Genomic DNA, 57,102 nt, shown 5'->3' with positions numbered 1-57,102 from the left:
CGGCGAGCGTTGCCGGTTCCGTACATGTTACGCCACCGATGTCATGCCCCTGCAACTCAGTGGCCTGGAATACCGGAGCCAGGGCGAAGGGGCCCGTCTGGATTTGCACCTGAGCATGAGTGTCGCAGGTAACTTCAGCGAGTTGGCATTTGATTCACTGCGCTTGCACCTGGCCGGAGATCCTTATGTCAGTCAGGGCCTGTATCTGAACCTGTTGCGTCATCTCGATGGGATCTGCCTGCTGTTACTGGATCACGACGGTATGCCGATCATCGCCAGCGATGGCATGCCCGTGATGCTACGGCTTGCTGCTGACCAGGTTCGGCCGGTGGGATTCTCCAAGGAGCAGGCGTTGATTCCTTATCCGCAGAATGCCCTGGGGGGTTATCGACACCTGCAGGAGTACTTTGCTTTTCCCGAGAAGTACCTGTTTGTCGACGTTGAAGGTCTGAGTGTGCTGCACACGCTGTCTCACGAGCTGCTCCGGCAGGCGCATGGCATGGTAATGCGCTTTGAACATCGCACTTACGGCCGTGAACCTCAGCGTCCCACCCTGGACAACATAAAGTTGTATTGCACGCCCATCGTCAACCTGTTCAAGCAGGATGCGATTCCTATTCGCCTGGATGGAAAGCAGGATGAGTACCTCTTGGTGCCCGGGGAATATACGCCGGGTAATGCCAGCGTCTTTTCCGTGGATCAGGTCACTGGGTGGCGCCCCGGTGGCTTGGGCTATCAAACCTACGTGCCGTTCGAGTCGTTTGAGCATGACTGCGACACTGAGCCCCTGGCGGCACCGCCCAGCTACAGCATTCGCCAACGCTCGTCGGTTCAACATGCCGGGCTCGATACCTGGATGGGGTTTGGCAACCGCCGCGAACGGGGCCATGAAACCTTGTCGGTCGAACTGACCTGTACTAATTGCAACCTGCCGCGCCAACTGCGTGCGGGTGATATCAATCTGCCCGGTGAGCAGACGCCGGAGTCGTTGACGTTCCGCAACATCACCGCGCCAACGGCGAGCTTCGCACCACCACTGGACCAAGACTATCTGTGGAAGCTCATCAGCAACATGTCGCTCAACTATTTGTCGTTGACCGATATCAATGCCTTGAAAGTGATTCTGGAGTCCTACGATTTGTCGCGTTATTACGATCGCCAGGCCCTGAAGGTCAGCCAGAAAAGACTGGGCGCCTTGCTCTCCATCCGCCAAGAGCCAGTGGATCGCCTGCACCGCGGGCTGCCCATCCGAGGCGTGCGGATCGATCTGACGGTCGATTCCCAGGGCTTTGTTGGCCAGGGCGACCTGTTTGTATTCGCTTGCGTTCTAAATGAGTTTTTTGCGCTTTATGCCAGCCTCAATTCGTATCACGAGTTGCGGGTCATCAGCACACAAGGAGACGTGTATCTATGGCCATCCCAGATGGGACAGCAACCCCAGCTCTGACTCAACTTTGTCGCGTTATCCGTGAGTTCACGTTGTTTCAGGCGGTTCTGCAGGTTATCGAGCATTTGCGCGAGGCCCATCCGCTTTTAGATGACGACGCGCTGTACGACCAGTTGGAGTTCCAGGCCAACCCTGGTCTCGGGTTTGCCGCGCACGATATTGACCGGGTGGAGTTCTTTATGGAACAGGGCCAATTGCGCGCACGCCTGCGTCTGAATGTGTTGGGGTTATTCGGTGCGGGGTCACCACTGCCCGCGTTTTATGGTGAGCAGGCATTCGCCGAGCGCTCGGGTGGCAACCCGACTCGGGATTTCCTCGACCTGTTCCACCATCGGCTGCACCGGCTGATGCTGCCGATCTGGCGCAAGTACCGCTATCGGGCGTGTTTCCGGGCAGGTGCCAACGATAGGTTTTCCGAGCAGATGTTTGCCTTGATAGGGCTGGGCGCAGCTGCGATACGGGGCGTTTGCCAAGTCGATTGCAAGCGCTTGCTGCCTTACCTTGGCTTGCTGAGTTTACGGGTGCATTCGGCGGCGTTGATCGAGTCGGTCCTGCGTTACTACTTCATGCACGAGGCGTTGTTTCTAGAGCAATGGGTTGCACGTACGGTCGAGGTCTGCCAGACGCAGCGCAATCATCTGGGGCGGGCCAATAGTGCTCTTGGCGATGACCTGGTTCTGGGGCACCGCATCGCTGACCGCAGTGGCAAGTTCAGGGTGCATGTCCGGGCGCTGTGCTGGGAGCGTTTCCACGATTTTCTGCCCACCGGAAGTGCCTACCAACCACTGCGTTCGCTGGTGCGCCTGACCCTGCGGGACCCCTTGGACTACGACCTGAGCCTGATGTTGGCGCAGGGCCAGATCAAGGCCTTGCATATTGGTGAGAACTCAGTTTGCCGCCTGGGCTGGACCACTTGGCTGGCGCATGAACAGGCCGATGGCGTGGTCACGCTGACCCACAATTCATCAGGGATTAATGACCATGACTAATGCGGACCTGCAACAACTGATCGGCGCGCTGTCGGCAAGACCGACACAGTGCTGGCCCTGGCGTGTTTCGACGAGTGCAGCCCATGACCGATAACCTGCTTGGTAAAGAGGCCGACCCGCTGGTTTATGTCGACGCGCTGTCTGCCTGTTTCACACGCTTGGGGTTCGAGCGCGATGAACATTCGTTACTTGAAGGATGCGTTACCGGGGCGGCACGGCTGAGCCAGTGTGAGCTCAGCCAATTGTATCTGCTGGACGAAGTGACCGGCCGGCTTGAACTGACCGCTCAACATATGGCCCAGATACCATCGCTCTCCGTTGCGCCTGCGTGTCCCGATCAGTCCCACCAAGGGCTGCTGCACGCAACCTTGAACCAGGGCTCCGTCCTGAGTCTGGAGGATGTGCAAGACAGTGGGTATGACACCCGCTTCCTCCCGGCAATGGCGATACCCTGGCGTGCGCTATTGATCGTGCCGCTGCTCAGCCGATGCAAACGTATGACCGGTGTGCTGGTCTTCGCCCGCCAGCAGTCGGTCCAGTTGCGAGGCTACGCCTCATCCTTGGGGCATTTGGGCAGCTTCGCCTTGAATCAGTTACTCGCACTGCGCGATATCCAGCCCATCGTTGGCACAAAGCGCAGATGCGACAAACCGTTGGCTGGAACATATGGCTTGATTGGCACCAGTGCGGCAATGGAGCAGGCGTGCCGGCTGATCAGTAAAGTGCTGCACACGTCTTATACCGTGCTGCTGCACGGTGAGACCGGCACTGGCAAGGAAGTGGTGGCCCGTGCCATCCATGCCGCCGGGCCGCGCAAGGCCAAGGCCTTTGTCGTGCAGAACTGCGCAGCGTTCCCGGAAGGGTTGCTTGAAAGCGAACTGTTCGGCTACCGAAAAGGCGCGTTCACTGGCGCCGAGCGCAATCACGCGGGGCTGTTCGACGCTGCGCATGGCGGTACGTTGCTGCTGGATGAGATCGGCGATATGCCGCTGTCACTGCAAGCCAAGTTGCTGCGGGTATTGCAGGAGGGCGAGGTTCGCCCACTGGGCGCCAGTGCAGCCCATAAGGTTGATGTCCGCATCATTGCTGCCACCCATCGCGACCTCGCGGCGATGGTTGCCGAGGGGCGCTTTCGCGAGGATCTCTATTATCGGCTTGCTCAGTTCCCCATCACTCTACCGGCCCTGCGCGAGCGAGACGGCGATGTACAGCAACTGGCGCGCTATTTCACGGACAAGGTTTGCGAAGCGCTGAAAAAGTCACCTGTCGATTGGTCGAATACCGCCCTTGATCAACTTTCCAGCCACAGCTTCCCCGGCAACATACGCGAGCTCAAATGCCTGGTGGAGCGCGCCGTGCTGTTGTGTGACGACAGCGTGATCCGACCGGAGCATCTGGCGCTGCCAATGACACTGACGCCAGCCGCTACCGATGAAGCGACCCTGCGCCAGCGCATGGAACGAGTGGAGCGCACGTTTTTGCTCGATTGCCTGCACAAGAATCGCGGTAATCGCACCCGTACGGCACGGGAGCTAGGGGTTGCCCGGCGTACGCTGCTCTACCGTCTTGCCCGCTTGAACATTCCCTTTGGCGATGCCAGGGAAGAACGCTGAATGACGCACCTTATTTTCACTATGGGAGAAAGCCGATGCCTGATCGTCCATGGCACATCGTCGTGCTTGTACTGTTTTTGCTGGGTGGCTGTAACGCCAACTATGTATTCGATGACGCTGAGTACCATCCTGTGGGTGACCCACAGGCGATCACTCGTGGCCGCTGAATGGAGGGTCATGAAGATGCAGCTTGTGTTTGAGATCTGCGCGCCCGAGAGCGAAAAGAACGTGCCCCTGGTCCGCAAAGTGTTTGACGTGAGTGGTGGCGTGATCGGCCGCGGCTCGGAATGTGATTGGGTAATACCTGACGCCAGCCGCGTGCTCTCCAGCCACCATGGACTGGTCGCCTACCGCGAGGGCCGCTATTTCCTCACGGATATCAGCCGCAACGGAATCAGGGTGGCAGGGAGTCATGAGCGCCTGCGCAAGGGGCACGCGCGATTGATCAGTGATGGCGAAGTGTTCGAGCTGGGAGCGTTGGCGATACGTGCGCGCTTGCTGGAGCCACCGCAACCTGCTGGCGGCCTGCTGGCCGCCTCGGCAGTAATGATCCCTGAAGACGCCTTCCTTTCGCTGGGCCCTTCGCATCAGTTGGACCTTGATTGCCGTATGCATGCCTTTTCGCAGGATCTGGAGGCATTGAACGAGTCCGCCGATGAGCAGCAAGTGTGGACGGATCGCTACGGGGCTGACCGGGAGCACGTGGTCTTCCCACGTCGGGAAGAACCCGCGGTAGAGGTTGCTACGGTACAGGCAGCGATGACTGTGCCGACTGATGACGAGTTCTGGCCACAATTTGCAGCAGCCTTGGGCCTGGACCTGAATACGCTCGATCAACCGGGTCGGCAAGCACTGGCGATCAAGGTGGCGCGCTTATTTCGCCTGACGATCGAAGGGTTGCAACAAAGTTTGCGCACCCGTGACGAATTGAATAACGAGTTGGATACAGCGCCGTTCGGCAGCCATGGTGTGGGCCTTAATCCCTTGAAAGCGTGTAGCGACATCGATGCTGCGGTAGCTGCGATGTTGGATATAAGTGCGTTAGGCCAGATGCCCGCTGTACGGGCTATCACCCAGGCTCACCGGGAACTGCAAGCGCATCAGGTCGCACTGTTGGCCGCCTGTCGAAGCACCTTGCGCAACGCCCGTGCGGCCTTTGAGCCCAGCTATCTGTTGGGATGCTTCGAGTCCTCGGGCAAGTCGGTCGGGTTTTTCTCGGATGGTGGGCATTGGCGTGCGTACCAGCGTCATTACCAGCGTCTGGTGGCGCAAGAGCGATTGAGTGATCGTCCTTTGGGGGGCGACTTCGCCAAGGCCTATGAGGAGCAGGTGCGCCTGATCTCCAGCCTGCATATTGATTTTCCAGGATAATGCTCATGTACCGAGTCACCCTTGCTTTGCTGTTGCTCATGTTCGGGCTATTGACAGGTTGCAGCGCCGCCTCGCCTTTTTCTAAGCTGACCAAGCTAGACATGGCGCTGACCGCCAGTGAACTCGTCAACCCGGATCTGCATGGCCGCCCCTCGCCAGTTGTGGTGCAGTTGATTGAACTGCGCCAGGGCGTCGCTTTTGAACATGCCGACTTCTTCGGTCTGTATGGCAATGCGCAGCAGACGCTGTCCAAGGACTGGGTAAACAGCGACGAACTTGAATTGCGCCCTGGGGACCGCCTGGGGCTCAAGCTTCGTATCGGACCTGACAGTCGTTTCGTGGGGGTGCTGGCGGCTTATCGAGACCTGCCCAATGTCCAGTGGCGGCTACTGATCCCGCTGACCGTGCAACAACGTAACCGTGCTGATCTGGTATTGGATCAGACCGGTATACGCGTTGCTGGCTCACTCGCCGGCCTGGAGGCGCAGTGACATGCAGGCTCAGAAAGTTATCTGGCAAGAAGGCATGCTGTTGCGGCCACAGCACTTGCAGCACAACGACCGTTATTATCATCAACAACTCACCCAGACGCGCTTGTTGGGCAGTGATACCTGGGGCTTGCTCACGCTGGAACTCAATTTGCAGTACCTCAAGCTGGGCAAGCTGGTGGTCAACCAGGCCAGCGGCGTTTTGCCGGACGGTAGCCTGTTTGAGTTGAGCCCCGGCATGGAACCTCTGGTGTTGCAGGTACCCACCGACACGGGCAGACAAGGCGTTTTCCTGGCGCTCCCGTTGGCCAGTGGCAGTCACCTTGAAGTTCGCCAGCCAGGACAGAGTGATGTGCTGGCACGCTACGTCAGCTGCGAAGTGGAAGTGGGAGATGCCAATGCGGGTGTGGATACGCGTTGCCGGATCAACTGCGCACGTCCCGACTTACGTCTTCTGTTGGGCGAACACCCGCATGACGAGCACTTCGTCAAACTCAAGATCGCCCAGGTACTGGACGCCACCGACGAGGGGGGAGTGAACCTGGATACAACGTTCATCCCTACGTTCATTTTCGTGCAGGAGCATGGGTACGTGGCGTCGTGTCTCAAGGAGGTGATCGGCCTGCTTGTCAGCAGGGGCGATGCCATCGCTGCACGTATTCGTGGCGAGAGCACGACCGCAGGCACACAAATCGCTGACTTCCTGATGCTGCAAGTAATCAATCGTACCGAGCTGGAGCTGCGCCACTGCCTGAGCCAGGCTCGGGTGCGGCCCGAAGCAGTGTTCCGTGCGCTGGTGTCCCTGCTCGGTGAGTTATCAACGTTCGCCAGTGACAGTAAGCGTGCGCAGTTGAACGTTCATTACCAACACGGTGATCAGGGCGCCAGTTTTCATGGGCTGATGGAGCAGGTGCGCTTGGTGCTGTCTGTGGTGTTGGAGCAACAGGCGATCAAGTTGGCTTTGCAGCCGCGCCAATATGGCGTCCTGGTATGCCCAGTCAGCGAGTTGAAATTGCTTGGTACGGCCACCTTCATTTTGGCGGCCACTGCGCAGTGTGAGGCGCAGGAACTGCGCCAGCGTCTGCCGGCACACCTGAAAGTCGCGCCGGTTGAGCGCATACGTGAATTGGTCAACCTGCACTTGGCCGGTATCAAGGTCACGTCGTTGCCAGTGGCGCCGCGACAGATTCCATTTCACGCCGGCAAGACCTACTTCATGCTCGATATGAGCGCTCGTGATATCGCACAACTGGAGCAGTCAGGTGGTTTCGCTTTCCACGTAGGAGGTGAGTTCACCGGGCTTGAACTTGACTTCTGGGCCATCAGGAATTGAACGCCATGGAAAGTGAATGCACTCAAGATGAAAAAACCGTCTTGCTTGACCGGGAAAGTCATGGGCCTGCCCAAGGACCATTAACGGACTTCCCGTCGCCGCCGCGTTATGAGCAGTTGGAAGATCGGATGATCTACGCCGGCCTCAGGCTCGATACGCAAAGCTTCCAGGTTGGGCTCAACCCTATAGTCGACGCAGCCTGGGCGGTATTGTCCGAGGTTGTAGGGCTCAGGCGCTGCTCTGGCCGTGAAAGTTGGGACACGCTCAACGAGCGGTTGTCGTTGGCTGTCAATCAATTTGAAACCCACGCTTTGCAGGGCGGCGTGGAAAGCAGCCAGATAATATCGGCGCGTTATGTGTTGTGCAGTGTGATTGACGAGGCGGTCTTGATAACTCCGTGGGGGGCGCAGAGCGAGTGGTCGAAAAAGAGCCTGTTGAGCCGCTTTCATAACGAAACCTTCGGGGGCGAAAAAGTTTTCCAACTGCTGGAGCGGCTGTCGCGCGACCCCCTCAAACACCTGGCGATGCTGGAGCTTTTGTACCTGTGTCTATCTTTGGGGTTCGAGGGCAAATACCGGGTCATGGAGCGGGGCGCGTCACAACTTGAGGCTGTTCGTGATGCCTTGTATCGCCAGATCAGGCATGTACGTGGGGAACCGCTGAAGGCGCCGCTACTGCCTGCCATACAGGGGAAGGACCCGCACAAGCGGATCCGTGTCATTCCCGTCACCTGGTGTGTGGCATTCACCCTGAGCTGTTTGTTGGCTCTGTATACAGGATTTGCCTGGGTACTGAGCAAGGAACGATCGAATGCACTGCAACCCCTTCAATTCTCGGCGTCGGACCTGATTCGTACGCCCTTGTAAACGCTGGAGCAATGAATGAGCGCATTCTTCAAGAGGATGGGCGCCGTGCTGGGCAGGGTTTGGGTTTGGAGCCTTCTGCTGGCGCTTTCCTGTGCGGCACTCGTGTGGTTTTTAGGGCCGCTGTTGGCAGTGGATGACTATCGTATCTGGCAGGGGACGACTGCTCGCCTGCTTACCATCAGCATCGTGTTTTTACTGTGGGGGCTGGTGATAGCGCTTACGGATACTGGTAGTGCTACCAGGCGCCAAAGGCCCCCGCGTGAGCAGCCGTTGAAGTGGGTCGAGGATGAGCGCCGTCAGGTAAGCGTTCGATTCAAAAACGCTGTGCATCTGCTGAAAACATCCAGCCATTATGGCGTGCATAACGCACGGTGGCGCCATGATCTGCCGTGGTACCTGTTGATCGGCGAGCCGGGCAGTGGCAAAACGCAGTTACTGGCTGCCGCCGGCTTGCCGTTGGCGCTCGACCCTGCCCAAGGGCGACCAATGGGCAGTAGCACTCATTGTGAATGGTACTTTGCCGCCGCAGGCATACTCGTCGACACGCCGGGGCGCTACCTTACCCAGCCTGACAGCTCAGTGGATGCCGCAGGTTGGGCAACCCTGCTCAATCTGCTCAGATGGCGGCGCCGAGTGCGTCCGCTGAATGGTGTAGTGGTGACGCTGTCGGTCGACACGTTGTTGAGCATCAACGAGTACGACCTGGATCATCACGCACGCCGTGTGCACTCACGTTTGCAGGAGATTCAGCAGACGTTGCATGTGGATGTGCCGATCTACCTGGTTTTGACCCAGGCCGATCGGTTGTCGGGATTCGCTGAGTTCTTCGACCTGCCCCACGCAGAGAGTGCTGACAGCTTGCTTGGGCAGCACTTGGACGCCCATGTCGAGGATACTGACACTACGCAGGTTCGCCGGGCCGTCGAGCGATTGTTACAGCGCTTGAATAGTGAGCTGATCGGGCGATTGCACCAGGAGCGCAATGTCGAGCGCCGGGGGCTGATGCTGGGATTCCCCCAGCAGGTGGCACGAATAGGTGAACGCGTGAATCTGTTCGCTGAAATGGCGTTTTCCTCTCATCGCTACCAACCCATCAATGGTCTGCGAGGGATTTTCCTGACCTGCGCCGATGGCCGGCACCCGCGATTTGTGCAGGGCCTGTTCAGCCAGGCAATCTTTGCCGAAGCCGACCTCGCTGGCTTGCAGGCCGAGGAACGACAGCGAATCCGTTGGCGCCAGGGGTTGCAAGCGATGGCCGTAGCCTTGGTTATTGGCGGTGTCGGCGGGCTGTGGTGGCACAGTTATGCCGTCAACCATCAACGACTGGCGCAGTTGGCGGCACTGGTAGCTCTCCCGCCGCTTGGCTCGCAAGCCAGCGATGACAGCACGGCGCTGTTGGCGCTGTTGGATACGCGGCTGGCGGCGACCCGGGTTTTTCCCAGGTCGGCAGATGTGCGCCTGGTCGAGCACGTTGGGCTGTATCAGGGCGAGCTGAGTCGGCCCAGTGTCGAACACGCCTATGAGCAGGCACTGCACCAGCAATTGCTGCGTTGGATAACCGCCCAACTGGACGAGCAGGTATATGCCAGCCTGGGAGATCGGGACCGGCTATTGGTCAATCTGCGCGCGTATTTGATGCTCAACTTGCGCGAGCGCCGTGAGACTGCTTGGCTGGCACAACATATGGCGAGCCTCTGGTCGGAGCGTTTTGCCGGGGACATGTCGACACAGAAGCGCCTGACTGATCACTTTGCGCGGCTGCTTGAGCGCCCGTTTGTCGGGCCGCTCAACGAGGAACGGGTGGCTCAGGCTCGCGAAGCACTGAGGGGCGAGTCATTGGCCGACGTGGTGTATCGGGTACTGCGCGAACAAGCTCGCGACCTGGAACCCTTGCGCTTGGCCGAGGGCAATGTATTCGCTGGTATCGCCCCCTCCGTACCGGGTTTCTATACCAAAAGGTATCTGCAGTACTTTGAGACGCAGGGCCCACGGTTGGTTGACACCATTGCCCGGGATAACTGGGTGCTCGGTGAGGGTGCCGACCTGGGCCATCAAGATTTGAGTCGGCTGATGGCGCAATTGCAACAGCGCTATTTCAGTGAATATGCCGATGCCTGGAGCGATGTTCTCGGCCGTATCACGCTGCAAGAGACCGACAGCCTACGCCAGGACGCCGAGCAACTCATGAGCCTGACTTCGGCCCAGTCCCCTTTGATTAGGTTGTTGCAACAGCTGCGTGAAAACACGCGTTTGCTGCCAGGTCATGAGCTGCTCGATAAAGTAGTGCAACATCCCGCAGACGTGGCCAAGGCGGCGCTGGTGGCTGGGCCAGTGGCTTTTGCTGATGCTGCGCGGCGGGCGTTGCAACAAAAATTCGAGCCTTTGCATCAATTGCTGGATGAGCAGAACAACCCCGGAGCAGAGTTGACCCAGGCTTTGCGTCAGTTGGATGAACTGCACTTGCAACTGACGGCATTGAACCGTGACAGCGCACCCGAGCAGGCAGCCTTCCTGCGTGCCCGGCAGCGTATGGAGGGGCAGCAGGATGTGCTGGGTAGCCTGCGTGATGCCGCTGCGCGTCTGCCGCTACCCGTTGCCGGCTGGCTTGAGGGCCTGGCCGACGAGAGTTGGCGGCATTTGCTGGAGCAGGCCTATGTGCACGTCAACCAACGCTATCAGAGCGATGTGCGTAGCCCTTACGCCAAGGCAATTGGACGACGTTACCCGTTCCATGCCAACGCGAGCAATGACGTAGCCCTTCATGATTTTCAGGAGTTCTTCAAGCCACGAGGGGTGATGGCGCGCTTTTATGAGAACTACCTGCGGCCTTTCATCAGTGTCGACGGCACTCGCTACCGATTGCGTGGGCTGGATGGCCAGAGCTTGCCGGTTTCGCGTTCGCTGTTGGAGCAATTGACAAAAACCCAGGCCATACGCCGCGGTTTTTTTACCGAGGACACGGAGGAGTTATCTGTGCGGTTTACCGTGGCGCCCTACAGCCTGGACCCATCGATCAGTCGTGCGATTCTGCGCGTGGGTGACCAGCAATTGGAATATCGCCACGGTCCCATCGTGCCCGTGGCGTTCCGTTGGCCCACCGATGCAGACAATGGGCGCAGCAGTCTCGTCCTGGAGAAAGGCACCGAGCAGCGACCCTTGGGAATCGAGAAGAACACAGGGGCTTGGTCACTGTTCCGGTTTCTGGACCAGCTGCAGAGAGAACCCGCCAGTGGGCAAAATGCTCAGGTTTTCAAGGCAGACCTCGCCGGCCTGCGCGTCAATTACCTGCTGACCAGCCAACGCACGCCTGTCCCGTTTGATGTGGATACGTGGCGCACCTTTCGCTTGCCGGAGCAACTGTGAAGATGGCAGCCCCCTGGCGCAGCGCTGGTCGTACACAGCAGGGGCAGGCGCGGCTGCGCAACGAGGATGCATTCCTGGACGACCCGCGCCGCAGCTGCTGGGCGGTTGCGGATGGCATGGGCGGGTATCGCAACGGGGATTTCGCCAGCCAATGGGTAATCAGGCAGTTGGCAGCCGTGTCGGCTCAGGGCAACCTCGATCAGCGTATCCAGGCCGTTCGCAGTTGTTTGCAGGGCGTCAACCAAGGGTTGAGGCGTGCATGGATAGAACCTGGTGCACCTGCTGACGCGACGATGGGCAGTACCGTAGTTGCACTGCTGCTGGAGAAAGGCCGGGCGGCTTGTCTCTGGGCGGGAGACAGTCGCTGCTATCTATGGCGCGGGCAGAGTCTCTACCAATTGTCGAAGGACCATTCGTTGCTGCAGCGGCTCATGGACGAGCGTCACCTCAGTGCCGCGCAAGCCCAGGCCTACCCCGATGCCAGGGCCTTGACCCGAGCCGTGGGCGCGGGTTCGCGGTTGCACCTTGAGGCATTGGAACTCAGTACCCGCCCAGGGGATGTATTTTTATTATGCAGTGATGGTTTGTATCAGGCCCTCAGCCATGTGGACCTGGGACGAGCGTTGAGTATGCAAACGCCCCAGCAGGCAGTGGAACGGCTATTTGCAGGGGCGTTGCGCAGGCCGGTACATGATGACCTGACCGCGGTTGTCGTGCAGCCTTGAGCGCGTCGCCACAAGCCTTGCGTCTGCTGGTTGGGCGTTATCACCTTGAGCATGTCTTGGGCAGAGGGGGTATGGGCGTTGTGTACCGTGCGCGCGACCTGCTGCACGAGCAATTAGGCGAGCGCTGTTCGAACGTGGCGCTCAAGCTGGTGGACGAATCCATTTCCCAATGTCCCGATGCGCATGTGTTGTTGTACAACGAGTTTGCGTTGACCCGCAGCCTTCGGCACGACCGCGTGGTACGGACGTTCTCGTTCGAAGTCGACACACACAGCCAGGTCGCGTTCTTCACCATGGAGTTGTTGCAGGGGCTGACCCTGGACCGTCTGCTGCTGGAATGCCCTTATGGGTTGCCCTGGCGCGAACTGCAACCCATCGCCGTGCAGTTGCTGGATGCCTTGGTCTACACCCACCAGCAAAACGTGCTGCACGGTGACGTCAAACCAGCCAATGTCATGGTGGGCGAGGAGGGCGTGCGCTTGTTCGACTTTGGGCTGGGCCATGCCGCCGGGCAGGCTGGGGTGGGTTTGCCGAGTGTCAGCCGCAGTCGTTTCAATGCCTGGACACCTGCCTACGCAGCCCCGGAACTGTTGGCCGGCGGGGCGTTGACCGCGGCCGCCGACTTGTACGGCGTGGCCTGCATCCTATACGAACTGGCCCATGGCAAGCGCGTTGGCGAACGTTGCGCAATGGACCGGCTGTCCCGGCCTGCGCAGTTGCCCAGGCATTGCTGGGCGGCGTTACAGGCTGCGCTCGCGGTGGACCCGCAGCACCGAAGCATAACGGTCGCCGAGTTGCGCCAAGTCATGGGGCGCAACCGGCCACGCTGGCGCTTGTAGGGAAGAGGTCAAACGGCCAAGCCGTGCAACTGGCAGTACTCCAGCCAGTCCATGCCCGCCATCTGTGCGACTTCTTTATGCACTTCACGGCGCTGGGCCTCGAAGACTTCGGTGGAATCGGCCGTCAGCTTGAGGGTCAATTCCCAGGCGAACAGCTGTTGCTGTTCAGCGTGTGCCTCGAAAGCCTCATGCAGGCGTTCAGCGCGATACTGCGCCAGGGTTTCGCCCCTGGCCTGGGCTACCAGCGGGTTAAGACTGTCCAGCTCGGCAGCGACCTGCGGTTGTTCGCGCAGAAATCTGTCCAGTGCAAGCTGATAAGTATCGTTAGGCGTCGACACAGATAGACACCTTAACGAGAAGGATGAGAGCTGCTATCGGACGTGCGTGCGTTGAGGTGATGGCGGGCACGCTTGCGCGACCTGCGTCGCATCCAGTTCTGCAACGGCGCCAGCAAGAAAAACATCAGATAGGCGATCAGCACCAGCGTCAGGTCTACCCAGGTTTCAGCCACAGGCCCGGTAAACAATTCAATGACGTTCTTGATCACAAACAGCAACACCACGCTGCACAACCACAGCACAATGGTGACGAATAGAGGACGCATGTTACTTGAGCGCTTGTCTTGCATAGTGAGGTTCTCTCCTTTGGCCTGTTGTCGTTCCAGGCAAGATTCCCTGAGTGCGTACCCATTATCAGACAGGTTGTAACATCGTTTAACACGCACAAACCGTGCGGATGATACCGACTCAGACAGCCTTAGGGGATGATTCAAGTCAGAAAGTTCGATAAATCTGTAGGGATTTAGTCTAGCAGCCAGGCATTCACTGGTAAAAAGCCGGGCTGGGGCGGGGATAAAGGCTTTCGCTTCGGCTATCAGGGCGTGTAGCGTTAGCGGTGTTTCCGGCCGCTGATCTTCAGCGGCAGTCGGTGACAGGCAGAGGACGGCCCATGGCGCACACCCTGTTCAAACTTTTCCTGACCCAGCGCCTGGCGGTCCTGGCCAGCACGGAGTCGTTGCGTGCGATTCGTGAGGGGCTGCTGTGGATTCTGCCGTGCCTGTTGGTGTCCGCCGGCTTCCTGATTCTGTCCGAATGCGCCCTGGCGCTGGGGTTCGATCCCCAAGTGGTGAGTTTCCTGGCGGGGTTGCATAAACAGATCAGTTCGGTGATCCCACTGCTGGTCGCGGCCTCCATCGGTTATATGTTGGCGATTCAACACCGTCTGCCACAGCTGCCGGTTGCCTTCCTGTGCCTGGCCCATGTGGTGGTCGCCACCTTCGTGCTGCGTGATTACCCGCGTGCTTCGGCCACGTTCCTGCTGTTTATTGCCATTGCTTCGCCCTTGATCAATGTGCCTGCCATTGCCTGGCTGCACCGCTTTCGCTGGACACGCCTGGTCAACCAAGACCTGGTCGGCCATAACCTCAAGGGCACCATCAACATGGTGATACCCGGCGCACTCACGGCCTTGTCGTTGGTGACGGTGTTGTCGTTGCTGCTGTTGATCCCCCATGTGGCGCAAATCCAGGGGCCGCAGGTGCTTGATGCGTTGCAGACGCCTTACGGCAGCGGGTTGTTTGTGACACTGATGAATTCGCTGCTGTGGTTCTTCGGCATTCACGGCGTGTATGCCATGCAGCCGCTATTCGATGCCCTGGACCAGGCCGTGGCGCTCAATGGCGCAGCGTTGGCGGCGGGGGAGCCGGTGCTGTACTTGCTCAATAACGGCTTGCTGGGCAGTTTTGCGTTTATCGGTGGTTCGGGGGCAACCTTATGCCTGCTGCTGGCGATCCTGCTGTTTTCCAAAAGCCAGTCCATGCGCTTGCTGGCGGTAGCGAGTTTGCCGTTGTCGTTATTCAATGTGAGCGAGGTGCTGTTGTTCGGTTTGCCGATCATCCTCAACCCGCGCCTGTTTATACCGTTTCTACTGGTACCGGCGTTCAACGCGATGGTGGCTTTGATGGTGGTACAACTGGGCTGGGTGTCGCCGGCGGTGGCCAGCGTGCCGTTTACCGCCCCGGTGCTGCTCAATGCATACCTCAGCACCCACGGCGACGTGGCGGCGGTGGTGTTGCAGATCGTTCTGCTGGGGGCCGGGACGCTGGTGTATGCGCCCTACGTGAGAGCGATTCATCGCCAGTCCAGCGATGGCGGCACGGTGTATCTCAAATCTTTGGACATGACCTTTCGCGGCCTTGAGGAAAAAGGCCGTCTGCTAGAGTTCGACCCGGTGCTGGCCACCCACCAGACATTGGCCCGCCAGGCGGCTGAGTTGAACCGCATCCAGCAGATCAGCGATTACGAGTTCTATCTTGAGTTTCAACCCCAGGTCTCCACCCGCACCGGTTTGTGCACCGGGTGCGAGGCGCTGATGCGCGCCCGGGACAGCCAGGGCACGGTGCATTCGCCGTGGGAGTTCCTGCAATGGCTGGCGCACGCCAGGCTGATGCCGGACGTGGATGTGTGGGTGGCATCCCAGGCCGTGCGCCAGTATCAGAAATGGCAGAAGATGGGTTTTGAACTGCCGATGACCATCAATATTTCCAGTACCACACTAAAGGACGCCGCCTATGGCGACCGCCTGGTGGAAATTCTTGGCCAGGCCCGTGGGCAAGTTTCAGTGGAAATTACCGAAGACGCGCTGGTCAGCGACATCCCGGCCACCCGCCAGACCATCCAGAAGTTGCAAGCCATGGGGGCCAAGGTCTATCTGGATGATTTTGGCACTGGGTTTTCTGCGTTGAGCTATCTGCATCAGTTTCCTGTGGATTTCATCAAGATCGACCGCAGTTTTGTGGTTGCCCAGCACGACCCTAAAGGCGCCCAGGTGCTCACCGGTATGTTGCGCTTCTGCGAGGCCCTGGACCTGGGCGTGGTAGTGGAAGGGGTCGAGACGGCTGAGCAATTGGCCTTTTTGAGTAACGGGCCTGAGTTGTTTATCCAGGGCTGGTATTTCAGCAAGGCACTGCCTGGGGATCAGTTGCCGCGCTTTGTGCTTGAGCGCAGGGCGTTGGTCTGATGACCGACCCTATCTACCTAGCACCCCGATCCAACTGTGGGCGCTGGCTCGCCGGCGACGACCATAGGTAACTACACAACTTTGGTGCGACGCTGGACCTGTGGCGAGTGAGCTTGCTCCCGTGACGGACTGACAGCCGACGCTGATCTAACTGACGCACCGCGATCTAACTGTGGGAGCTGGCTTGCCTGCGAAGACGGCCTGACAGCCGATACAGTTGGATCGTGTACATATCCATTCCTGCGGTAACGGCTAATTGGGGCTCCGCCCTGACGCCATCACCTCCCATCGCTAAGCCTTGAAAGAATTTTCCTACAGGTGTTGACCTTGCCACTACGGGAACCTTTAGGCTTTTTTCCGAGTATGTCCCACCACAAAAACAAGATTCAGGGGTTATCAATGGATACTGCTACCCTGCAACAACGCTCGGATTCCGATCTGTTCACCACCGCCTCGCGGCTGATGACGAATGCCTTGGAACCCGGCGCCCACTACACCCAGGTCACCCGCGCGCTGGAAGCGCTGCTCGCACTGACTCGGCAAGGCCTGGCGGGAGACGCTGGCGCCTACGCGCACTACCAGTCAGCCCTGCTGCAACTGCATATTCCAGGTGACCCGCGCACCGAGCCGACCCGGCGCTGGATGGCCAGCGAGGTCTACCGCGTCGAAGATGAGTTCGCCGCCGACGTGCCGGGCTTCACCGCGTTGCCGGTGGACGAGTTCCGTCAACAGGTCGACGCTGAAATCGCCGCACGCAGCCGGGTCAACCACCCGATGTCGGTGCACCTGTTCCAAGGTACGCCGCCGGTGCAGGATGTGCGCTTCTTCCTGGAGCATCACTGGACCCGTTCCTACAACTTCTACAGCCTGCTGGCCGAACTGGCCTTTCGCTTCGAAGCCATCGAGGACGCCTCGGTGTTTTACCGCAACCTGTACGGCGAAGCAGGGGCTGAGACACCGGAGCGTTCGCACCCGGCGATGCTCGCCCATCTGATGGAGTATTTCGATATTCCGCTGGCCATCGACTTTCCCGCGCTGCATCCGCTGGAAAAGGCCTACCTGAATAATCGTATTCGCTGTGTGCGCCACACGGATGTCGCCTGGGGCCTTGCGCTGCTGTATGCGGTGGAGTCTGTCAGTTGCGTCAACCATCGGCGCATCTACGAGCTGTTGCAGCGCCTCGACGTTCCAGAGCAGCCCAGCGAATTCCACCGTTTGCATGGCACCCAGGATGAGATCGACACCGAGGAAATGTGGGCACTGATTGCCAAGTTCGCCAGCGAGGAGGGCTTTCAGCGCACGTTCATGCGCGCACTCAAGCGCCACTTCGAAATCAACAAGGCCTACTTCGACAGCCTGTGGCAGCAGATGCAGGCCCAACGCCTGTCTGCCTGAACGACCTGCGATCCGAAAACAAAAATAATGGAGCACATGATGAGCCCACGTAATTTTTCCCTGCCGCAATTGCAGAATATTCACACGGCCGAAGCCCGTCTGTTGGCGGAAGCCTTGAAGCCGGACGCGACGTTCAATCGCATCGAAATTGCTGCCAATATGCTGCGCGCCCTGTGCGAGACCGGCCAACGTGGCGACGCCGCGAATGCAGCGCAGTGCCAGCAATTGCTGTACATCCTGTCGCTGAGCGATGACGTGGCCACCGCCTCGACCCGGCGCTGGCTGGCCAATGCCGTCTATAGCGTACAAGAGCGTTTCATGCCGTCAGCCGACCTGGCATCCCCCTTGTCCGAGGCCGGTTTCCAGCAACGCCTGGAAGAGCAGATTGCCGCGCAGTCGCGGGAAAACCATCCGATGTCGCAGTATGTGTTTGAAGGCAAAGCCTCTCGCGAGCAACTGCAGGTGTTTTTGCGTCACCAGTGGTTCCGCACGTACCGCCTGTACCGGGATGCCGCCGACCTGCTGGTCAACCTGACCGACGTGGATGAGGCGGCCGCCCTGGCGCGTTATCTCTACGGCGAGTTGGGCGAAGAAGACGAGCGGCGCTCCCACCCCCGCCTGTTAGCCAAGCTGCTTGCCGCCGTGGGCCTGAATGCCGATTTCGAGGCGCTCTCGACGATGCCCGAGGAAATCGCCTACCTCAACAACCGCGCACGCTGTTTCCGCAACCCCGATGTCGGCTGGGGCCTGGCGGTGTTCTACATCACCGAACTGGTGGTGCCGGGCAACCACGGCAAGCTGTACAACGCCCTGCGCAACGCGGGCTTGAGCCAGGATGACGCGGAGTACTACGAAGTGCATATCAGCCTGGTGCCGCCGCGGGCCAAGCGTGAATGGGCGCTGATCTCACGGCGTATTCCGGACCTCGGGTTTCAGAATGCGTTCCTGACGTCTTTGGCCGAGCACTTCCGGCTGGAGCGGGCTTATTACGATGCAGTCTGGGAAGAAGTACAACGCGTGAAGTAGCCCTCCCTGGACAACCCGAGTAACCCGACATGCCAAGTCATATCACTGAATCCCGTATCCACGGGGGCGCTTACTCGTCCCCGGAATTTGCTGCGATCTTCTCTGATGCCAATCAGGTGCAGAAGTGGCTCGATGTTGAAACAGCGCTGGCGGCGACCCAGGCGCAGATGGGCCTCATCCCCCACGAGGCCGCCCGGGAGATTGCCCGGGTAGCCAGCGTGGAACTGCTGGACCTCGACGCGTTGGGGCGCGAAGGCCTGGAAACCGGACACATCCTGGTGCCGACCCTGCGCGCATTGCAGGGGTTATGCGCCGATGGGCTGGGCGAATACGTGCATTACGGCGTGACCACCCAGGACATCCTCGACACCGGGCTGATCCTGCAAATCCGCGATGCCTGGGGCCTGGCGGTGCAGCGCTTGCGCGGGATCCGTGGGCATCTGCTCACGCTCGCCCTGCGCCATAAGCACACGCCGATGGTCGCCAGGACCCATGGTCAACACGCACTGCCCACCACGTTCGGCTACAAGGTGGCGGTGTGGGTCGATGAGATTGATCGACACCTTGAACGCTTTGACGAAGCCTACGCCCGGGTGATGGTCGGCAACCTGACCGGCGCCGTGGGCACCCTGGCCGGGCTTGGCCCACAGGGTTTGGAAGTGCAGCGCCGTACCCTGGAAAGCCTCGGCCTGTCGGCACCGTTGAGCAGTTGGCACAGCGCCCGCGACCGCATTCTGGAAGCCGCGTGGTTGCTGGTGCAGGCGTCGGCGACGTTGGGTCGTGTCGCCAATGAGATCTACCACCTGCAGCGCACCGAGATCGACGAAGTGCGCGAGGGGCGGCGAGCAGGGCAAGTGGGAAGTAGCACCATGCCCCACAAGCAAAACCCGTCGACGGTGGATCTGATCAGCGCGCTGTCACGGCTGGTGCGTGCGCAGATGGTTGCGCTGACCGACGCCGCTTTCCAGATGCACGAGCGTGACGGCACCACCTGGCGCATCGAATGGGCGGCCTTACCCGAGCTGTTCATTTACGCCGGTGCGTTGCTCGCTCGTATGGAAGGCTTGCTGCTGGGTGGGCTGCAGGTGCGTGAAGCGCGCATGCGCAGCAACCTGGACTTGCTGGGCGGGCTGATCCTGTCGGAGCGCGTGATGCTTGCGCTGGCGCCTCGGTGTGGCAAGCAGACGGCCCATCACCTGGTGCACGACATCGCCCAGCAGGCCCAAGACGCGGGCGTTTGCTTTCGCGACGCGCTGCTTGGCGACCCTCGGCTGCGCGGTTGTTTCAGCGCGCAAATGCTCGATGACTTGCTTGACCCGACGGCCTACACAGGGCTGGCGGCCGAAATGGTCGATCTGGTGGCAACTAAAGCACGACCTCGCGCTTCAGGCGATGGCGCTGAAGCACTGATGGCAACCCAAGGCAATACCAATCAGTCCCTGTACGCTACGGAGGGTATGTGATGGATGCGCAAACTTTGGAAACGACAGCCCGTGCGTCTTGCACCGCACGTTCGGACCACCCGGGCTTTGATCATGACGGCGAGCAATGCCGCCACGAACACAGCCACATCCTCGATTCGAAAACCCACGGTTCGGGTTATGCCGGCCCGCAGAGCCGCAAGATCTTCTGCAGTCATTGTCGCCTGCAACGTTGGCTGGACGTGGAAGCTGCGCTGGCCATGGCCCAGGCCGATGTCAACATCATCCCGCGCGAGGCGGCCCTGGAGATCGAAAAGGCCGCGTTGCTATCGGGCATCAATGTGCGCCAACTGGCCGAAGGCGTGGCTGCCACTGGGCATTCGCTGATGCCATTGCTGAGCGCCCTGCAAAAGAATTGTAGCCCCAGTGCCCGTGAATACGTGCATTACGGCGCTACCACCCAAGACATCCAGGACACCGCCCAGTCCCTGGAGATGCGCGATGTGCTTGATGCGATGGACCAGGCCCTGGAGACTTTGCTGGGCAAGTTGTCGACCCTGGCCGATGCGCACCGTGACTCGCTGATGGTCGCCAGGACCCACTCGATTCCCGCTTTGCCGACCACCTTCGGGCTGAAGGTCGCCGGCTGGATCGATGAGCTGTTGCGCCACCGGCAGCGCTTGGCCGAAGCCCGCCAGCGTGTACTGGTGGTGCAGCTGTTCGGCGGAGTCGGCACCATGGCGGCGTTCGGCCCGGACGCCATGCCCATGCTGGAGCGTTTTGCCCAGCGCTTGTCGCTGCAAGTGCCCCTGACAGGCTGGCATGTGTCTCGTGACCGCGTTGCGGAGTTCGTCAGCACCCTGGCCATGGTCACCGCCTCGTTGGCCCGCGTAGCCGATGAAATCCGTACGCTCAATCGTTGGGAAATCGCTGAAGTGGAAGTGGGCTGGAGCGACCAGCAGATCGGCAGCAGCACCATGCCGCACAAACGCAACCCCGAAGGCTGCGAGCAGGTGGTGGTGTTGGCACGGCTGGCCAAGGCCCAGGTCATGCTCGCGCTGGACGCGATGATTCTTGAGCATGAGCGCGATTACCGCGGTACGCGGTTGGAGTGGTGCGCGGTCGCGGACGTTTCCCACTATGCACTGATGGCGCTCTCGATTCTGACCGAGACCATCGATGGGCTCACCGTGAATGTGCAGAAAATGGAATGCACCGCCCAGGCCTATGGCGATGCCATCTGCACCGAAGCGGTGGTGTTCGAAATGGCGCGCAAGCTGGGCAAGAGCAGCGCCTACCAGATCATCTTCGAAGTGTCCCAGGCCAGCCAGCGCAATCACGTGTCGATCCGCGAGGCAATCGAGGCCGATGCGCGGGTGCTTGCTGTCATGAATGATGGCGCCCTGGCCCGGCTGTTCGAGCCCCGTACTCACTTGGGCATGTCCGAACGCATCGTTGACAACGTGCTGGCCAAACTCGCCGGCCACTGATCCCTTAACAGATTTGCATATTCATCAAGGAGCGACAGATGTCCAACGTTATGGAAGTTGATAAAGCCAAGGTCCAGCAATTTTCGGCGCGCATCATGGAGGATTACGGCAACACGCTGCGCGGCGCCATGCTCTACATCGGCGACCAGCTCGGTTTGTTCAAGGCTTTGGCCGACGGCCAGGCGGTGACCCTGGAAGAGTTGGCGCACAAGACCGGCTACAACGCACGTTACTTGCGCGAATGGCTGGGCAGCATGGCCACCGGCAATTATGTGACCTACGACGCGCAAACCCGCCGTTACCAAATGCCCGCCGAGTTTGTGCCGGTGCTGGCCGATGAAGATTCGCCGTATTTTGCCGGTGGCATTATCCAGCTGAGCGTGCCGTTCGTGAGCATGGCGCCCAAGGTCATCGAGGCCTTCCGCCATGGTGGTGGTTGCGCTGAAGAGGCGTTCCCGCTGGAAACCTGGAAAGGCATGGAGCGCATGACCATGCCCTGGTACAAGCACTACCTGGTCCAGCACTGGATTCCATCCCTGGACGGCGTCGAAGAGAAGCTCAAGACCGGCGGCAGTGTGCTGGATTTCGGCTGCGGTGCGGGCCTTGCAGCGATCACCATGGCCAAGGCCTACCCCGAGGCGCGCATTGTCGGCTGCGATTTCCACCTGCCTTCCATCGAGTTGGCGCGGGCCAACGCCGAGGCGGCTGGTGTGGGTGACCGGGTGCAATTCGAGGTGAACGACTCCGATGCCTTGCGCGGCCAGCAATTCGACTTCGTGACCACCTTTGTGGTGATCCACGATGCCACCGACCCTCAGCAGATGCTCAAGGATTTGCGCGCCGCCACGGCCGAAGACGGTACCTACCTGATGGTGGAGCTCAACCTGTCCGAGGAACTGCACGAGAACATGAACCTGTTCGGGCGCGTCATGTACCCGCAGAGCACCCTCTATTGCATGACCTGTTCGCTGTCCCACGGTGGGGCAGGGCTGGGGGCGTTCATGGGCGAGAAGCGTGCCCGCCAGATGGCTGAGGCAGCCGGGTTCAGCCGCTTTCGTAAAGTGCCTTCGCAGTGGCCACCGATGCCGGCGCTGTTCGAACTCAAGCCTTGATAGGAAGCATCCGCGAGTCGCTTTGCGCAGTAAGGCAATTTAATGGCCCCTTTGTAACAAAATCCTCGCCAAAATCACTTTTATTTTCAGGTGGTTAGGTGAGGATGCAAATGCGCTCTGTGGGAATGATGCTGATTGCCTGCTCCCTGGCCGGCGGCGCGACTGTCGCGCAGGCCAGGGAATTGCGCGAGGGTGACAAGTACATGTGCAGTTGGGGCGCAGGCACGGCCGCCAGGGCCCAGGAACTCAAGTTATCCGGCGTTTCGCTATACGCGGCCCGGCAGAAGATCCAGACCCTCAAGTTCAGCAAGTCGTGGATGCGCATGATGGCCATGGGCATCACCGAGCAGACCTATGACAGCCGCTCAAGGCTCAAGCCCGAGGCGATTCGTCAAAGCTTTTACCAGGATTGCCTGCGCTACAAGGTCGCGCGCAAGTAATCCGTAGCCCCGCACCAGCCGTGGGGCCTTTACAAATCCACGACAAACCCCGTGTGAGTATTTGCATACAATTGCGCACTTCTTGATGGAGGCGGGTATGCAAGTGCTGATTCGAACGGCGACACCTGATGACGTCGACACGCTGTGCGCGATTCGCACCTCGGTGGTGCAAAACCACCTGAGCCTTGAACAGATGGCTGGCCTGGGGATTACCCCGCAGGTATTGAGCGATACGTTGCGCGCAGCACCTTGCGGCTGGATCGCGGAAGTGGACGGCCAGGCGGCGGGGTTTTCCATGGTCGACCTGGATGAAGGTGAAGTGTTCGCAATGTTCGTGCTGCCATCGCACGAGAAGCTTGGGCTGGGCCGTCAACTGATGGCGGTGGCCGAGGCGGCCCTGTTTGAGCACCACGACACGCTCTACCTGGTGACTGATGGGCGTGATGAAATCCGGGCCAATGGGTTCTATCAGCGCCTGGGCTGGTCCGTCGTGGGCCCGGTCGATGGTGATGACGTTCGTTATGAAAAGAGCAGGGCGCCATAAGGCCATGAATGCCCCAGAGCCTCCATCGTCCAACGGCTTGCGCTACCTCGCGGTGGGTGTGCTGGGCATCGCCGTGCTGCTGGGGTTCTATTTCATTCAACTCAACGCCAAGGTCGACCGCCAGCGCGAAGAGGCGGCTGAACGCCTGACGCTGTGTCGTCATCTGGAGGCCGTGGTGGGCGCCACTGCTTCCAGTCGTGAGGCCCTTCAAGAAACATGCAAGCAGTTAAGTGAACAGTTACTTGAAAGCGCTACGCCCGATTAATAACCATTTTTTATACAGGGACTTACTGTCGTTACTTGCACCAAAAAGTAGCACGACTACTGCCTTCTACCTTAAAAAATATGTGGTTATTGAATGACTTACGACGCTTTCAATCCGACGAAAGGATTAAAATAATCTTGTTACATGTTTTTACAATCGCTACTATAGCCGGGCGTTCACCTCCCACGGTTTATGCATTTTTAAATCCCAAGTTTCCATCAGCTACTTGGGATTTTTTTTGCCCGCGATTTAATCTCGGCCTGTCGTTCATGGCCGGTGACGCCCTACTAAAGTGAGGGCTGGCTAACACTTTTGCATTAATTGTCCGGCGGCCGGCAAAACCTTATCTATGCTGCTTGCATCACCTCAATCGGGTAGAACCCAGGGACGGGGGGCTGATCATGATTTCCATCACCGAATTCAACCGCATCATGGCCTCAGGCTTCCTGCCGCTTGCGTGTGAGTGCTGCCTCAATAGTGACGGCTCGCTGCGCATCAGCGTGTTCGAGCCTGCGTCCGGTCGTGTCGACTTGCTGCTGACCCGCGTATCACCCGAAGGCCTGGACAGCATCCGTGCCATCTCTAACCTGATTGGTGAGTTGCGTACCGAGATAAAGGCCGGGCGCCGTGGGTTTGCTGCGGTAGGTTAAGGGCCGTCCAGCGCGTCAGAGGCGCCGCAGGAAGGATTTGACGATGTGGCGGGTAGTGTCTGTGGTATCCAGCTCGTCCACGGCGCTGTAGGCGTACCACTGGCAATCGACAATCTCATTGCACGGCCGCGCCTCGTCGATATTGACCACCGAGGCCTCGAACACATGGTGGACGGTGTCGCGGGCCTTGAGCTCCTGCAGGTACAGCAAGCCGTCCACGTTTAAACCGGTTTCTTCTTCCAGCTCGCGTTCCGCCGCGCCTACCGGGCGCTCGTGCGCTTCTACTTTCCCGCCGGGCAATGCCCATTTTGATCTGGCCTTGCGTACGAAGAGGATGTGCCCCTCACGTTCGCAAATGACGGTCGCCCTAATTTTCATCGAATGTGCCCCCGCGCCGGATGAATGTCATAAAAGTGTAATGCAATTGTCATGCTAAGTGGTTATGGCGCGCCAGGGCCTGTATGTGGATACTGCCCAATTGACGAATACGACCGAGGACATTAGATGAAGACCATACGCTGGGGCATGATCGGCTGTGGCAGTGTCACTGAATTGAAGAGTGGACCGGCTTTCTATAAAGCGCCAGGTTCGGCATTGGTCGCCGTGATGGGGCGGCGTGCCGAGGCGGTGTGCGATTATGCGGCGCGCCATGGCATTGCCCGTTGGTATACCGATGCCCAGGCCTTGATCGATGACCCCGAGGTGGATGCGGTCTACATCGCCACTCCGCCCGACAGTCACCTTGAGTACGCCCTGAGAGTGGCCGCGGCGGGCAAACATTGTTGCGTCGAAAAGCCGATGTCGCTGAATGCTGAACAGAGCGCGTTGATGCAGCGCACATTCGAGCGCGCCGGGCTGCACCTGTTTGTCTCCTACTACCGGCGTTCTTTGCCGCGCTTCCAGCAAGTGCGCACCTGGCTGCAGGAAGGCCGTATCGGTGAGTTGCGCCACCTGACCTGGACCTTGTGCAAACCCGCTGCCGTAACAGACTCCGACGCCACCAATTGGCGCACCGATCCGGCCATTGCCGGTGGCGGTTACTTTGCCGACCTGGCGAGCCATGGGTTCGACCTGTTCCAGTACCTGGCCGGGGACATCGTCGAGGTCTCAGGCTTTTCGGCGCGACAGGCTGGGCGCTACGCGGCAGAAGATGCCGTGACGGCCTGCTGGACATTTGCCAGCGGTGCATTGGGCATGGGCTGCTGGAATTTTGTGGCGGACCGACGCGAAGACCGGGTCGAACTGATCGGCAGTCGCGGTCGTATTCAGTTTTCGGTGTTCGAGGACCAGCCGCTGCGTCTTGAAGGCGAGACCACCGAGGTGTTGGACGTGCCGTGTCATACCCATATTCAATGGCACCACGTCCTGAACATGAACGCGCATATTCGTGGCGAGGCCGAGCATCCGTCGCTGGGCATCGAAGCGCTGAAGACCGATATCATCCTGGACAAGGTGTTACACCGTTACTCCCAGCATCCCTAGGCGTGGCGATAGCGTAAGGCTTTACTTTTTTAAAGGAATACCGGGATGAAATACTGGATGGTGGTGTGGCTGCTGATGGCCACCGCGGCAACGGCGGCGCCACGCAGCCAAGGGCAGGCGGGTGAGTTTGATTTCTATGTGCTATCGCTCTCGTGGTCACCCACGTTTTGCCTCACGCACCCAGGCAACGAGCAATGCTCAGGTAAAGGCTACGGCTTTGTGCTGCATGGTTTGTGGCCGCAATACGCGCGGGGAGGGTGGCCGGCGTCCTGTACACCGCAGACGCGCTTGAGCGAGGCAGAAATGGACAAGGGCGCGGCGCTGTTTCCCACCCGCACGCTGCTCAAGCATGAGTGGGCCAAGCATGGCACCTGCAGTGGGCTGGAGCCGTTGGAGTATCTGGAGAAGACCGATGTGGCGCTCGGTGCGGTTGCCATTCCGCAGCAACTGCAGCCGTTCAATACGCCGCCGTCATTGCAGGCCAACGAGATCGAGGCGCTGTTTCGCGAGAGCAACCCACGCATGGGCAACCACGGTATGGCGGTGATCTGCAAGGGCAAGGTGCTGTCGGAAGTGCGGGTGTGCCTGACCAAGGATCTCGCGTTTGCCGGTTGCCCGCGCAGTGTGAAGAGCCAGTGTCGGGGGGGCGATATTCGTATTCCCACCCAGCGCTGAGAAGTGCCCTGGATCCCACTATGAAAACTGGCTTGTTGGGTCGCCGTATCGCTGCGATGGCGGCGTGCCAGCCGATGGCTATCTACCTGACGCCCCCGCGATCCAACTGTGGGAGCTGGCTTGCCTGCGAAGACGGCCTCGCAGTCGACACCGTAATACCGAGTACCTATCCATTCCTGCGGTAACGGCTACTTAGGGTTCCGCCCTGACGGCGTCTCACTTTTGAAAAGCCGGAATGCCGGCCCAGACAAAAGTAAGCAAAACGCTCTTGCCCCACCACGTTACCCACGAATTCAAGCCTGCGTTCGGCCAGCGTGGTTTAACGGGGCGCCTGAGATCAAGATCACAAGCAGATCAAGATCAAGAGCGGCTCGCTTCGCATCGTGGTTACCTGTGGGCGGCACATTCGACATCTCTGTCGATTGAACGGCCGCCATCGCAGGCAAGCCAGCTCCCACAGTTGATCGCGGGGCACTAATCAGATCAGCGTCCGTTTCTCAAGTACCCAGGGGCATTTTCTTCAATACCCTCGTGTCCCTGCGCGGTACCGTGATCTAAACCTCGTTTGGGATCACAAAAGGAACTGCAATGAGCTTGATTCTCTCCATGGCCGCCTTTGCCCTGGCCACGTCCATCACGCCGGGACCGGTGAATGTGGTCGCTTTAAGTTCTGGCGCACGTTTTGGTTTCGTCGCCAGCCAGAAACATGTCTTCGGCGCCGCCGTGGGTTTTACCTTGTTATTGGTGTTGATCGGCCTGGGGTTGCATGAAGTATTGGTGCGCTGGCCGATCCTGATTCAATTGATCCGCTGGGGCGGCGTGGCGTTCTTGTTGTATATGGCTTGGAAGCTGGCGGTGGATGATGGCCGTCTGGACGCTGACGGTGCGCACTCCGCGCCGTCGATGTTGTATGGCGCGATCATGCAGTGGCTCAACCCGAAAGCCTGGCTGGCGTGTGTGGCAGGCATGGGGTTGTTCGTGGCCGATGGCGATGCGGCGCAGGTATGGTTGTTTGCCGTGCTTTACCTGGTGATCTGCTACCTGTCGGTGGCGTGCTGGGCGTATGCGGGGACGTTTTTGCGCCGCTACTTGAACAACCCCAAAGGTGTGCGCCTGTTCAACCGCTCAATGGCCGCGTTGCTGGTGGCCAGTGTGGGTTATTTGCTGATGGCTTGAGGTTCTCGCGGTATTGCCCCGGCGTGGCCGCGAAGTGTTGTTTGAAGGTGCGCTGGAAGTGCGCCTGGTCGGCAAAGCCCGCGGCCAGGGCGACGTCGGCAATCAGTGCGCCATTGCGCAGTTGGCTGCGGGCGAACTGGATGCGGCGGTTGACCATGAAGGCGTGGGGCGTCAAGCCGTAATACTGCTTGAATGCGCGGATCAGATAAGACGGCGACAGTTCAGCGGCCTGGCAAATGTCTTCGAGTTTCAAGGCCTGCGTGCAGTGGGCGCGGATGTAGTCGGCGGCGCGTTCCAGTTTGTGGTTGACCTCGCGTACCGGCGTCAGCGAAGGGTTCAGGCGCTGTTGCACCTCGGTGAAGTAACTCACTAGCGCGCTCTGTTTTTGCAGCAGTTCGGCCTGTTCATCCACTAGCGTGCGGTACAGGTCGAGCAAGCCGTGGTACAGCCCGGTGTCGCGAGTATGGGGTGTGTCGAATGGCCGGTAGCCCTGGTCGGTACTGAACCCCAACTGGTATTGCAGGTCGGTCAGCCACGGCGTGTCGAGGTACAGCATGTGGTAGGACCAGGGCTGGTCATGGATGGGGTTGCACGCATGCACATCGCCGGGGTTCATCAGCACCACGGTGCCGGCGCTGATTTCGAAGGTGTGCGCGCCGTAGTGGTAATAGCTGCAGCCCGTGGTGATCGCGCCGATGGAAAAATGCTCATGGGCGTGTCGGGTATAGGTGACCTTGCGCCCGTCGGCGATGCTGCGGGCTTCGATGAACGGCAGGCGTTCGTCGCGCCAGAAGCGCGGCGTGTCTGCGGGACGGGCGATTGGGCTGAGCGACATGGCGTTATTTCTCCTGCATTCTCACCCGCGTTACCTCAGGCCGGTACCAGAAAAGCGGCCTTGAGCAACTGCCGGGTATAGGCATGTTGCGGGTCGGCAAAAATAGCCTGGGCATCGCCTTGCTCCACCACCTGGCCTTGCTTGACCACCATCAATTGGTGACTCAGCGCCTTCACCACTGCCAGGTCATGGCTGATAAACAGGTAGGTCAGGTTGTACTTGGCCTGCAAACCACGCAGCAACTCTACCACCTGGCGCTGTACCGTGCGGTCCAGGGCCGAGGTGGGTTCGTCCAGCAGGATCAGGCGCGGCTTGAGCACCAGCGCTCGGGCGATAGCGATGCGTTGGCGCTGGCCGCCGGAAAATTCATGGGGGTAGCGATGCCGGGATTCGGGGTCCAGGCCCACTTCCTTGAGCGCCGCGATAATCGCCGCTTCCTGTTCGGCGGGCGTGCCCATCTTGTGGATACGCAGGCCTTCGCCAACGATCTCGCTGACGCACATGCGCGGGCTCAGGCTGCCGAACGGGTCCTGGAACACCACCTGCATTTCCCGGCGCAACGGGCGCACCTGCTGTTGGCTGAGGCGGTCCAGTTGCTGGCCTTCGAAGCGAATCCCGCCCTGGCTGCCGATCAGGCGCAAAATTGCCAGGCCCAGGGTGGACTTGCCCGAGCCACTTTCGCCAACGATGCCCAGGGTTTGGCCCTGGGGCAGGCTGAAGTTGATGCCGTCCACAGCCTTGACGTAATCGACGGTATTGCGCAAAAAGCCATTCTTGATCGGAAACCAGACTTTCAGGTCGTCCACTTCCAGCAGCGGAGGGCCGACATCATTGTTGGCTGGCCCACCACTGGGCTCCGCCGCGAGCAATTCCTGGGTGTAGGGATGCTGGGGCGACTGGAACAGTGTCTCGCAATCGGCCTGTTCAACGATGCAACCTTGCTGCATCACACACACACGATGGGCGATGCGCCGTACCAGGTTGAGGTCGTGGCTGATCAGCAGCAGCGCCATGCCCAGCCGCGCCTGCAGCTCCTTGAGCAATTCCAGGATCTTCAACTGCACGGTGACATCCAGCGCCGTGGTCGGCTCGTCGGCAATCAACAACTCCGGCTCGTTGGCCAGAGCCATGGCGATCATCACTCGCTGGCGCTGGCCGCCGGACAGCTCGTGAGGCAACGCCTTGAGGCGTTTGTGTGGCTCGGGGATACCCACCAGCTCCAGCAATTCCAACGTGCGCTGGGTGGCGACCTTGCCGGTCAGGCCCTTGTGCAGGCCGAGCACCTCGTTGATCTGTTTTTCGATGGAGTGCAGCGGGTTCAACGAGGTCATCGGCTCCTGGAAGATCATCGCAATACGATTGCCGCGTATATGCCGCAGGGTCTTCTCTTTGAGCGTCAGCAGGTCTTGCCCTGAATACTCGATAGTGCCCGACGGATGCCTGGCCAACGGGTAGGGCAGCAGGCGCAGGATCGAATGGGCGGTGACCGATTTGCCCGAACCGCTTTCACCCACCAGCGCCAGAGTTTCGCCGCGCTTGATGTCGAAGCTGACGTGGTTGACCACCCGGTGGTGATGCTCGCCGGTGACGAATTCGACACTGAGGTCGCGGATTTCGATCAGATTGTCCGGATTCATCTCATTTCCTCGGGTCGAACGCATCGCGAGCGGACTCGCCGATAAACACCAGCAGGCTCAACATGATCGCCAGCACCGCGAAGGCACTCATGCCCAGCCACGGCGCTTGCAGGTTGGATTTGCCCTGCGCCACCAGCTCACCCAGCGACGGCGAACCTGCCGGCAGCCCGAAGCCGAGAAAGTCCAAGGCGGTCAGGGTGCCAATGGCGCCGGTAAGGATGAAGGGCAGGAAGGTCATGGTCGAGACCATCGCATTGGGCAGAATGTGACGGAACATGATCGCGCCGTTCTGCATGCCCAGCGCCCGCGCCGCGCGTACGTATTCCAGGTTACGACCGCGCAGGAACTCGGCGCGCACCACATCCACCAGGCTCATCCAGGAAAACAGCAGCATGATCCCCAGCAGCCACCAGAAGTTGGGTTGCACGAAGCTGGCCAGGATGATCAGCAGGTAGAGCACCGGCAAGCCGGACCAGATCTCCAGGAAACGTTGCCCGGCCAGGTCGACCCAACCGCCATAAAAGCCCTGCAAGGCGCCGGCAATCACGCCGATGATCGAGCTGAGTATGGTCAGGGTCAGGGCAAAGAGCACCGACACGCGAAAGCCGTAGATCACCCGCGCGAGCACATCACGCCCCTGGTCATCGGTGCCCAGCAGGTTGACCGAGGACGGCGGCGCCGGGGCCGGGACTTTCAGGTCGTAATTGATGCTCTGGTAGCTGAACGGAATCGGTGCCCACAAGGTCCAGGCGTCCTTGGCTTTCAGCAGCTCCTGGATGTACGGGCTCTTGTAGTTGGCTTCCAGCGGGAATTCACCGCCGAAGGTAGTCTCCGGGTAGCGCTTGAGCGCCGGGAAGTACCAGTCGCCGTCGAAGTGCACCGCCAGGGGCTTGTCGTTGGCGATCAACTCAGCGCCCAGGCTCAACACGAACAGCACCAGGAACAGCCACAGCGACCACCAGCCACGCTTGTTGGCCTTGAACCGCTCGAACCGGCGGCGATTGAGGGGGGACAGGTTCATCTCAATGCTCCCGGCTGGCAAAGTCGATACGCGGATCGACCAGGGTGTAGGTGAGGTCGCCGATCAGTTTCACGATCAGCCCCAGCAGGGTGAAGATAAACAGCGTGCCGAACACCACCGGGTAGTCACGGTTGATCGCCGCTTCAAAGCTCATCAGGCCCAGGCCGTCGAGAGAGAAGATCACCTCCACCAGCAACGAGCCGGTAAAGAAGATGCCAATGAAGGCCGAAGGGAAACCGGCGATCACCAGCAGCATGGCGTTGCGGAACACGTGGCCATACAGCACGCGGCGATTGGTCAGGCCCTTGGCCTTGGCGGTGACCACGTACTGCTTGTTGATTTCGTCGAGAAAGCTGTTCTTGGTCAGCAGGGTCATGGTCGCGAAGTTGCCGATCACCAGGGCAGTGACGGGCAGCGCCAGGTGCCAGAAGTAATCGAGGATCTTGCCGCCCCAGCTCAACTCCTCGAAGTTGTTGGAGGTGAGCCCGCGCAGGGGGAACCAGTCGAAATAACTGCCACCGGCAAACACCACGATCAGCAGAATCGCAAACAGGAACGCCGGTATCGCGTAGCCGACGATGATCGCCGAGCTGGTCCACACATCGAAATGGCTGCCGTGGCGCGTGGCCTTGGCGATCCCCAGGGGGATGGACACCAGGTACATGATCAAGGTGCTCCACAACCCGAGGGAAATGGACACCGGCATCTTCTCCTTGATCAGGTCGATGACCTTGGCGTCTCGGAAAAAGCTGTCACCGAAGTCCAGCTGGGCGTAGTTCTTGACCATGATCCACAAGCGTTCCGGCGCCGACTTGTCGAAGCCGTACATCTTTTCGATTTCCTTGATCAGCGCCGGGTCCAGGCCCTGGGCGCCACGGTAGCTGGAACCGGCCACCGCAACTTCGGCGCCGCCGCCAGCAATGCGGCTGGTGGCGCCGTCGAAGCCTTCGAGCTTGGCGATCATCTGCTCCACCGGGCCGCCGGGAGCGGCCTGGATGATGACAAAGTTGATCAACAAGATCCCGAACAGCGTGGGAATGATCAGCAACAGGCGGCGAACAATATAGGCCAGCATTTAATCGCCTCCGCTCGCCGCATCGGCGCGTGTGTCCAGGGGGACGGCAGGTGTGACGTCGGGTTTGCTCCACCAGGTCGCGGTGCCGACGTCGTAGCGTGGCGAGACCTTGGGGTGGCCCAGGTGGTCCCAGTACGCGACGCGAAAGGTCTTGATGTGCCAGTTGGGAATCACGTAGTAACCAAACTGCAGCACACGATCCAGCGCCCTGGCGTGGGCGATCAGGCTTTGGCGCGAACCGGCGTCGATCAGCTCTTCCACCAACTGGTCGACCGCGGGGTCCTTGAGGCCCATGTAGTTGCGGCTGCCGGGCTTGTCGGCGCTGGAGGATTTCCAGAACTCGCGCTGCTCGTTACCCGGCGAGGTGGATTGCGGGAAGCTGCCCACCAGCATGTCGAAGTCGCGCGAGCGCAGGCGGTTGACGAACTGTGAGACGTCCACGCGACGAATCACCAGGTCGATGCCCAGGTCTGCCAGGTTGCGCTTGAACGGCAGCAGGATGCGCTCGAACTCGGTCTGGGCCAGCAAAAACTCTATGGTCACTGGCTTGCCGGTGCTGTCGACCATTTTGTCGTCAACAATCTTCCAGCCCGCTTCCTGCAGCAGTTGGTAGGCCTCGCGTTGCTGGGTGCGGATCATGCCGCTGCCGTCGGTGTGGGACGGTTCGAATGCCTGGGTGAAGACTTCGCCAGGGATCTTGTCGCGCAGCGGCTCGAGAATCGCCAACTCGTCCGGACCGGGTAGGCCGGTGGCGGCCATTTCCGAGTTTTCGAAATAGCTGCGGGTACGGGTGTAGGCACCGTTGAACAGCTGTTTGTTGCTCCATTCGAAATCCAGCAGCAGGCTGATGGCCTTGCGCACCCGCACGTCCTGGAACATCGGCTTGCGCATGTTGAACACAAAACCCTGCATGCCGGTGGGGTTGCCGTTGGGAATTTCTTCCTTGATCAATCGGCCTTCTTTCACCGCTGGAATGTTGTAGGCATTGGCCCAGTTCTTGGCGCTGAATTCCAGCCAGTAGTCGAACTGCCCGGCCTTCAAGGCTTCCAGGGAGACAGTGCTGTCGCGGTAGTAATCGGTGATGCGGGTATCGAAGTTGTAGAAGCCCTTATTGACCGGCAGGTCCTTGGCCCAATAATCCTTGACCCGCTCGTAGCGAATCATGCGGCCCGGCTTGACCTCTGCCACCTGGTAAGGCCCGCTGCCCAGGGGGATTTCCAGGTTGCCCTTGGAAAAATCCCGGCTGGCCCACCAGTGTTTGGGCAGTACTGGCAGCTGCCCAAGGATCAACGGCAACTCGCGGTTGTTGGTGCGCTTGAACTTGAACAGCACGCGCAACGGGTCTTCGGCCACCACCTCATCGACGTCGGCGTAGTAGTTGCGGTACAGCGGGTTGCCTTCCTTGATCAGGGTCTGGAAGGTAAACACTACGTCTTCGGCGCGTATCGGGTGGCCGTCATGGAAGCGTGCTTCGGGGCGCAGATAGAAGCGCACCCAGCTGTTGTCCGGGGCTTTTTCGATCTTGCCGGCCACCAGGCCGTATTCGGTGATGGGTTCGTCCAGGCTTTGCATGGCCAGGGTGTCGTAGATCAGTGGCAGGTTGTCTGCCGGTACGCCCTTGCTGATATAGGGGTTGAGGCTGTCGAAGCCGCCCATGGCCGATTCGCGGAAGGTGCCGCCCTTGGGGGCGTCGGGGTTTACATAGTCAAAATGCTTGAAGTCGGCGGGGTACTTGGGGGGCTCGTTGTAGAGAGTCAGCGCATGTTGTGGCGCGGCGTGCGCCGCGGTGCACAGCAACAGGCTGGCGAGCAGGGTAGTACGCAAGGACATCATTGGGCTTTCTCCGAAGCTTTCAGCCACCATGCGCTCAGGCCCAGGCTGTAGGGCGGCGTGGTGACAAAGGCGAACCGGTTGCGGTACGCCAGGCGATGATAGTTGAGGTACCAGTTGGGAATGCTGTAGTGCTGCCACAGCAGCACCCGGTCCAGGGCGCGGCCGGCAGCCAGTTGTTCTTCGCGGGTCTGCGCCGCCAGCAGTTGGTCCAGCAGGTGGTCGACCACCGGGTTGGCGATACCGGCGTAATTCTTGCTGCCTTTGATTGCGGCCTGGCTGGAGTGGAAGTACTGCCACTGCTCAAGGCCGGGGCTCAAGGTCTGGTTGAGAGTCATCAAAATCATGTCGAAATCGAATTGATCGAGGCGCTGTTTGTACTGTGCGCGGTCAACGGTACGCAAGCGGGCGTCGATGCCGATGCGGGTCAGATTTTCGACATAGGGTTGCAGGATGCGCTCGAGGTTCGGGTTGACCAGCAGGATTTCCAGGCGCAGCGGTTGCCCGTCCTTATCCAGCAGGCGCTGCCCTGACAGTTTCCAGCCGGCCTCGCTGAGCAGGGCCAGGGCCTGGCGCAGGGTTTCGCGAGGGATGCCGCGACCATCGGTGTGCGGCAGGCTGAACGGTTGGGTAAACAGCGCAGCCGGCAGTTGGTCGCGGTAGGGCGAGAGCATCAACCACTCATGGCCCACGGGCAGGCCGGTGGCCGAGAATTCACTGTTGGGGTAATAGCTCACCGAACGCTTGTAGGCGCTGCTGAACAGCGTGCGGTTGGTCCATTCAAAATCGAACATCAACCCCAGGGCTTCACGCACTTTGGCCTGGCTGAACGCCGGTCGCCGGGTATTCATGAACAGGCCCTGGCTCTGGGTGGGGATCTGATGGGCGATCTGCGCCTTGATCACATCGCCGCGGTTGACCGCCGGGAAGTTGTAGCCGGTGGCCCAGTTCTTGGCCTGATGCTCGATATAAATGTCGAATTCACCGGCCTTGAAGGCTTCAAAGGCCACGTCGCTGTCGCGATAGAACTCCACTTCGACCTTGTCGTAGTTATAGAAACCCTGGTTGACCGGCAGGTCTTTGCCCCAGTAATCCTTGACCCGTTCAAACACCAGTTGCCGCCCAGGCGCAACCTTGGTGATGCGGTAGGGCCCACTGCCCAGGGGCGGCTCGAAGGTGGTGGCCTTGAAGTCACGGTTTTTCCAATAGTGCTGGGGCAGCACCGGCAACTCGCCCAGGCGCAGGATCAGCAAGGGGTTGCCGGCGCGCTTGAACACAAAGCGGATACGGTGAGGGTTGAGGATATCGACCCGGGCCACTTCCTGCAGGTTGGTGCGGTACTGCGGGTGGCCTTCGGTCAGCAGGGTGCGATAGGAGAACGCCACGTCATCGGCGGTGATCGGCTTGCCGTCGTGAAAGTGCGCTTCGGGGCGCAGGTTGAACACCACCCAACTGCGGTCTTCGCTGTATTCCACCGATTGGGCAATCAGGCCATAGCTTGAGGTGGGTTCATCGCCGGACGGCGCGTATTGCCCAGTGCCCACCATCAAAGGTTCATTGAGTTCGTTGACGCCGTACTGCAGGAAATTGGCGGTGGAAACCGGGCTTGAACCTTTGAAGGTGTAGGGGTTGAGCGTATCGAAGGTGCCAAATGCCATCACCCGCAATGTCCCGCCTTTGGGCGCTGCAGGGTTTACCCAATGGTAATGGGTGAATTTGGCCGGGTACTTGAGTGTGCCGAACTGCGCATAACCGTGGCTTTCGGTGATCGTCGCATTCGCCGCAAAGCTCAAGGCCAGACTTATTAGTAGAAGGAGGGGACGCTTCAAGTCAGAGATCCGATCCAGGCGGCTTGGGCTTTATGATCGGTACAGTAACAGCTTGTTCCGGTTGGAAAAAGGCTGTCGGGAAAGCCATTTTGCGGACTGCAAGCTATTGGACGGTGTGAAGGTCAAATGTGGGAGCTGGCTTGCCTGCGATAGCATCACTGCGGTCTGACTGATAGACCGAGGTGCCTGCATCGCAGGCAAGCCAGCTCCCACACAAGCCAGCTCTCCCCGAGGTATTAGCGCGGCGCGGAAACCACCAGCATCTGCCCTGGTTTCAATGCCTGGCCGGTGCGCGGGTTCCAACGCTTGAGATGTTGCATCTCGACATTGAAACGCTTGGCCACCATGTACAGCGAGTCACCTTTCTTGACCTTGTACTGCACCGGTTTTTTCGCCGCGACTTTACGCGTGTCCTGCATCACCAGGGTCTGGCCGACCTTGAGGGCCTGGCCGTTGAGCTTGTTCCAGCGCTGCAGGTCATGCACATCGACCTTGTTGGCCTTGGCGATCAGCGTGAGGTTGTCGCCACTGCGTACCTTGTAGCTTCGGGTACGCCCTGCGACCGCCTTGGTCTCGACTTCGTCGAATACCGGCTTCTTGGGGCGCATGCTCAGCAACTCTTCCGGCTTCATCGTCGAAAGGGTGCTGGTCAGCAGTTGGGCCTTGGAGGTCGGCACCAGCAGATGCTGGGGGCCGTCCAGGGTGGTGCGTTGTTTCAAGGCCGGGTTGAGCTGAAACAGTTCGTCTTCGTCGATCTCGGCCAGCGCGGCAACCCGTGACAGGTCCATGCTTTGCTTGACTTCAACGACCTCGAAGTACGGCGTGTTGGCAATCGGGTTCAGGTTGACGCCGTAGGCTTCGGGCGCCAGTACCACCTGGGACAAGGCCAGGAACTTGGGCACATAGTCCTTGGTTTCCTGGGGCAGGGGCAGGTTCCAGTAGTCGGTGGGCAGGCCGAGCTTTTCGTTGCGCTCGATCGCCCGGCTGACGGTGCCTTCGCCGGCGTTATAGGCCGCCAGGGCCAGCAGCCAGTCGCCGTTGAACATGTCATGCAGACGCGTCAGATAGTCCAGGGCGGCGGTGGTGGAGGCGGTGATGTCGCGGCGGCCATCGTAGGCGCGGGTCTGGCGCAGGTTGAAGTAGCGCCCGGTGGAGGGAATGAACTGCCACAAGCCCACCGCATCGCTGCGCGAATAGGCCATCGGGTTGTAGGCACTTTCAATCACTGGCAGCAGCGCCAGTTCCAGGGGCATGTTGCGTTCTTCAAGGCGTTCGACGATGTAATGAATGTAGAGGCTGCCGCGTTCGCCGGCATTCTCCAGAAAGGAGGGGTTGCTGGCGAACCACAGGCGCTGTTGCTCGATGCGCGGGTTGACGCCGACACCGTCCTGCAATTGAAAGCCCCGACGCATGCGTTCCCAGACGTCCTGGGGTACTTCGGGGCTGGGCTTCTCTGATAGCCAAATAGGTTTTTGCTTGATCTTGGCAGCAAGATTCGGTTTGGGTTGCACGGTGGATTGTGCAGCGTAATGAGTCGATTGGCAGCCCGCCAGAGTTGCGGAAACGGCCACCGCCACGGCTTGAGCCAGGCGGGTCAATGCGTCTGAAGAAATGGATTTACGAATAGATGACGACATTGGCTGGAAGTAAGTTCCGGGCAAAAATGTCGGGCGATTCTAGAAAGCGCTTTGGTTCCGGTCAACCATTCAGAAATTACGTATCAGATTGCATCTGGTTAGAACTTATCTTTCCAAGCCCTCAAGCTAGCAAACACCTCGGCCCCAGAGCGGTTGTCGCGGCCGTTCCGTTCGTCCGCTTTTTGTTTAACGGATGTTTCAGCGGTGCGCAGAAAAGGGTTAGTACGTTTTTCCAGGGCCAGGTTGGAGGGCAGCGTCATCTCGCCACGGGCGCGAAGTTGGGCGACATTTTCCACACGTTCGGCGATGTCGGCATTGTGCGGTTCCACGGCTTGGGCAAATTTCAAGTTACTTTGCGTGTATTCATGGGTGCAGTACACCTGCGTATCGGCGGGCAGGGCGGCCAGGCGTTCCAGAGAGTTGTACATCTGTTCGGGTGTACCTTCGAACAGGCGACCGCAACCGGCGGCGAACAAGGTATCGCCACACAGCAATACGCCTTGGTGATAAAAGGCGATGTGGCCGAGGGTGTGGCCTGGCACGGCGTACACGTCGAAGTCCCAGCCCAGCACGCGGATATGGTCGTTATCGTGCAAGGCCACATCCCGCGCCGGGATCTTTTCGTTGGCAGGGCCATAAACCTTGGCGCCGGTGGCATTTTTCAGTTGCTCGACACCGCCTACATGATCATGGTGATGATGGGTAACCAGTATGTCGCTGAGGCGCCACTCGGCATTCTGCTTGAGCCAGGCCAGCACTGGCGTGGCATCGCCGGGGTCGACCACGGCGCAGCGCTGGGTCGTAGGGTCTTGTAACAACCAGATGTAGTTGTCGGTAAAGGCGGGTAGGGCACTGATCTGTATCATTCTTCGATTCGCCAAGCTGAACACATTGGTGCATCTTAGAACGTCTAGGCGAGTTGGAGAATGCAATGACTGATAAAGCGTTCGCCCAGGCCGATCCTGAGTGGCTGGCCCTGATCAGCGCGGCCCGCGAATGGTTGTCCGGGCCGATTGGGCAGTTTTTGCTGGAAGAAGAGCGGCGCATGCTCGAAGACGAGCTGGGCCGGTTCTTTGGTGGCTACTTGGTGCATTACGGACCGTCGGCCGACACGCCTCCATCGGCGCCGCAGGTGCAACGCAATGTGCGCCTGGGTGCACCGTTGCCGGGAGTGGAGATCGTCTGCGAGGAACAGGCCTGGCCCTTGAGCGAACACGCCGCCGATGTGGTGGTGTTGCAGCACGGCCTGGATTTCTGCTTGTCACCCCACGGTTTGTTGCGCGAAGCGGCGAGCAGCGTGCGCCCTGGTGGGCATTTGCTGATTGTCGGCATCAACCCCTGGAGCAGTTGGGGCCTGCGCCGTGTGTTCGCCCATGACGGACTGCGCCAGGCGCGTTGCATCGCGCCATCGCGTGTGGGCGACTGGCTCAACCTGCTGGGCTTCGCGCTGGAGAAACGCCGCTTCGGGTGCTATCGTCCGCCGCTTGCGACTGCCAAGTGGCAGGGCCGTCTGGCCGGTTGGGAACGCCGGGCAGGAGCCTGGCAGCTGTCGGGTGGCGGCTTCTATTTATTGGTCGCACGCAAGATCGTGGTCGGTCTGCGACCGTTGCAGCAAGTGCGCCGCGAGCCGATCGGCAAGCTCGTGCCGATGCCGTTGGCCAAGGTCAACCGCGAACAAGGCGAACCGTAAAACCTCTTTTTGATTTCAGGCCGAATAACCGATGACCGATAGCGTAGAACTCTTCACCGATGGCGCCTGCAAAGGCAACCCGGGCCCAGGCGGCTGGGGCGCCTTGCTGGTGTGCAAGGGCGTGGAGAAGGAACTGTGGGGCGGCGAAGCCAATACCACCAATAACCGTATGGAATTGATGGGCGCCATTCGCGGCCTCGAAGAACTCAAGCGGCGTTGCAACGTACTGCTGGTGACCGACTCGCAATATGTGATGAAGGGCATCAACGAGTGGATGGTCAACTGGAAAAAACGCGGCTGGAAAACGGCGGCCAAGGAGCCGGTCAAGAACGCCGACCTGTGGCAATTGCTCGATGAACAGTGCAATCGTCACGACATCACCTGGAAATGGGTACGCGGGCACATCGGCCATCCTGGCAACGAGCGCGCCGACCAGTTGGCCAACCGTGGCGTGGATGAAGTGCGCGGCTACAAGCAGAGCTGAATCAGCGACACCGCGGCGGCCGTTCGAGCCGCTGCTTCACCGCCGCCATTGCGTGTGGCGAATCTACCAGCACGGCATTGAGCTTCAGGCAGGCATACTTTGGCCTGATCACAAAGATGCCGTGAGTGTTGTCGCTTACAGAGCCAGGATTGCACGGGCGAGTTGTTCGTCCGTGCATCGCAGGTCCACTCTTGTCTGGCGAATATGCCGCAAGGCTGACTCCAACTGGACACCGCGTATTGCACCTTCGCTTGCGACAAACGATGCGGCATCGGCCTTGGCCGCCAGCACAATCTTGTCGTCCTTGAAGCTGCTGCTGGTGCCGCCCGTGGCACTCATCGACAGGCTCACCAAGGCGTCAGTGGTCATCACGAAACTGGTGGCTTGCGCACCGGCAGCGCTGAACAGGCAGGGGATGAACAGCCATTTCAGGTTGAACATGAGTCAGTGAATTCCGTATCTGGAGGAGGCGCGCAGGTTAGCGACGAGGGACGTAGAAAACCGCAGCAAGTTTGCGAAACCTTGTAAATAACTGTTGGGTGTCCACCGGGGGTTGGGTGCCATGGGCGCTTCGTTTACAGAGCGTGCTAATATCCCGCCCCTTGAACTGTACCGAACCGTTGAGAGCTGAACCCTGATGGCCATCCGATCTGTTGTACTCGATACCGAAACCACCGGCATGCCGGTGACCGATGGTCACCGGATCATCGAAATCGGCTGTGTCGAACTGATGGGGCGCCGCCTGACCGGCCGCCACTTCCACGTCTACCTGCAACCGGACCGCGACAGTGACGAGGGCGCGATTGGCGTCCACGGCATCACTGACGAATTCCTCAAGGGCAAGCCGCGCTTCGCCGAAGTGGCCGATGAGTTCTTCGAATTCATCAATGGCGCCCAGTTGATCATCCATAACGCGGCGTTCGACATCGGCTTCATCAACAACGAATTTGCCCTGATGGGGCAGACTGACCGTGCGGACATCTCCCAGCACTGTACGATCCTCGATACCTTGATGATGGCCCGCGAGCGTCACCCGGGCCAGCGCAACAGCCTCGATGCCTTGTGCAAGCGCTATGGCGTCGACAACTCCGGCCGTGAACTCCACGGCGCCTTGCTTGACTCCGAGATCCTGGCCGACGTTTACCTGACCATGACCGGCGGGCAGACCAGCCTGTCCCTGGCCGGTAATGCATCCGATGGCAGCGGTTCGGCGGAAGGGTCGGGCAACCGCCCTTCGGAAATCCGCCGCTTGCCAGCTGATCGCAAGCCGACGCCGATCATCCGTGCCAGCGAGCAGGACCTGGCCGAGCATGCGGCAAGGCTGGAGGCGATTGCCAAGGCAGCCGGTGCGCCGGCGTTGTGGACTCAACTCACTCAGCAATAACCGCTCATGTAGGAGCAGGCTTGCAGCCATGGGTACTTACACAGTTGCATCTGTGGCGAGGGAGCTTGCTCCCGTGACGGCCTGCCAGCCAACACCTATCTACCTGACGCTGCGCGATCAAACTGTGGGAGCTGGCTTGCCTGCGATAGCGGCCTGCCAGCCAACGCCTATCGACCTGACGCCCCGCGATCAAATTGTGGGAGCGGGCTTGCTCGCGAATGCGGCCTGACAGTCAACACGGTTGGATTGGGTGCATCTCCATTCCTGCGGTAACGGCCCCTCAGCGTTCCGCTCTGACAGCGGGTCACTTTGGAAAAACCGGAGTGCCGGCCCAGCCCACCGACATTTGGATTGCGGAGCCTCAGGTAGATAAGTGTCGGCTGGCAGGCCGTCATCGCAGGCAAGCCAGCTCCCACAGTTTGATCGCGGGGTGTCAGGTAGGTATGGCCCGGCAGGCGGGCCGTCACGGGAGTAAGCTCCCTCGCGACAGGTTCAGCCCCGTACCGAAGTTATATAAATACCTCTCGACCACCTGTGAAATCTTCATTCGCCACTTTTGCTTCCAGCTTCTACCCTTGTGCAAAGCCTCCGGAGTAAGAGTGCTCATGTACAAAGACCTGAAGTTCCCCGTTCTGATCGTGCACCGTGACATCAAGGCCGACACCGTTGCCGGTGACCGGGTTCGAGGCATCGCCAGGGAGTTGGAACAGGAGGGCTTCAGTATTTTTTCTGCGGTGGACTACGCCGAGGGGCGGCTAGTGGCCGCTACCCATCACGGCCTGGCCTGCATGCTGATCGCCGCCGAAGGCGCTGGGGAAAACACCCATCTGCTGCAAAACATGGTTGGGCTGATTCGCTTGGCGCGGCTGCGTGCCCCCAACCTGCCGATCTTTGCGTTAGGCGAGCAAGTCACCTTGGAAAACGCGCCCGCCGATGCCATGAGCGAGCTCAACCAGCTGCGCGGCATTCTTTATCTGTTCGAAGACACCGTGCCGTTTCTGGCGCGCCAGGTCGCCCGCGCCGCACGCACGTACCTGGATGGCCTGTTGCCGCCGTTCTTCAAGGCGCTGGTGCAACACACCGCCGATTCCAATTATTCCTGGCACACCCCCGGTCATGGCGGTGGCGTGGCCTATCGCAAAAGCCCGGTGGGGCAGGCGTTTCATCAGTTCTTTGGGGAAAACACCCTGCGCTCTGACTTGTCGGTGTCGGTGCCCGAACTGGGCTCGCTGCTCGATCACACCGGGCCTTTGGCCGAAGCCGAGGCACGCGCCGCGCGCAACTTTGGCGCCGACCATACGTTCTTCGTGATCAACGGCACGTCCACCGCCAACAAGATCGTCTGGCATTCCATGGTGGGGCGCGATGACCTGGTGCTGGTAGACCGCAATTGCCATAAGTCGGTGTTGCATTCGATCATCATGACCGGCGCGATCCCGCTGTACCTGTGCCCGGAGCGCAACGAGCTGGGGATCATCGGCCCGATCCCCCTGAGCGAATTCAGCCCTGAGTCGATCCGCGCCAAGATCGACGCCAGCCCCTTGACCCGTGGGCGACCACCGAAAGTGAAATTGGCGGTGGTGACCAACTCCACCTATGACGGCCTGTGTTACAACGCCGAACTGATCAAGCAGCAACTGGGCAACAGTGTCGAGGTGCTGCATTTTGATGAGGCCTGGTATGCCTACGCCGCCTTTCACGAGTTCTTCGCCGGGCGTTATGGCATGGGTACCTCGCGCACGCCGGACAGCCCCTTGGTGTTCACCACCCACAGTACGCATAAGTTGCTGGCGGCATTCAGCCAGGCGTCGATGATCCACGTACAGGACGGCGGCGCACGGCAACTGGACCGTGACCGCTTCAATGAAGCCTTCATGATGCATATCTCCACCTCGCCGCAATACAGCATCATCGCGTCGCTGGATGTGGCCTCGGCAATGATGGAAGGCCCGGCCGGGCGCTCGCTGCTTCAGGAAATGTTCGACGAGGCCTTGAGTTTTCGTCGCGCCCTGGCCAACTTGCGCCAGCATATCGCGGCGGAAGACTGGTGGTTTTCCATCTGGCAGCCACCCTCGGTCGCGGGTATCGACCGGGTCGCCACTGCGGATTGGCTATTGCACCCTGGGGATGAGTGGCATGGCTTTGGCGACGTTGTTGAAGACTACGTGCTGCTGGACCCGATCAAAGTCACACTGGTGATGCCTGGCCTCAACGCCGGTGGGGCATTGAGCGAGTGTGGGATTCCCGCTGCAGTGGTCAGCAAGTTCCTCTGGGAGCGCGGGCTGGTGGTGGAGAAGACTGGGCTGTATTCGTTTCTCGTGCTGTTTTCCATGGGCATTACCAAAGGTAAATGGAGCACCTTGCTCACCGAGCTGCTGGAGTTCAAGCGTAGCTACGATGCCAATGTCAGCCTGGCCACTTGCTTGCCGTCGGTGTATGCCCAAGGCCCGGCACGTTATCAAGGCCTGGGGCTGCGCGACCTTTGCGACCAGTTGCACAGCTGTTACCGTAGCAATGCCACGGCCAGGCACCTCAAGCGTATGTATACGGTATTGCCGCAAATCGCGATGAAACCCGCCGATGCCTACGACCAGTTGGTCAGGGGCGAGGTGGAGGCGGTCTGCATCGATGCCTTGGCAGGACGCATCGCCGCTGTAATGCTGGTGCCTTACCCGCCGGGCATACCACTGATCATGCCCGGCGAACGCTTCACCGAGTCAACACGTTCAATCATCGATTACCTGGCATTTGCCCGCACGTTCGATAGCAGTTTCCCCGGTTTTGTCGCGGATGTGCATGGGCTGCAACACGAAGATGACGGCAGTGGCCGTCGTTATACCGTCGACTGCATCAAGGGTTAAGGAAGTCTATGCAAGCTGTAATGAACCCGAAGTATCCAGGGCTCAGTGTGCGAGTCGCCGACGAAGGTTTTGACGCCTATGTGTGGGGCAATGATTTCAGCTTTGAAGTCAGTGCCTATGGGGTGCCGCAAATGGGCCAGCGCGTCGAACAATGGCCGGTGGAAAAAGTGCTGCCGTACCGCAAGTGCTATGGCATCGACCCGGAAGAATTCGCCAGTTTTCGTGATGCCGCCGACAGCTCGATCTTCATGGCGTACCTGGATGACCGCGCAGTGGGGCATATCGTGGTCAGCACCAACTGGAACGGTTTCGCCCATGTTGACGAGTTGGCCGTGGCGTTACCGGCGCGCCGACATGGCGTGGCCAAGTCGTTGTTGGACGTGGCGCAGTTCTGGGCCCGCAAGAAGAACCTGCCGGGCATGATGCTTGAGACCCAGAACAACAACCTCGGCGCCTGTCGCCTGTATGAGCGTTGTGGCTATGTAATGGGCGGCATCGATCAACTGCGTTATCGCGGGATTGACCCGCAAACCCGCGAGGTCGCGATTTTCTGGTATCGGTTGTTCAAGGCGCAAGTGGAGGCTGTCTGACCCCTGTAGGCGCGAGCTTGCTCGCGAAAAACGCCAAGGCGCCGCGTTGCATAAGGATGAGCGTGTGATCGTTCACGTTCTTCGCGAGCAAGCCCGCTCCTACGGGGACTTGGTGTCGTTGCCAAGCAGGCTTTCGGCTTTCTGGATGACGATTTCCAGCAGCGCATTCAATGCCGGGGAGGGCGCAGCGTCTTTCAAGGTCAACGCATACAGGCTGACCACTATCGGTGGTGACACCGGGCACGCATCAAGCCCGGACTCTCGTGCACCCAAGGCAGTGAACGGGTCGACAATCGCCAGGCCTTCTCCGGCCTCCACCAAGCCGCGCATCATCGGGTAGGTTTGCACCCGCGTCTGCACCACGGGCAGCGGCCGCAGGGCGTGCAGCTTGGCATCCAGCAAGCGGCTGAGCGGGTCATGGCCTTCAAGGCCGATCAGGGACTGGCCGGCCAACTCCTGCAGCGCAATGTATTTTTGCTTGGGCTTGAGCCAGCCATGGGGGGCCAGCAACTGCAATTTGCCTTGGGCCAGCACCGTGCTCTGGATCTGTGGATGTTCTGGGTCATGCAGGCTCAGGCCCACATCGGCTTCATGCAACAGCAGGCTGTTGATGATCTCGCCAACTGGCTGGCTCGACAGGTTGCACGGCATGTCCTGGAAGCGTCGACGCAGTGCAGCAATGCTCTGGGGCAACAGTTGGTTGGCCAACGGCGGCGTGCACAGCGCGCGCAGGGGCGGCGCATGATGGTGTTTCAAGCGGCTGGCAAGGCGTTGCAACGGCTCCAGGGCTTCATACAGAGCAGTGATTTGTGCCTGCAATTCCAGGGTTTCCCGGGTGGCCTGCAAACGCCCGCGCACGCTGGCGAACAGCATGAAGCCCAATTGCTGCTCAGCGTCCTTGAGAGTGGCGTCTACTTCGCCCACGGGGAGTTGCAACCACTCGGCGGCGGTGCCGAGGTGGCCGGTCTGCAAGATGGCCTGAATCACTTCGATATGACGTAAACGCATGGCCGGAGTCTATGTGCAGTGCGCAGGGGATTCAATGGCGCAGGCCTTCGTGCGCAAAAAAGACTGCCGGGGTCGTCCCTGCCTATGGCGCTCAGCCAGGACCCCATTAGAATGGCGGGTCCGATCAGCAACGACCCCTGCCGGTTTCCCGGTACTTAAAATAAAAAACAGGTCTGGTCTCATATGCCTCTACCCTCGACTTTCTTCGGGGTAACGGCCAAGCAACTCGTGGTCCTGGTGACCGTGGGAGGCCTGGCGGCTTACTTCTTCAATCATCAGGATGAACCGACGCCGGACAATCTTGCACTGGAAGCCTTTATTCGCTCCCAGCAACAGGTGGGCGAGCAGGTGGGCGCAGTTGTGGGGATCACCCTGGTCAGGGAGGTGGAGGCTTACCCCGCGTACAATGCGGCAGGTTACAAGCGTTCGATGTTTACCGTGCAAGGGGAGCACGGCCAGGTGCTGGTGACGCTCAAGCAAGACGAGCAGGGCATAGAGGTGACGCAGATCCGCCGCCCATGAACGTCCCCAGCCCAGTCCCCAGGACTGAGCAGGTGAACAAGGCAAGCGCTTACGATGCCAGAGTGGTTTCGGACTCGCGCACGAGAATGGTGCCCGACTGGATCAGTTTGAATTCATCACCTTCCAGCTTTTCTACACGGTCGCCAATGGCCAGCTTGTAGGTCGTGGTGGGCGTCGATCCGGCCAGGTCGCCTTGCGCCGGGTTGGATTCCTGAAACTCATGCACCGAATAAACGCGGCCTTCCGCGTCTCTGGCATGAAACTGTCCAACAAGTACTGCAGCCATCTGTTTAGAACCTCTGGAGATAAACACTCGATTTGCGGTTCTGTAGACCGTCAGGGAGCGGGGTAGTTTACCTATAAGAAAAAAATACTATTCGCTGATATTTTCAGACGCTTCCTACGCAAGTGCTTGCACGGAAAACGGCGAGGGAATCCGCACAACCCTCTGGTGAACGCGTCGCGAAGCCTCTATAACTACAAGCTCCTTTATTCAGAAGTCGGGAAACCTCAATGAGCAAGGTCTACACGATTGCCGTCCTGGTGGGCAGCTTGAGAAAAGAGTCGATCAACCGCAAGGTCGCCCTGGCCCTGGCCGAACTGGCCCCAGCCAATCTCAAGTTGAACATTGTTGAAATCGGCGACTTGCCGCTCTACAACGAGGACATCGACGGTGCAACTCCGCCCGCAGCCTACAGTACTTTCCGCAAACAAGTGAGTTCATCCGACGCGGTGCTGTTCGTCACCCCCGAATACAACCGCTCCGTGCCGGCGGCCTTGAAAAATGCCATTGACGTAGGCTCGCGCCCATACGGACAGAGCGCCTGGAGTGGCAAGCCGGGGGCGATCATCAGCGTGTCGCCGGGTGCCATTGGCGGCTTTGGCGCCAACCACCATTTGCGCCAGTCCCTGGTGTTCCTGGATGTGTGGTGCATGCAACAGCCGGAAGCCTATCTGGGCGGGGCAGGCAGTGTGTTCGATGAGGCGGGGAAGGTGTCGGACAAGACCAAGCCGTTCCTGCAGGCATTCATCGATGCCTACGGCAAGTGGGTGGAAAAGCAGAAAGGCTGAAATTAGCCCGGCACCTGTAGGAGCGAGCTTGCTCGCGAAAAACTCGACGACAACGCGTTCATTCAGGATGTCAGCGTTACCGTTAGCGATCTTCGCGAGCAAGCTCGCTCCTACAGTAGGGGGTTATCGCAACCAGTTGGTGCGTGCCAGTTCGATAACCTCATCGCCACGCCCGCTCATCACCGCCTTGAGCATGTACAGGCTGAACCCCTTGGCCTGTTCCAGCTTGATGCTCGGCGGCATCACCAGTTCCTGAGTCGCGGTCACCACATCCACCAACACCGGGCCATCGTGGGCCAGGGCTCGGCGCAGTGCCGGTTCCAGGTCTTCGGATTGCTCCACACGTATGCCCAAAATGCCCATGGCATTGGACATGGCCGCGAAGTCCGGGTTTTTCAGCTCGGTGCCGGTGTCAAGGTAACCCGCAGCCTTCATCTCCATGGCGACAAAGCCCAGGGACGAATTGTTGAACACCACGAGTTTGACCGGCAATTGCAGCTGCGCCAGGGAAATGAAATCCCCCATCAACATGGTGAAACCACCGTCCCCGGACATCGAGATCACCTGCCGTCCAGGGAACGCCGCCTGGGCGCCGATAGCCTGAGGCATGGCGTTGGCCATCGAGCCATGGTTGAACGAGCCGATCAGCCGGCGCTTGCCGTTCATCTTCAGATAACGCGCCGCCCACACGGTGGGCGAGCCGACATCGGCGGTAAAGATCGCATCATCATCGGCCAGTTCGCTGAGCAAGCGCGCCACATACTGGGGATGGATTGGCCGGCCGGCCTTGGACGGTTGCGCCAGGTCATCCAGGCCTTGGCGGGCTTTTTCGTAGTGCTTGAGGGAGGTATCGAGGAAGCTGCGATCGGTCTTGCGGGTCAGGCGCGGCAACAGCGCGTCGATGGTTTCACTGACGTCGGCGGCGATGCCCAGGTCCAAGGTCGCACGACGCCCCAGGGCTTGGGGGTTGCGGTCCACCTGGATGATTCTGGCGTCGGTCGGGTAGAACTGGCGATAAGGGAAGTCGGTGCCGAGCATGACCAAGGTGTCGCAATCGAGCATGGCGTGGTAGCCGGAGCTGAAACCGATCAGGCCGGTCATGCCGACGTCGAACGGGTTATCCCACTCCACATGCTCCTTGCCCCGCAGTGCGTGCACCACCGGCGCGCCGAGGGCGTCGGCCAGCGCCACCACTTGATCGTGGGCACCGGCACAGCCGCTGCCACACAGCAGGGTGACTTTCTCGCTGCTCTGGAGCATGTCGGTGAGGCGCTGCAAGTCCTGCTCAACCGGCAGGGTGCGCGGTGCGTGCAAGGCCGGCCAAGGCTTGAGCTTATCTTCCACCTCCAGCAGCGAAACATCTCCCGGAATCACCACCACCGCCACGCCTCGGTTGAGGATCGCCGAACGCATGGCACGGTGCAGCACCTGAGGCATCTGCTCGGGGTTGCTCACCAGCTCGATAAAGTGGCTGCATTCCTTGAACAGCTCCTGGGGATGGGTTTCCTGAAAGTAATTCAGGCCAACCTCCGAGGACGGAATTTGCGCGGCAATCGCCAGCACCGGCACATGGTTGCGATGGCAATCGAACAAACCATTGATCAAATGCAGGTTACCCGGCCCGCAACTGCCGGCGCACACCGTCAACTCGCCGGTGGCCGCCGCTTCGGCACCGGCAGCGAAGGCGGCGACCTCCTCGTGGCGCACATGCATCCACTCGATGCTGTCCATGCTGCGCAGGGCGTCGGTCAGGCCATTGAGGCTGTCGCCGGTGAGCCCCCAGATACGCTTGATACCCGCTTGTTCCAGGGTGGTCGCCAACTGCTGGGCCAGGTTGATTTTCGCCATGAGGAACTCCAATCGTCAGTGAGGTTGAAAAACTGCTGATCAGTAGGGGACAGTTCAATCACGGCGAATGCTCCGCCATTAATGTGAAGATTGCGTCATGCTCGCGCGATACTGCCGCGTACGCCGCGCGATAAACCACTGGTCACAGGCCAATGCCAGCCAGGGCGCAACGTTGGGGTTGGGCAGACGGCCGCGGCTCAGGCGACGCATCTGGTCGCGCACCACGGCGAGGGTGGCGAGGGCGGCCAGCGGTTTGCGCTTCCATTCCATGGGCCGCAGTTGTGGGTTGAGGTCGCGACCTTCACGCCACTGTTTGATCAGTTGCGGCTCCAGGGTCAGGGCGGTGGCGATGCCGGCCATGGCGATGCCGCTGTCCAATACTTGCTGGACCACCGGCAAGCGGCGAATACCTCCGGTCACCATCAGTGGCATGGTGGCGATGCTCGCCATTTGCGTGGCGAAATCCAAAAAGTAGGCTTCACGGGCCAAGGTGCGGCCGTCCCGCGCTTCACCTTGCATGGCCGGCGCTTCATAGCTGCCGCCGGACAACTCAAGCAAATCGATCGGCAGTGTATTGAGCATTTCCACTACAGCGCGTGCATCGGTCTCATCGAAGCCGCCGCGCTGGAAGTCTGCGGAATTGAGCTTTACCGACACACAAAATGAAGGGCTGACATTGGCCCGCACGGCACGGATGACTTCTAGCAGCAGGCGTGCCCGGTTTTCCAGGGAGCCGCCCCAACGGTCGGTGCGATGGTTGCTCAAGGGCGAGAGGAACTGACTCAACAAATAGCCATGGGCGCCGTGGATCTGCACCCCGGTGAACCCGGCTTGCTCGGCCAGGCGGGCGCTGGTGGCGAAGCGCTTGATGACGTCCTGGATGTCGTCTTCGGTCATGGCCTTGGGTTTGGCGAACATCTTGGAAAAACTGCCCACATCCAGCGCAATAGCCGAGGGTGCCAACGCTTGTTGACCGAGGTTGGCCATGGTCTGGCGGCCCGGATGGCTGAGCTGTACCCAGAAGTGCACACCTTTGGCCCGGGCTACGTCGGCCCATTCACGAAAACTGGCCAGGTGTTGCTCGTTTTCCAGCGCGACACCGCCAGGGCCGGTCATGGCGCGGCGGTCGATCATCACGTTACCGGTCAACAGTAAGCCGGGCTCGCCGTCGGCCCAGGTCTTGTATAGCTGCTTCAATGCTTTGGACGGTGCCTGATGCAGGTCCGCCATATTCTCTTCCATCGCGGCCTTGGCGATGCGGTTGGCGATGACTTGGCCGTTGGGCAGTTGCAGCGATTCGAACGGTGACATGGGTTAACTCCTGAGCAGGGGAGGTCTCAGGCTAAGCTTAAAGTTAACTTTAATGTCAAGCGGCAGTCGATCACACAGGATTGACGGGCGATGGAACTGTAGGAGCGAGCTTGCTCGCGAAGAACGCGAGGGCGCCACTACAGCCAGGCGACCTGCGTTATCGTTCAGGTTTTTCGCGAGCAAGCTCGCTCCTACAGGGACAAGGTGTCAGCGGCGGCGGAACAGTGGCAGGGGTTCATCGGTGGCCGCTTGATAGGTCACCGAGAAATCCTTGAGACTTTCCAGCGCTTCGTACGGGTCTTTGTCCGCGCGCAAGGCGAAGGCATCGAACCCGCAGCGGTGCAGGTAGAACAACTGGTCACGCAGCACGTCGCCAATGGCCCGCAGTTCACCCTTGTAGCCATAACGGTCACGCAGCAGGCGGGCGTTGGAGTAGTTGCGCCCGTCGGTGAAGGCCGGGAAGTTCAGGGCGATGACCTGAAAATGCTGCACGTCATCACCGATTTCTTCGGCTTCCTCATCGGCGTCCAGCCACACGCCCAGGCCGCCATCGCGGGCCTTGAGGGCATGGCCGTGCTCACGCCACAGGGCCAGCGGCACGATCAGGTCGTCGCAGTTGGAGATGCCGTCGAAGCTCGCGTCCTTGGGCAGCAGGTGCCAGGTTTCGTCGACGACTGCGTTGTTCTTAATGATTCGCTGCATAGACACGCTCCTTGAACAGGTCGATGCCGATGCGCTGGTAGGTGTCGATGAAGCGCTCATCTTCGGTACGCTGTTCGATATACACGTCGATCAGCTTGCCGATCACCTCTGGCATGGCTTCCTGGGCGAAGGATGGGCCGAGGATCTTGCCCAGGCTCGCATCGCGGCTGGCGCTGCCACCCAGGGACACTTGGTAGAATTCTTCGCCTTTCTTGTCCACGCCCAGGATGCCGATGTGGCCGACGTGGTGGTGACCACAAGCGTTCATGCAACCGGAGATGTTCAGGTCCAGCTCGCCGATATCGAACAGGTAATCCAGGTCGTCGAAACGGCGTTGGATCGACTCGGCAATCGGGATCGACTTGGCGTTGGCCAGGGAGCAGAAGTCGCCGCCCGGGCAGCAGATGATATCGGTCAGCAGGCCTATGTTCGGCGTAGCAAAGCCGCCTTCGCGCAGTTCGCCCCACAGGGTGAACAGTTGGCTCTGTTCAACGTCCGCGAGAATGATGTTCTGCTCGTGGGAGGTGCGCAGTTGGCCAAAGCTGTAGCGCTCGGCCAGGTCGGCGACCGCGTCCAGTTGCTTGTCGGTGATATCGCCAGGTGCAACGCCGGTGGGCTTGAGCGACAGGGTCACTGCCACGTAGCCCGGCTTCTTGTGCGCCAGCGTATTGCGCGTGCGCCAGCGGGCGAAGCCTGGGTGTTGCTGGTCGAGTGCGGCCAACTCGGCGTCCTGATTGCTCAGGGCCTTGTACTCAGGGTCGACGAAGTGCTTGGCGACGCGGTGCACTTCGGCTTCGGTCAGGGTGGTCTGGCCGCCGCGCAGATGTTCCATTTCGGCATCGACTTTCTGGGCAAACACCTCAGGGGTCAGCGCCTTGACCAGGATCTTGATCCGGGCCTTGTACTTGTTGTCGCGACGGCCATAGCGGTTGTAGACCCGCAGGATGGCGTCGAGGTAGCTCAACAGGTCCTGCCATGGCAGGAACTCGTTGATGAACGCACCGACCACCGGCGTACGACCAAGGCCGCCACCCACCAGCACACGGAAGCCCAGCTCGCCTGCAGCGTTGTACACCGGCTCCAGGCCGATATCGTGGACTTCGATGGCGGCGCGGTCCGAGGTCGAGCCATTGATGGCGATCTTGAACTTGCGTGGCAGGTAGGCGAACTCAGGGTGGAAGGTAGTCCACTGGCGCACGATTTCGCACCACGGCCGTGGGTCGATCAACTCGTCGGCAGCGACGCCGGCAAATTGGTCGGTGGTCACGTTGCGCAGGCAGTTACCGCTGGTCTGAATGGCGTGCATCTGCACGGTAGCCAGTTCAGCCAGGATATCCGGCACATCTTCCAGGGCCGGCCAGTTGAACTGCACGTTCTGGCGGGTGCTGATATGGGCATAGCCTTTGTCGAAGTCGCGGGCGATCTTGGCCATCATTCGCGTCTGGCGCGACGTCAGTTGGCCATAGGGCACGGCCACCCTCAGCATCGGCGCAAAGCGCTGAACGTAAAGGCCATTTTGCAGGCGCAGAGGGCGGAACTCTTCTTCGCTCAGTTCACCTGCTAAGTAGCGTCGGGTCTGATCACGGAACTGCTTGACGCGGTCCTCGATGATGCGCTGATCGTATTCGTCGTATACGTACATATAGGTCCTGTTCTCGGCAAATCTGCGCGCACGGCCGCGCACTCCCAACGGAGCCGGCGCACGATACCAGTTTGCGTATATGCGCAAAAGTGATGTTTGGGTATATGCACATAACCAAACTGACTAATGAGAACAGTTATCGCGATACCCACATTTGTCATGGGGGCAAGACTGGTCTTTACTGTGGACGAGTCTTAGTGCAGTCACCTATAAAACCGACAAGAGGCGATGCGATGAGTAATTCCACCAAAGCCCGTAAACCTGACAGTACCGTTGATGCCTGGGCCATTTTGTTTCTGATTATTCTCGTGGTCGGCACCGCTGTATTTTGGGTCAGCCACCAGTAATAAAACCGTTGATTGAGCAGCGATTGGTTGTCGAGTAGCCAAGATGATGGCGGTCGATATTCAAGGTTTATCTGAGCGCCTGCATTTGTCAGCGCCGCCAGCGCCGGTGGATTCCGTGCGCTGGCGGTCGTTGGCAAACCGGCGTCCTGTTTATGCGTTCAGTCTGCATCGGCGGCGTTAAACACCGGCCAGGTACAGCACCAGCTTGACGATGCCAAACAGCGTCAACGCAAACACCACCGTGAACGCAACGCCCAGGATCACAAAGTGGCTGGGTTTGCCATGGGTGAAATCGCGGGCGCGATTCTTGCCGCTTTGCACACCGAACGCGGCGGCCGTCACGCTGTGCAGCATCTGCCGGAAGGTCGGTGGTTTGTCATCGATTGGATCGTCCATAAACCCCTCGTCAACAAGGTTCTCATGCAGAGTATAGACAGTCTGTCGAGGCTCATTTGGAAGCCAGTACCTCCAACCCCAGGAATAGCCGCTGATCAAGCGGTGGCTTGATCTCGGCTTTCTCCAGGTTGACCACGGCGCGGTTGTCGGCACGCGCCTGTTCAATCAGTTCCCGGCGCGTATATCGCTGTTCACTCGGGGTTTTAAGGTGACCGAAATCAGGTTGGGAGGGCGCTTGATCGACGGCCGAATAATGAAAATGCGCGTACCACAAAACATTGTCCTTTCCCTTTATACCCGCCCTGATTTTGCTTTTATCGCGTACTGCATACTCGGTGAGAAAGTCACCGGCCTTCAACGGCACGCGGCTCTTCACCAGGTTGATATCGACAAAACCGTGTTTCCACAAGTAATCGACGTGGGAGGCTTTGGGGCGTTGCAACTTGTACCCTTCGCTGCAACGCTCACGTGCCTGTTGCGTTGCCTCGGCCGCCAGGCTGCGGTACTGATCGATCAACGTGCGAGCGCCGGGATCGTTGGCGTGATCGCGCTGGAGTTCTTCGGCAAGGGTTGTGAACTTCGCTGCGTGCTGGGTCAGTATCACATCCCACTCAAGGGGATCGAGGCTTTCCAGTCGGCCCGGGTCGCGTAACTTTCGTTGTTGGAAGGCGATGCTGCTGTCAATGCCGGTGCGCTCGTCCCTGACGGTTTGCGCCTGTGCTTCTATGGTCTTCAGCGAACGCTTGATTGCCGTCGGCGCGGGCGCTGAGGGCCCGACCTCTTCAACCACGTTCCATACACCTTCGCCGGGGTGTTCAAGGTAGGTGGCGAGGGTTTTTCCGGTGAGCGGGTCCTTGATATCGACGAAGTTACCCGGTGTGTCGCGCTGGGTAGGGCGCACTTCACCCACCAGGGTCCTGCGGTCACGGGTCTTGATCACTCTTCGGTTCGGTGCTTTCTGCCGTGTGATGCGCTCGGGCGTTGGCAGTGGCGCGAAGCCTTCTTCCACCAGAATCAAATTGGCCAACTGCGCCTCAAGGCTGGTGCGGGCATAAGCCAGATAGTCCAGAAACGGTTGGCGATGCTCCTCGCGAATGAAGCCGGAATTCATTTCAGCCAGCGACGTGACAGCGTTTTCCAATTGCTCATATCGCTCCAGAACGTCCTTGAGGACGTCTATCTGCTCTCGGGCCGAATAGCCGGTAGTGGTGAGCATTTCCGTATGCGCCATCAAGCTGGTTGCGGTTCTCTTGTCGGTCAGCTCGCGTACGAATGGAAATTCCGTTGGGTTGCGCGAGTCATTCATGCGATTGAACACCAAGTCCATGAACACCAGCAGGGCGTGCTGTTTGATCGCGACCGAGCGGATGTTTTGATCAGAGGGCTTGCCTTGCAAGAGTATCTGGCGCAGGGCCGGGTCTGCCTCTTTGAGTAACGTCTCGATCTTTTCAGCGGGCTCGACCATTTCCGTAAGCGCGGCAAGCTGGCGTTTTTTGGTGATGATGTAGTCGTCGTAGGCGCCGCTGATGTTTTGCGGCAGCTCCCGTGATGCGCGGGCGCTGAGTTCAGCGTCGGTTTCGCCACGATCGGTTTCCAGGGCGTCTGCCATTTTTTGCGACACCGATTCGTAGATGCCTGCCCAGAAGTCAAAATTGCTTTTGCTTGCCCTGTTTCGCTCCCTTACATAAGTGGGGTCAGTCCTGTCGACAGCCATCAGTTCGCTGGTCTTGGCTTCGACTTTTTTCATCAGCGTCATTACCTCGCGGCCGTACTGCTGGAAGTTATCGAGGGCGATATTCCACTGCGTCCTGGCTTGGGCCGCCGCGACGCGCCGTTTCTCATGACGGATAAGAACTTCTGCGTGCAACTTCGGTATGTTCGCGGAACTGGCCAGCAATAACCAATCCTTGCGCAGGCTTTTGCTTTGTTCAACAAGTTGGGCACGGGCTGCGTTCAGAGTGCTTTGTAGCGAAAGCGAAGTGGGTATCAGCGAGAATATTTCGGCATTCAGTGCTTGCAATTCGGCCTTTAATACACCCAGTTTTTCGGCACGTTCCTTCTGCCATTTACTCAAGCGTTCCCGGGGCATTCCGCCCTCCAGCCTGGCGTGAGTGTCCAGGCGCCAGTGCCCCTGGTGGTCGCTTATCAGCTTGAAACCGGGGTGTTGCGGATATTGCGGGTGTACCAGATAGACCTCGTTGAATCCCGGCACCACATTGACCTGGAACAGCAACCCGCCGAGGCTGGCGTGCCAGGTGCCATTTATGCGGTAAAGGCCTTTGAGCGGGCCGCTGCCTTGCGCAGTCGGCAAGGGTTCAGGCCATGGCACATTAATGTCCAGCATCGCCCTCAGTCGTTCGCTTGCGTGTGGGCTTGCCAGCGAGCGAATGAAGTCCAGGGCGGTGTGGCCTGATGCCGGGGGTTCTCCCGGCAATGACACTGCGCCAGAACGTATCACTGGCGCATCCTGTGGTGGCAGCAGGCCTGGTGCACGGCGCCAGGTTTCAAGGCGCAACGCGCTGTCGGTTGCACTCGGTGGCGACAACGGTTTGGCAGAAGGCGATGCGCCATGCAGCAACACCATCGCAGTATTGAGCAGCAGATCAATCAGCGCCAACTCGCGGGTGGTGGGATCGTTGCTGTCCAGGCCCGCCAAGTCCTGCTCCAGGCTGGCAACCAGCACCAGGAACCAGCCGGCCAACATGGCTGGGCCCTGTACCAAGGGCAGCAGCAGTGTATTGAACAACAGCCAGGCACCCTCCATCACAATGGCCCATCGGCTTTCGGTGTTGGAGATCGACTCGCGGTCCGCCAGGTCGACCAGTGCCCGTGCGGTGCTGCCAAACAGATGGTTGGGCAGTTGGCCGTTGAGCTGGGACTGGAGCCATTCACCGGCGCCGTCATCGACGGCCAGGGTCGCGGGCGCTGGTTTCTCGGGTCGGTTGAACTCGTCGCCGGGCAAGAAACGGATGATGTGCGGCTCTTTGATGCCGCCGTGTGCATAGATGGGGCGCGCCTTGTCCGATAGCCAGGTCAGCACGCTGTCCTGCAACGCACCCGGTTCGGCGATGGCCTCCAGCAGCGCCTGGCGCGTGGGGTATTCGTTGAGGGACTCGGCGTACAGCGGTCGGTACAGCAAGTGTGGGCCGACCTGGGAGTCGCGAGGCTCAATGATAAACATATTATTCACTTCGTCCGGCGTGGCCCCGGCTTTACGGCACAACGCCAGGGGGCGCAGGACGATTTCCTGATCGTTGACGAGTCTGAGCGAAGGCGTTTCTCCCATGAGCGCCTTGACATACTGATAACCCGTCACGGTCATGCCATGCTGCTGGCGGACCTTGAATTCCAGCGCCTGCATCGGCAGATGAGCCTTCAGTTCGCGAGTAAACAGCAACTCGCGGCGACGCGCCTCGACGGTATCGGACAGCAGCAGATCTTTGAGGGCATTAGGGTAGGTGGTGCCGATATCGACGCGCTGGATCAGGCCGTTGCTGCCCATCAGATAGTCTTCATTCAACCAGCCAGGCAGTGGCGTGGCTGTTGTGGAAGACAGCTTCAACGTACCTTTGGGCTTGCCGGCCAGATTCTTCAGGGCCAGCTCCGTCAGCGACATGCGCACGTGCTCGATGATTCCCGCGCCGCCCGGATAAC

The 57,102-nt window shown here is 59.8% G+C and carries 52 protein-coding genes (2 of these 52 running past the window's edge); 31 read left to right on the top strand and 21 right to left on the bottom strand.

Going from position 1 to position 57,102, the window contains the following annotated elements:
* The 11 genes from tssF to ACP7CZ_RS00410 all read left to right on the top strand — a co-directional run.
* Window positions 1-1,447, top strand: partial view of a type VI secretion system baseplate subunit TssF gene (gene tssF, locus ACP7CZ_RS00460; protein ID WP_198862093.1) — the 3' portion only. Its footprint begins 341 nt before the window's first position; 1,447 of the gene's 1,788 nt are visible here — the last part of the coding sequence; its start codon lies beyond the left edge, outside the window; it ends in the stop codon at window positions 1,445-1,447.
* The gene (gene tssG, locus ACP7CZ_RS00455) at window positions 1,411-2,436 is read left to right on the top strand and encodes a type VI secretion system baseplate subunit TssG (protein WP_294164575.1); all 1,026 of its coding nucleotides are present in this window, start codon (window positions 1,411-1,413) and stop codon (window positions 2,434-2,436) included. The genes tssF and tssG overlap by 37 nt, the downstream gene beginning before the upstream one ends.
* 83 nt (window positions 2,437-2,519) lie before the next feature.
* On the top strand, window positions 2,520-4,049 hold the full coding sequence (locus tag ACP7CZ_RS00450; RefSeq protein WP_294164573.1) for a sigma-54-dependent Fis family transcriptional regulator: 1,530 nt from the start codon (window positions 2,520-2,522) through the stop codon (window positions 4,047-4,049).
* A 35-nt stretch (window positions 4,050-4,084) separates the two neighbouring features.
* Entirely contained in the window at window positions 4,085-4,216 is a 132-nt protein-coding gene (locus ACP7CZ_RS00445) for a hypothetical protein (protein WP_034126102.1), read from the top strand.
* 10 nt (window positions 4,217-4,226) lie between these two features.
* A complete protein-coding gene (gene tagH / locus ACP7CZ_RS00440; RefSeq protein ID WP_294164571.1) occupies window positions 4,227-5,420 on the top strand; it encodes a type VI secretion system-associated FHA domain protein TagH in 1,194 nt (397 codons plus the stop codon).
* A 5-nt stretch (window positions 5,421-5,425) separates the two neighbouring features.
* Window positions 5,426-5,911, top strand: a complete 486-nt coding sequence (gene tssJ, locus ACP7CZ_RS00435; RefSeq protein WP_034126100.1) for a type VI secretion system lipoprotein TssJ — start codon at window positions 5,426-5,428, stop codon at window positions 5,909-5,911.
* A 1-nt stretch (window position 5,912) separates the two neighbouring features.
* Complete coding sequence (tssK, locus tag ACP7CZ_RS00430) at window positions 5,913-7,241, top strand: type VI secretion system baseplate subunit TssK (RefSeq protein ID WP_181125345.1); 1,329 nt, start codon at window positions 5,913-5,915, stop codon at window positions 7,239-7,241.
* A gap of 5 nt (window positions 7,242-7,246) precedes the next feature.
* Complete coding sequence (gene icmH, locus ACP7CZ_RS00425; RefSeq protein ID WP_054898533.1) at window positions 7,247-8,107, top strand: type IVB secretion system protein IcmH/DotU; 861 nt, start codon at window positions 7,247-7,249, stop codon at window positions 8,105-8,107.
* Window positions 8,108-8,122: 15 nt separating this feature from the next.
* A complete protein-coding gene (gene tssM / locus ACP7CZ_RS00420; protein ID WP_181125344.1) occupies window positions 8,123-11,470 on the top strand; it encodes a type VI secretion system membrane subunit TssM in 3,348 nt (1,115 codons plus the stop codon).
* Window positions 11,471-11,472: 2 nt separating this feature from the next.
* Window positions 11,473-12,195 (top strand): PP2C family protein-serine/threonine phosphatase, encoded by a 723-nt coding sequence (locus ACP7CZ_RS00415; RefSeq protein WP_054898535.1) that lies wholly within the window; start codon window positions 11,473-11,475, stop codon window positions 12,193-12,195.
* Window positions 12,192-13,034 carry a serine/threonine-protein kinase gene (locus tag ACP7CZ_RS00410; RefSeq protein WP_080757681.1) on the top strand — a complete coding sequence of 281 codons (843 nt, stop codon included), beginning with the start codon at window positions 12,192-12,194 and terminating at the stop codon, window positions 13,032-13,034. The genes ACP7CZ_RS00415 and ACP7CZ_RS00410 overlap by 4 nt, the downstream gene beginning before the upstream one ends.
* A gap of 8 nt (window positions 13,035-13,042) precedes the next feature.
* On the opposite strand, the gene ACP7CZ_RS00405 is transcribed toward ACP7CZ_RS00410, so the two are convergent.
* Both ACP7CZ_RS00405 and ACP7CZ_RS00400 read right to left on the bottom strand, forming a co-directional pair.
* The gene (locus ACP7CZ_RS00405; RefSeq protein WP_054898536.1) at window positions 13,043-13,372 is read right to left on the bottom strand and encodes a DUF6388 family protein; all 330 of its coding nucleotides are present in this window, start codon (window positions 13,370-13,372) and stop codon (window positions 13,043-13,045) included.
* Window positions 13,373-13,383: 11 nt separating this feature from the next.
* Entirely contained in the window at window positions 13,384-13,638 is a 255-nt protein-coding gene (locus ACP7CZ_RS00400; protein ID WP_230032401.1) for a hypothetical protein, read from the bottom strand.
* Window positions 13,639-13,982: 344 nt separating this feature from the next.
* On the opposite strand from ACP7CZ_RS00400, the gene ACP7CZ_RS00395 reads away from it, so the two are divergent.
* The 10 genes from ACP7CZ_RS00395 to ACP7CZ_RS00350 all read left to right on the top strand — a co-directional run bounded on the left by ACP7CZ_RS00395 (window position 13,983) and on the right by ACP7CZ_RS00350 (window position 24,395).
* Window positions 13,983-16,052 carry an EAL domain-containing protein gene (locus ACP7CZ_RS00395; protein ID WP_034126092.1) on the top strand — a complete coding sequence of 690 codons (2,070 nt, stop codon included), beginning with the start codon at window positions 13,983-13,985 and terminating at the stop codon, window positions 16,050-16,052.
* A 399-nt stretch (window positions 16,053-16,451) separates the two neighbouring features.
* Window positions 16,452-17,447, top strand: a complete 996-nt coding sequence (locus tag ACP7CZ_RS00390) for an HOASN domain-containing protein (RefSeq protein WP_373456480.1) — start codon at window positions 16,452-16,454, stop codon at window positions 17,445-17,447.
* Window positions 17,448-17,486: 39 nt separating this feature from the next.
* A complete protein-coding gene (locus tag ACP7CZ_RS00385) occupies window positions 17,487-18,473 on the top strand; it encodes an HOASN domain-containing protein (RefSeq protein WP_060764836.1) in 987 nt (328 codons plus the stop codon).
* A gap of 29 nt (window positions 18,474-18,502) precedes the next feature.
* On the top strand, window positions 18,503-19,936 hold the full coding sequence (purB, locus tag ACP7CZ_RS00380) for an adenylosuccinate lyase (RefSeq protein WP_294164569.1): 1,434 nt from the start codon (window positions 18,503-18,505) through the stop codon (window positions 19,934-19,936).
* Window positions 19,936-21,384, top strand: coding sequence for a class-II fumarase/aspartase family protein (locus tag ACP7CZ_RS00375; protein ID WP_294164568.1), 1,449 nt, complete (start codon window positions 19,936-19,938; stop codon window positions 21,382-21,384). Before purB ends, ACP7CZ_RS00375 begins: the two co-directional genes overlap by 1 nt.
* Window positions 21,385-21,422: 38 nt before the next feature.
* Window positions 21,423-22,496 (top strand): class I SAM-dependent methyltransferase, encoded by a 1,074-nt coding sequence (locus tag ACP7CZ_RS00370; RefSeq protein ID WP_014718237.1) that lies wholly within the window; start codon window positions 21,423-21,425, stop codon window positions 22,494-22,496.
* A gap of 110 nt (window positions 22,497-22,606) precedes the next feature.
* Window positions 22,607-22,936, top strand: a complete 330-nt coding sequence (locus ACP7CZ_RS00365; RefSeq protein ID WP_003191756.1) for a hypothetical protein — start codon at window positions 22,607-22,609, stop codon at window positions 22,934-22,936.
* A 97-nt stretch (window positions 22,937-23,033) separates the two neighbouring features.
* Window positions 23,034-23,480, top strand: coding sequence for a GNAT family N-acetyltransferase (locus ACP7CZ_RS00360; protein WP_034126087.1), 447 nt, complete (start codon window positions 23,034-23,036; stop codon window positions 23,478-23,480).
* Between the two features lie 4 nt (window positions 23,481-23,484).
* On the top strand, window positions 23,485-23,745 hold the full coding sequence (locus ACP7CZ_RS00355; RefSeq protein ID WP_032900704.1) for a hypothetical protein: 261 nt from the start codon (window positions 23,485-23,487) through the stop codon (window positions 23,743-23,745).
* Between the two features lie 401 nt (window positions 23,746-24,146).
* Entirely contained in the window at window positions 24,147-24,395 is a 249-nt protein-coding gene (locus ACP7CZ_RS00350) for a DUF1652 domain-containing protein (RefSeq protein WP_003191753.1), read from the top strand.
* Window positions 24,396-24,410: 15 nt separating this feature from the next.
* Here the strand turns inward: ACP7CZ_RS00350 and ACP7CZ_RS00345 are convergent, their stop codons facing one another.
* Entirely contained in the window at window positions 24,411-24,773 is a 363-nt protein-coding gene (locus tag ACP7CZ_RS00345; RefSeq protein ID WP_054897491.1) for an NUDIX hydrolase, read from the bottom strand.
* A gap of 126 nt (window positions 24,774-24,899) precedes the next feature.
* Between ACP7CZ_RS00345 and ACP7CZ_RS00340 the strand changes: the two genes are divergently transcribed.
* The 3 genes from ACP7CZ_RS00340 (at window position 24,900) to ACP7CZ_RS00330 (ending at window position 27,728) form a co-directional block, all read left to right on the top strand.
* The gene (locus tag ACP7CZ_RS00340; protein ID WP_096144276.1) at window positions 24,900-25,877 is read left to right on the top strand and encodes a Gfo/Idh/MocA family protein; all 978 of its coding nucleotides are present in this window, start codon (window positions 24,900-24,902) and stop codon (window positions 25,875-25,877) included.
* Between the two features lie 45 nt (window positions 25,878-25,922).
* A complete protein-coding gene (locus ACP7CZ_RS00335) occupies window positions 25,923-26,552 on the top strand; it encodes a ribonuclease T2 family protein (RefSeq protein ID WP_034126082.1) in 630 nt (209 codons plus the stop codon).
* A 588-nt stretch (window positions 26,553-27,140) separates the two neighbouring features.
* The gene (locus tag ACP7CZ_RS00330; protein WP_054920851.1) at window positions 27,141-27,728 is read left to right on the top strand and encodes a LysE family translocator; all 588 of its coding nucleotides are present in this window, start codon (window positions 27,141-27,143) and stop codon (window positions 27,726-27,728) included.
* On the opposite strand, the gene ACP7CZ_RS00325 is transcribed toward ACP7CZ_RS00330, so the two are convergent.
* The 8 genes from ACP7CZ_RS00325 to gloB all read right to left on the bottom strand — a co-directional run bounded on the left by ACP7CZ_RS00325 (window position 27,670) and on the right by gloB (window position 38,458).
* Complete coding sequence (locus tag ACP7CZ_RS00325; protein ID WP_089041854.1) at window positions 27,670-28,563, bottom strand: AraC family transcriptional regulator; 894 nt, start codon at window positions 28,561-28,563, stop codon at window positions 27,670-27,672. The genes ACP7CZ_RS00330 and ACP7CZ_RS00325 overlap by 59 nt on opposite strands.
* Before the next feature lie 35 nt (window positions 28,564-28,598).
* A complete protein-coding gene (locus tag ACP7CZ_RS00320) occupies window positions 28,599-30,200 on the bottom strand; it encodes an ABC transporter ATP-binding protein (RefSeq protein WP_294164561.1) in 1,602 nt (533 codons plus the stop codon).
* Window position 30,201: 1 nt separating this feature from the next.
* The gene (locus tag ACP7CZ_RS00315) at window positions 30,202-31,221 is read right to left on the bottom strand and encodes an ABC transporter permease (protein ID WP_057974844.1); all 1,020 of its coding nucleotides are present in this window, start codon (window positions 31,219-31,221) and stop codon (window positions 30,202-30,204) included.
* A 1-nt stretch (window position 31,222) separates the two neighbouring features.
* Window positions 31,223-32,296: a microcin C ABC transporter permease YejB gene (locus ACP7CZ_RS00310; protein WP_034126078.1), complete on the bottom strand. Its 1,074-nt coding sequence runs from the start codon at window positions 32,294-32,296 to the stop codon at window positions 31,223-31,225.
* Window positions 32,297-34,129 (bottom strand): extracellular solute-binding protein, encoded by a 1,833-nt coding sequence (locus ACP7CZ_RS00305; RefSeq protein ID WP_054920846.1) that lies wholly within the window; start codon window positions 34,127-34,129, stop codon window positions 32,297-32,299.
* Window positions 34,126-35,955: an extracellular solute-binding protein gene (locus tag ACP7CZ_RS00300; protein ID WP_181125341.1), complete on the bottom strand. Its 1,830-nt coding sequence runs from the start codon at window positions 35,953-35,955 to the stop codon at window positions 34,126-34,128. Before ACP7CZ_RS00300 ends, ACP7CZ_RS00305 begins: the two co-directional genes overlap by 4 nt.
* Before the next feature lie 236 nt (window positions 35,956-36,191).
* Window positions 36,192-37,592 carry a transglycosylase SLT domain-containing protein gene (locus ACP7CZ_RS00295; protein WP_181125340.1) on the bottom strand — a complete coding sequence of 467 codons (1,401 nt, stop codon included), beginning with the start codon at window positions 37,590-37,592 and terminating at the stop codon, window positions 36,192-36,194.
* Window positions 37,593-37,690: 98 nt separating this feature from the next.
* Window positions 37,691-38,458, bottom strand: a complete 768-nt coding sequence (gloB, locus tag ACP7CZ_RS00290) for a hydroxyacylglutathione hydrolase (protein WP_034126075.1) — start codon at window positions 38,456-38,458, stop codon at window positions 37,691-37,693.
* A gap of 65 nt (window positions 38,459-38,523) precedes the next feature.
* On the opposite strand from gloB, the gene ACP7CZ_RS00285 reads away from it, so the two are divergent.
* Together ACP7CZ_RS00285 and rnhA are read left to right on the top strand one after the other, a co-directional pair.
* Complete coding sequence (locus ACP7CZ_RS00285) at window positions 38,524-39,282, top strand: class I SAM-dependent methyltransferase (protein WP_034126074.1); 759 nt, start codon at window positions 38,524-38,526, stop codon at window positions 39,280-39,282.
* A gap of 31 nt (window positions 39,283-39,313) precedes the next feature.
* Entirely contained in the window at window positions 39,314-39,766 is a 453-nt protein-coding gene (rnhA, locus tag ACP7CZ_RS00280) for a ribonuclease HI (RefSeq protein WP_003173571.1), read from the top strand.
* 135 nt (window positions 39,767-39,901) lie between these two features.
* Here rnhA and ACP7CZ_RS00275 read toward each other — a convergent pair whose 3' ends face one another.
* A complete protein-coding gene (locus tag ACP7CZ_RS00275; RefSeq protein WP_054897498.1) occupies window positions 39,902-40,207 on the bottom strand; it encodes a DUF2388 domain-containing protein in 306 nt (101 codons plus the stop codon).
* Window positions 40,208-40,409: 202 nt separating this feature from the next.
* Between ACP7CZ_RS00275 and dnaQ the strand changes: the two genes are divergently transcribed.
* The 3 genes from dnaQ (at window position 40,410) to ACP7CZ_RS00260 (ending at window position 44,601) form a co-directional block, all read left to right on the top strand.
* Window positions 40,410-41,150 carry a DNA polymerase III subunit epsilon gene (gene dnaQ, locus ACP7CZ_RS00270; protein WP_164692278.1) on the top strand — a complete coding sequence of 247 codons (741 nt, stop codon included), beginning with the start codon at window positions 40,410-40,412 and terminating at the stop codon, window positions 41,148-41,150.
* Window positions 41,151-41,755: 605 nt separating this feature from the next.
* The gene (locus ACP7CZ_RS00265) at window positions 41,756-44,011 is read left to right on the top strand and encodes an Orn/Lys/Arg decarboxylase N-terminal domain-containing protein (RefSeq protein WP_252950881.1); all 2,256 of its coding nucleotides are present in this window, start codon (window positions 41,756-41,758) and stop codon (window positions 44,009-44,011) included.
* Window positions 44,012-44,031: 20 nt separating this feature from the next.
* Window positions 44,032-44,601, top strand: a complete 570-nt coding sequence (locus ACP7CZ_RS00260; protein WP_019820276.1) for a GNAT family N-acetyltransferase — start codon at window positions 44,032-44,034, stop codon at window positions 44,599-44,601.
* A gap of 99 nt (window positions 44,602-44,700) precedes the next feature.
* Here ACP7CZ_RS00260 and ACP7CZ_RS00255 read toward each other — a convergent pair whose 3' ends face one another.
* On the bottom strand, window positions 44,701-45,609 hold the full coding sequence (locus ACP7CZ_RS00255) for a LysR substrate-binding domain-containing protein (protein WP_054897501.1): 909 nt from the start codon (window positions 45,607-45,609) through the stop codon (window positions 44,701-44,703).
* Between the two features lie 183 nt (window positions 45,610-45,792).
* On the opposite strand from ACP7CZ_RS00255, the gene ACP7CZ_RS00250 reads away from it, so the two are divergent.
* Window positions 45,793-46,131: a hypothetical protein gene (locus tag ACP7CZ_RS00250; protein ID WP_014718262.1), complete on the top strand. Its 339-nt coding sequence runs from the start codon at window positions 45,793-45,795 to the stop codon at window positions 46,129-46,131.
* Between the two features lie 49 nt (window positions 46,132-46,180).
* Here ACP7CZ_RS00250 and ACP7CZ_RS00245 read toward each other — a convergent pair whose 3' ends face one another.
* Window positions 46,181-46,417, bottom strand: coding sequence for a hypothetical protein (locus ACP7CZ_RS00245; protein ID WP_032874044.1), 237 nt, complete (start codon window positions 46,415-46,417; stop codon window positions 46,181-46,183).
* 227 nt (window positions 46,418-46,644) lie between these two features.
* On the opposite strand from ACP7CZ_RS00245, the gene ACP7CZ_RS00240 reads away from it, so the two are divergent.
* Complete coding sequence (locus ACP7CZ_RS00240; RefSeq protein WP_003190705.1) at window positions 46,645-47,202, top strand: NADPH-dependent FMN reductase; 558 nt, start codon at window positions 46,645-46,647, stop codon at window positions 47,200-47,202.
* A gap of 123 nt (window positions 47,203-47,325) precedes the next feature.
* On the opposite strand, the gene poxB is transcribed toward ACP7CZ_RS00240, so the two are convergent.
* The 7 genes from poxB to ACP7CZ_RS00205 form a co-directional block, all read right to left on the bottom strand.
* Entirely contained in the window at window positions 47,326-49,050 is a 1,725-nt protein-coding gene (gene poxB, locus ACP7CZ_RS00235; protein WP_122301057.1) for a ubiquinone-dependent pyruvate dehydrogenase, read from the bottom strand.
* A 78-nt stretch (window positions 49,051-49,128) separates the two neighbouring features.
* The gene (locus tag ACP7CZ_RS00230; protein ID WP_034126069.1) at window positions 49,129-50,361 is read right to left on the bottom strand and encodes an NADH:flavin oxidoreductase/NADH oxidase family protein; all 1,233 of its coding nucleotides are present in this window, start codon (window positions 50,359-50,361) and stop codon (window positions 49,129-49,131) included.
* Between the two features lie 207 nt (window positions 50,362-50,568).
* Window positions 50,569-51,063, bottom strand: a complete 495-nt coding sequence (locus ACP7CZ_RS00225; protein WP_003190711.1) for a DUF934 domain-containing protein — start codon at window positions 51,061-51,063, stop codon at window positions 50,569-50,571.
* Window positions 51,047-52,705, bottom strand: a complete 1,659-nt coding sequence (locus ACP7CZ_RS00220) for a nitrite/sulfite reductase (RefSeq protein WP_003190712.1) — start codon at window positions 52,703-52,705, stop codon at window positions 51,047-51,049. Before ACP7CZ_RS00220 ends, ACP7CZ_RS00225 begins: the two co-directional genes overlap by 17 nt.
* 178 nt (window positions 52,706-52,883) lie before the next feature.
* Window positions 52,884-53,189 (bottom strand): hypothetical protein, encoded by a 306-nt coding sequence (locus ACP7CZ_RS00215; RefSeq protein ID WP_162557049.1) that lies wholly within the window; start codon window positions 53,187-53,189, stop codon window positions 52,884-52,886.
* A gap of 40 nt (window positions 53,190-53,229) precedes the next feature.
* On the bottom strand, window positions 53,230-53,448 hold the full coding sequence (locus ACP7CZ_RS00210; RefSeq protein WP_034126066.1) for a DUF2970 domain-containing protein: 219 nt from the start codon (window positions 53,446-53,448) through the stop codon (window positions 53,230-53,232).
* Window positions 53,449-53,500: 52 nt separating this feature from the next.
* On the bottom strand, window positions 53,501-57,102 hold the 3' portion of the coding sequence (locus tag ACP7CZ_RS00205) for a dermonecrotic toxin domain-containing protein (RefSeq protein ID WP_294164545.1). It continues 1,243 nt past the right edge of the window; the window shows 3,602 of its 4,845 coding nt (coding positions 1,244-4,845); the start codon falls outside the window, past its right edge; it ends in the stop codon at window positions 53,501-53,503.

Source organism: Pseudomonas sp. DWP2-2, assembly GCF_049897065.1.
Classification (GTDB): domain Bacteria; phylum Pseudomonadota; class Gammaproteobacteria; order Pseudomonadales; family Pseudomonadaceae; genus Aquipseudomonas; species Aquipseudomonas paracarnis.
This window is presented reverse-complemented; position numbering and strand designations above follow the sequence as displayed.

Coding starts and splice junctions, on each gene's coding strand:
- tssG (WP_294164575.1), top strand. CDS start 1,411: ATGGCCATCCCAGATGGGACAGCAACCCCAGCTCTGACTCAACTTTGT.
- ACP7CZ_RS00450 (WP_294164573.1), top strand. CDS start 2,520: ATGACCGATAACCTGCTTGGTAAAGAGGCCGACCCGCTGGTTTATGTC.
- ACP7CZ_RS00445 (WP_034126102.1), top strand. CDS start 4,085: ATGCCTGATCGTCCATGGCACATCGTCGTGCTTGTACTGTTTTTGCTG.
- tagH (WP_294164571.1), top strand. CDS start 4,227: ATGAAGATGCAGCTTGTGTTTGAGATCTGCGCGCCCGAGAGCGAAAAG.
- tssJ (WP_034126100.1), top strand. CDS start 5,426: ATGTACCGAGTCACCCTTGCTTTGCTGTTGCTCATGTTCGGGCTATTG.
- tssK (WP_181125345.1), top strand. CDS start 5,913: ATGCAGGCTCAGAAAGTTATCTGGCAAGAAGGCATGCTGTTGCGGCCA.
- icmH (WP_054898533.1), top strand. CDS start 7,247: ATGGAAAGTGAATGCACTCAAGATGAAAAAACCGTCTTGCTTGACCGG.
- tssM (WP_181125344.1), top strand. CDS start 8,123: ATGAGCGCATTCTTCAAGAGGATGGGCGCCGTGCTGGGCAGGGTTTGG.
- ACP7CZ_RS00415 (WP_054898535.1), top strand. CDS start 11,473: ATGGCAGCCCCCTGGCGCAGCGCTGGTCGTACACAGCAGGGGCAGGCG.
- ACP7CZ_RS00400 (WP_230032401.1), bottom strand. CDS start 13,638: ATGCGTCCTCTATTCGTCACCATTGTGCTGTGGTTGTGCAGCGTGGTG.
- ACP7CZ_RS00395 (WP_034126092.1), top strand. CDS start 13,983: ATGGCGCACACCCTGTTCAAACTTTTCCTGACCCAGCGCCTGGCGGTC.
- ACP7CZ_RS00390 (WP_373456480.1), top strand. CDS start 16,452: ATGGATACTGCTACCCTGCAACAACGCTCGGATTCCGATCTGTTCACC.
- ACP7CZ_RS00385 (WP_060764836.1), top strand. CDS start 17,487: ATGAGCCCACGTAATTTTTCCCTGCCGCAATTGCAGAATATTCACACG.
- purB (WP_294164569.1), top strand. CDS start 18,503: ATGCCAAGTCATATCACTGAATCCCGTATCCACGGGGGCGCTTACTCG.
- ACP7CZ_RS00375 (WP_294164568.1), top strand. CDS start 19,936: ATGGATGCGCAAACTTTGGAAACGACAGCCCGTGCGTCTTGCACCGCA.
- ACP7CZ_RS00370 (WP_014718237.1), top strand. CDS start 21,423: ATGTCCAACGTTATGGAAGTTGATAAAGCCAAGGTCCAGCAATTTTCG.
- ACP7CZ_RS00365 (WP_003191756.1), top strand. CDS start 22,607: ATGCGCTCTGTGGGAATGATGCTGATTGCCTGCTCCCTGGCCGGCGGC.
- ACP7CZ_RS00360 (WP_034126087.1), top strand. CDS start 23,034: ATGCAAGTGCTGATTCGAACGGCGACACCTGATGACGTCGACACGCTG.
- ACP7CZ_RS00355 (WP_032900704.1), top strand. CDS start 23,485: ATGAATGCCCCAGAGCCTCCATCGTCCAACGGCTTGCGCTACCTCGCG.
- ACP7CZ_RS00350 (WP_003191753.1), top strand. CDS start 24,147: ATGATTTCCATCACCGAATTCAACCGCATCATGGCCTCAGGCTTCCTG.
- ACP7CZ_RS00345 (WP_054897491.1), bottom strand. CDS start 24,773: ATGAAAATTAGGGCGACCGTCATTTGCGAACGTGAGGGGCACATCCTC.
- ACP7CZ_RS00340 (WP_096144276.1), top strand. CDS start 24,900: ATGAAGACCATACGCTGGGGCATGATCGGCTGTGGCAGTGTCACTGAA.
- ACP7CZ_RS00335 (WP_034126082.1), top strand. CDS start 25,923: ATGAAATACTGGATGGTGGTGTGGCTGCTGATGGCCACCGCGGCAACG.
- ACP7CZ_RS00330 (WP_054920851.1), top strand. CDS start 27,141: ATGAGCTTGATTCTCTCCATGGCCGCCTTTGCCCTGGCCACGTCCATC.
- ACP7CZ_RS00325 (WP_089041854.1), bottom strand. CDS start 28,563: ATGTCGCTCAGCCCAATCGCCCGTCCCGCAGACACGCCGCGCTTCTGG.
- ACP7CZ_RS00320 (WP_294164561.1), bottom strand. CDS start 30,200: ATGAATCCGGACAATCTGATCGAAATCCGCGACCTCAGTGTCGAATTC.
- ACP7CZ_RS00315 (WP_057974844.1), bottom strand. CDS start 31,221: ATGAACCTGTCCCCCCTCAATCGCCGCCGGTTCGAGCGGTTCAAGGCC.
- ACP7CZ_RS00310 (WP_034126078.1), bottom strand. CDS start 32,296: ATGCTGGCCTATATTGTTCGCCGCCTGTTGCTGATCATTCCCACGCTG.
- ACP7CZ_RS00305 (WP_054920846.1), bottom strand. CDS start 34,129: ATGATGTCCTTGCGTACTACCCTGCTCGCCAGCCTGTTGCTGTGCACC.
- ACP7CZ_RS00295 (WP_181125340.1), bottom strand. CDS start 37,592: ATGTCGTCATCTATTCGTAAATCCATTTCTTCAGACGCATTGACCCGC.
- gloB (WP_034126075.1), bottom strand. CDS start 38,458: ATGATACAGATCAGTGCCCTACCCGCCTTTACCGACAACTACATCTGG.
- ACP7CZ_RS00285 (WP_034126074.1), top strand. CDS start 38,524: ATGACTGATAAAGCGTTCGCCCAGGCCGATCCTGAGTGGCTGGCCCTG.
- rnhA (WP_003173571.1), top strand. CDS start 39,314: ATGACCGATAGCGTAGAACTCTTCACCGATGGCGCCTGCAAAGGCAAC.
- ACP7CZ_RS00275 (WP_054897498.1), bottom strand. CDS start 40,207: ATGTTCAACCTGAAATGGCTGTTCATCCCCTGCCTGTTCAGCGCTGCC.
- ACP7CZ_RS00265 (WP_252950881.1), top strand. CDS start 41,756: ATGTACAAAGACCTGAAGTTCCCCGTTCTGATCGTGCACCGTGACATC.
- ACP7CZ_RS00260 (WP_019820276.1), top strand. CDS start 44,032: ATGAACCCGAAGTATCCAGGGCTCAGTGTGCGAGTCGCCGACGAAGGT.
- ACP7CZ_RS00255 (WP_054897501.1), bottom strand. CDS start 45,609: ATGCGTTTACGTCATATCGAAGTGATTCAGGCCATCTTGCAGACCGGC.
- ACP7CZ_RS00250 (WP_014718262.1), top strand. CDS start 45,793: ATGCCTCTACCCTCGACTTTCTTCGGGGTAACGGCCAAGCAACTCGTG.
- ACP7CZ_RS00245 (WP_032874044.1), bottom strand. CDS start 46,417: ATGGCTGCAGTACTTGTTGGACAGTTTCATGCCAGAGACGCGGAAGGC.
- ACP7CZ_RS00240 (WP_003190705.1), top strand. CDS start 46,645: ATGAGCAAGGTCTACACGATTGCCGTCCTGGTGGGCAGCTTGAGAAAA.
- poxB (WP_122301057.1), bottom strand. CDS start 49,050: ATGGCGAAAATCAACCTGGCCCAGCAGTTGGCGACCACCCTGGAACAA.
- ACP7CZ_RS00230 (WP_034126069.1), bottom strand. CDS start 50,361: ATGTCACCGTTCGAATCGCTGCAACTGCCCAACGGCCAAGTCATCGCC.
- ACP7CZ_RS00225 (WP_003190711.1), bottom strand. CDS start 51,063: ATGCAGCGAATCATTAAGAACAACGCAGTCGTCGACGAAACCTGGCAC.
- ACP7CZ_RS00220 (WP_003190712.1), bottom strand. CDS start 52,705: ATGTACGTATACGACGAATACGATCAGCGCATCATCGAGGACCGCGTC.
- ACP7CZ_RS00210 (WP_034126066.1), bottom strand. CDS start 53,448: ATGGACGATCCAATCGATGACAAACCACCGACCTTCCGGCAGATGCTG.